This is a genomic window from Pseudonocardia alaniniphila, assembly GCF_022524485.1.
Taxonomy (GTDB): Bacteria; Actinomycetota; Actinomycetes; order Mycobacteriales; family Pseudonocardiaceae; genus Pseudonocardia; species Pseudonocardia alaniniphila.
The window spans coordinates 57543-115010 of the sequence record NZ_JAKXMK010000022.1; the positions used below are offsets into that span (position 1 = coordinate 57543).

Consider the following 57468-nt stretch of genomic DNA (forward strand, 5'->3'; position numbering starts at 1 on the left):
GTGGTCCTCCCATCGCACGGTGGGCGAGCAGCACCACCAGCGGCACGACCCACACCCAGTGGTGCGACCAGGCGAACGGCGCCAGCGCTGCCGAGGCGAGCCCGCACAGCGTCAGCGCGAGTACCTCCTCGCCTGCCCGGTGCGCCCGCACCGCCACCCACACCGTCAGGGCACCGAGCACCAGTGCGCCGACGAGCCAGGGCAGCATCGAGTGGCTGCCGAGCCGTGCGAGCAGGCCGTTCAAGGAATGGTTCGCAGCACTGGCGACGCCCGAGATCCGATCGGCGTCGGCGAACGTGCCGTCGAACCAGTAGGTGGCGGAGTTGGCGGGCGCGACCAGGAAGCCGATCCCGGCGGCCGCGGCGAACGCACCGGCAGCGTTGGCCGCGGCCCGCCTCCGGCCGGTGAACAGCAGGTAGGCGACGAAGACCAACGGCGTCAGCTTCACCGCCGCGGCGACGCCGACACCCACCCCGCGCCACCGGCTGTCCCGGCGCCCGAGCAGGTCGGCCACCACAACGGCGAGGAGAACGATGTTGATCTGACCGAGGTAGAGGGTGGTGCGCACAGGGTCCAGGCAGGTCGCGAGCGCGGTGAGCAGCAGCGTCGCCCGAAGCGCCGAACCGGCCGGCACGCCGACACTGCGAGCGCACCGGTGCACGACGAAGCCCAGCAGGCCCAGACCCGCGCCCGTCCAGACGACCTTGAGCACGCCGAGCGGCAGCAGCGCCAGCGGCGCGAACACCACGGCCGCGAACGGCGGATAGACGAACGGCAGGTCCAGGAGCACGCCGCCGGCATAGAGCGGCTCGCCGTGCAGCACGTGCTCCCCGCCCGCCCGGTACACCTGCAGGTCGATCATGAGCAGATGCGCTGCCGGCCACAGCGCGAGCACGACGGCCTGCCCGACGAGCGCCACTCCGACCCCGGCCACGCCCCACCGCAGCAGGCGCCGCCTGCGCACAGCCGGGTCGGGCGTCAGCGTCGTCCCCATCGGCCCCCCGGTGATCGTCCTTACCGAGGCTAGCGAGAGCGTGCCGAGGTACTGCGGCGGGCACACCGCCGGGTGAGTCATGCTCGCTGTACCGCATGTGGCACCGCGAGCCACCCGAGGAGACGGAGAGCGGATGAAGGTCGACGCGATGTTGCAGGGCACGGGGCTGGCGGAGCTCGCCGAGGAGGCGCGGAAGCGCGAGGACGGCGGCTACGACGGGCTGTGGAGCTTCGAAGGCCCGCACGATCCGTTCCTCCCGCTCGTGCCGGTCGCCGAGCACACGTCCCGGATCGCGGTGGGCACGGCGATCGCCGTGGCCTTCGCCCGCAACCCCATGAGCACCGCGTACGTCGCGCACGACCTCCAGGTGCACTCGCAGGGCCGGTTCCTCCTCGGGCTGGGCAGCCAGGTGCGGCCGCACATCGAGCGCCGCTTCGCGATGACGTGGAGCCATCCGGCGCCGCGGATGCGGGAGTTCGTGCAGGCCATGCGGGCCATCTGGGCAGCCTGGAACGACGGGGAGCGCCTGAACTTCCGCGGCGACTTCTACTCCCACACGCTCATGACCCCGTTCTTCTCCCCCGCGCCGAGCCCCTGGGGGCCGCCCAAGGTCTACATCGCGGCGGTCGGGGAGCACATGACGCGCGCCGCGGGCGAGGTCTGCGACGGCGTGCTGCCGCACGGCTTCACCACCGAGCGCTACATGCGTGAGGTCACCGTGCCGATCCTGCAGGAGGGCCTCACCGCGTCCGGACGCACGCTCGCCGACTTCTCGATCAGCTTCTCCGGCCTCGTCGTGAGCGGGCGCAACGAGGAGGAGATCGCGGCGGCCACGCGAGGGGTGAAGGAGCAGATCGCCTTCTACGGCAGCACCCCCTCGTACCGGAAGGTGCTCGACCTGCACGGGTGGGGCGAGCTGGGCGTCGAGCTCAACCGGCTCTCGCGGGGCACCGACGACGCCCGCTGGCGGCAGATGGGCGAGCTCATCGACGACGACGTGCTGAACGCCTTCGCCGTGGTCGCCGAGCCGGATCAGCTCGGGCCCGCGGTCCTGGAGCGGTTCGGCGACATCGTCGACCGGTTCACCTTCTACGCGCCGTACCAGCACGCCGACGACCTGTTCGCCCCGGCGATCGAGAAGCTGCGCGCGGCGGGCTGACCGATCGCTAGCGTGATTCCGGCGCAGGAACCGGCACGACGTCCAGGCCCGTGATCCCGACGAAGTCGATTGGGTTGCAGGTGTGGACGGGGAGGTCATTGGCGATCGCCACCGCCGCGATCAATGCGTCGTATGCGCGCGCCTGGGGCTTCCGACCGGCTGACCGGAGCGAGGAGGCGACCCGGCCGAAGGCGCGGGCGGCCCGGGCATCGAACGGGAGCGGCTCGAAGTCGGACTCGGCCTGCTGGAGGACGGATTGGCGGGCGGCCCGCTCATCGTCAGTTGTCGCCACCAGGGGGCCGACAGAGAGCTCCGCCAGGGTGATCGTCGAGATCAGTGGCTCTTCAGGCAGGCCCCGCTCGCTGCGCAGGAGCGGGAGCGCAATCACTGTGCTGGTGTCCAACAAGCCACGTCCGTCGCCCGCTGTCATAGTGACGGATCCAGTACCGCATCGATGTCCGCACGGAACGCAGCCCTGTCGACGACCGGCACGCCTCGCCAACGGGCGAGCAGAGAAGTCGCGCTGAGCCGAGGTCGCGGCAACGGGCGCAGCTCGCCTACCGGAACCCCGTCCCGGGTGACGACGACGGTCTCCCCCCGCTCCACGCGGTGCAGAACATCGCCCCCGTGGTTGCGCAACTCCCGGATAGTCACCTCGTCCACCACACGACTGTATCACCGGTGATACACGCAGGGCGGGCCGCCCACAACGACCAGATCACGATCGGGCCTGATTTGTGCTTCGACGCTGGAAAAGGGGAATGAAACCGGGACCATCCGATCTCTCACCTCCCGCGGAAGGGACGCGCCATGCTCGCGATCATCGCCGCAGTCCTGTTCGGTCTCGCCCTCATCTTCGAGCTCGCCGGCATCTCGCTCGACATCGTCACCGGCCAGGTGCTCGTGACGGCCGGCCTGCTCTGCGTCGCCCTGCACCTCGCCGGGGTGGGCGCGCGCTCGAACTGGCGCGCGCGCCGCTGAGCCGCGTCCCGAAGAACCGCGGGCTTGCCCCGCTGAACGGGAGCGCGGTGACCGTACGAGCGGCGCTCTTGTCCGGAGCCATCGGATGAGGGTGCCGCTCATCCCGTGCGCTGACCGAGCCCGATAACCCGGTTGCCCCGTGCCCACTCTGCGAACAAGCTGCCGCTGTGGGGGCACGGGGGGCGCCGCTCGGCGGTGGGTTCGCGCGGTTGTGGACGGCGAACGCGGTGTCGAACATCGGGGACGGGGTGGCCCTCGCGGCCGGCCCGCTGCTGCTCGCATCGCTGACCGATGATCCGGCGCTGGTGGCCGGCGCGATCTTCGTCCAGCAGCTCCCGTGGCTGCTGTTCGCGCTGCCTGCCGGTGTCGTCGTCGACCGGCTGGACCGCCGCAGGCTGGTAGTCCTGGTCAACATCGTGCGCGCCGTCGTCATCGGCGCGCTCACGGCGGCCGTCGGAACCGGCGTGGTCACCGTGGCGCTCGTGTACGCCGCGCTCTTCGTGATCGGCTCGATGGAGACGCTGGCCGACAGCGCGAGCACGGCCCTGCTGCCCGCCGTCGTGGCGCCCGAGCAGCTGCCACGCGCCAACGCCCGCTTGATGGCCGCGCAGCTCGTCGGCAACCAGCTACTCGCTCCACCGCTCGGCGCCGCGCTGCTCGTGGTGGCCGCCGCGCTGCCGTTCGGCCTCAACGCGGCCACCTTCCTGGTCGCGGCCCTGCTCATCGCCACTCTGCGGGGGCGCATAGCGGCGCGCGAGACGCCGGCGACCCCGGCCCGGCCGATGCTGCGCGACATCGCCACCGGCCTGCGGGCGCTCTTCGGTCATCCGGTGCTGCGGCTGCTCGCCCTCTGCCTGTGCCTGATGAACGTGACGCTGACCGGCGCCTTCTCGATCCTCGTGCTCTACGCCCGCGAGCGGCTGGGGCTCGACGAGATCGGCTTCGGGCTGCTGCTCGCGGCGAGCGCCGTGGGCGGGCTGGCCGGTTCGCTGGTCGCCGCCCGGCTCCTGGAGCGGTTCGGCGCCTCGCTCCTGCTGAGGGTGGGGCTCGTGATCGAGACCTCCACGCACCTGTCGCTCGCGCTGGCCCGTGCCCCCTGGGTGGCGGTCACGACGATGGCCGTGTTCGGCGCGCACGCGAGCCTCTGGAATGTGATCACCCTGTCCTGGCGCCAGCGTGTGGTGCCCGACGCGCTACGCGGGCGCGTCAACAGCGTGTACTTCCTCTTCGCCGTCGGAGGGTCCGCCCTCGGGGCGCTGGCCGGTGGCCTCGCCGCCCGCGGCTTGGGGGTCACCGCGCCCTTCTGGATCGCGTTCGCAGGCATGGCCGCGCTGACGGTCGCGGCGTGGCGGCTGTTCAGCGCGGCCCGGCTCGACGAGCGGCACCAAGGTCCGCTCGTGGTGACCTGAGGGGCCGTCAGACGCCGTCGCGCCAGCTGTGCTTCGGCTCGAACCCGAGCACCCTGCGGGCCTTGTCGATGGACAGCATCGTCTCGTGGTCGCCCAGCTCCCGGGTGACGGAGACGCCGGGGTAGACCTCGGCGGCGAGGTCGGCGCTGCGGCGCGACATCACCGTGTCGGCGTTGGCGATCACGAAGACGTCCACGCCGGTGGCCTGGTGCTCCAGCGCCAGCCGCACCGCCTGCGCCCCGTCACGGCCGTCGATGTAGCCCCACAGGTTCCACCGCCGGAGCGCGGGGTCGGCGTCGAATCCGGGGAACCTGGCGTAGTCGCCAGGGTCCATCACGTTGGAGAACCGCAGTCCGATCATCTTCAGGTCCGGCACCCACCGGGTGAAATGCCGGGCCATCTCCTCCTCGAGGCTCTTGACCAACGAGTAGGTGCTCTCCGGCCGCACCGGGTACTCCTCGTCCACCGGGATGTAGGGCGGCGGCGTGTCGAACGGCAGTCCGAGCACGGTCTCGCTGGACGCCCAGACGATGTTGCGGATTCCCGCCGTGCGCGCGGCGGCGAACACGTTGTAGGTGGCGGTGATGTTGTTGGCGAAGGTGGTGGCGTTGGTGGCGAGGCCCGGCGCCGGGATCGCCGCGAGGTGCACCACCGCGTCCACCCCGTCGTGCCGGCTGTCGACGCCGGTCAACGCCTCCAGAACCTGTCCGTGGTCGGTGAGGTCCACCCGCACCGCGGCCGCTGCGGGCGAACCGGGATCGGGCACGCGGTCGAGGGCGACCACGCGATAGCCGTGGTCCTGCAGGTCACGCACCACGTGCCGGCCCAGCTTGCCGCTGCTTCCGGTGACGGCGACGGTCGTCATGAGGCTTCCTCCGAGGTCGGGGGGCGAACGCCGGGAGGAGGAGCGATGAACAGTCCCGGCGGCTACTCGCAACTGTTACCACCTCTTCGAGGCCCATCGCGCAGGGCGCGTGGAGATCACCGGAACACCGCGCTAGAGTCGTCCCATGCGTACCGCCGTCATCCTCGACACGGCCGTACGTTTGCGCGTCGGCTGAGCCAGGCCGCCGGCGCGCCGTCTCTCTCCTTTTCCTTTCCGAGGCCTGGCTCGGGTCCCCGTACCCCAAACGGAACCCCTGGAGCTACACAATGACCGTTATCGGCCATTCCCCCCGCACGGCCTGGGCACCGCGCCTGCAGCGCCGTCTCGAGATCGTCACCACCGGCGGCATGGACGGCGTTCTGCGCATCGGCGCGGCGCTTCGCGCGTGCGGCTTCCCCGTCCGTGACTTCACGGTCGAGGTCCGCGACGGCGTCCCCTACAGCTCGGTCACCTGCACCGTCTCGGTCACCAGCGACGAGTCGGCCACCTTCGAGAAGCAGATGGGAGACGTCCCAGCGGTCGTGTCGGTGGCGCCCTGCTGACCCACCCGCCGCGCTAGAACCACTCGGGCCGCGCGTCGAGGGTGGTGCGGTCCAGGCCGGCAAGCAGCGCGAACTGCGGGCCGGTCCGCGGCAGCTCGTAACGGAAGAAGTACCGCGCTGCCGCCCGCTTGCCCTCGGCGAAGTCGTCCTCACGTGAACCGGTGGCCAGTAGCTGCTCCAGCCACATCCAGGCCACCACCACGTGACCGACGGCCTCGATGTAGATCGAGGAGTTGGCGAGGGTCACGGCCGGGTCACCGGCCTTCCACAGCGTGGTGGTGACCTCCCCGATCCTGGCCGCAGCGGTGGCGAGGGCGTCGGAGTGGGAGGCCGGCTCGCCCCCGGCTGCCTCGGCCTTGCCTGCCGTCTCGGTGATCGTCTCCAGCAGGAGGGTGAGTCCGGCGCCGCCGTTCATCACGACCTTGCGGCCCAGCAGGTCCAGACCCTGGATGCCGTGCGTGCCCTCGTGGATCGCGTTGAGCCGGTTGTCGCGGTAGAGCTGCTCGACGGCGTACTCCCGTGTGTAGCCGTACCCGCCGTGCACCTGGATCGCCAGGTCGTTGCCGTGCAGGCACCACTGCGACGGCCAGCTCTTCGCGATCGGCGTGAGCACGTCGAGCAGCAGGTGCGCCCTGGACTGCTCCTCCGGCGTCGCCGCCGTGCGCTCCTCGTCGAGGAGACGGGCGCAGTAGAGGACCAACGCCAGCGCACCCTCGGCGTACGACTTCTGGGCGAGCAGCATCCGGGCGACGTCCGGGTGCTCGATGATCGGGATCTGAGGTGCGGCGGGGTCCTTCGCACCGAGCGGCCTGCCCTGCGTGCGGGTGCGCGCGTAGTCCAGGGCGTGCAGGTAGCCGCTGTACCCGAGGGCGGTCGCTCCCCCGCCGACGCCGACGCGCGCCTCGTTCATCATGTGGAACATGTAGGTGAGGCCGTGGTGCGGCTCGCCCACCAGGTACCCCACCGCCCCGGGCTCCCCGCCGGGCGTGTGCCGGCCCTCGCCGAAGTTCAACAGGGTGTTCACGGTGCCGCGGTAGCCCATCTTGTGGTTGACCCCGGCCAGCGCGACGTCGTTGCGCTCACCGCGCGAGCCGTCCGTACCGACCAGGAACCGGGGGACGACGAACAGCGAGATGCCCTTCACCCCGTGCGGGCCGCCGGCGATCTTGGCCAGCACCAGGTGGACGATGTTCTCGCCCATCTCGTGGTCACCCGCGGAGATCCACATCTTGTTGCCGGACAGCCGGTAGGTGCCGTCGTCGCGAGGCTCGGCGCGCGTGGTGATGTCCGCGAGCGACGACCCCGCCTGCGGCTCGGAGAGGCACATCGTCGCGAACCAGCGGCCCTCGACCATCGGTGGGACGAACGTCCGCACCTGCTCCGGGCTCCCGTGTGCGATCAGCAGGTTCGCTCCGGCAACGGTGAGGAACGGGTAGGCCGTCGTGCCGATGTTCGCGGCCAGGAACCACAGCAAGCTGGCCTGCGCGACGGTCTGTGGCAGCTGCATGCCACCGACCGACTCGTCCATCCCGGCCCCGACGAAGCCGGCCTCGCCGTACACCCGCAGCGCCTCGCCCACCTCCGGGATCATGTGGACGCGCTCGCCGTCGAACCGGGGCTCGTCGAGGTCGGCCGCCCGGTTGTGCGGGGCGAAGTGCTTCGCCGCGACCTGCTCGGAGAGGTCCAGCACGGCGTCGAACGTCGTGCGGGAGTGCTCGGCGAAGCGCGGACGGGCGGTCAGCGACTCGACGTCGAGCCAGTCGTAGAGCAGGAAGTCCAGGTCCCGACGCGACAGCAGCAATGAGCGCACACCCGAGGCTAACTCCGATCAGGAAGTGCGCGCCCCGTGCGCCGCCTCCAACATGTCTGCGAGATCGGCGACCTTGACGCGCTCCGCGCCGCGCAGACCACCGCGGCGGACCTCCTCCGCATCCAGGCGCAACCAGCCCGTCCAGTCGACCGGGCGCATCCCGTAGGACGCCAGCGCCGCCCGGAACGCCTCCGGCTCGGGGTGCGCGGGAGTGGGGAGCCCGGGCAGGTCGGCCAGGAGCGCCTCGACCGTCTCGGACGCGTCGGCCTTGTTCGTGCCGATCACACCCGTCGGCCCGCGCTTGATCCACCCCGTGACGTACGCGCCGGGCACGGGCACGCCGTCGCGCATCACGCGGCCACCGTCGTTCGGCACAGTGCCGGTGCGGGCATCGAACGGGAGCCCTTCGATCGGCTCCCCGTCGTAGCCGATGGCGCGCACGACGAGCCCGGCGTCGAAGGTCTCCTCCTCGCCGGTGGCGACCACCCGGCCGTCGGCGTCGATCTTGTTGCGCTCCACCACGACGGCGCTCACCCGGCCGTCCGCACCGACCAGGCGCACCGGGCTGCGCAGGAACCGCAGATGGATCCGCCGCGGCTTGCCGGTGGTCTCGCGAGCGGCCCACTCCCGGAGCATGTCCAGGTTCTGCCGCTGGCGCCTGTCCTCGGGCTCCTCCACGCCTTCGGCGAGCAGACCGTCGTCGTGGACGACCACGTCGGCGTTGTGGAGCTCGCCGATCTGGCGCAGCTCGGCGGGCGTGAAGCGGACGTGCTGCGGACCCCGCCGGATCAGGACGTGGACGTCACGCACGGCGCTGCCACGCAGTGCGTGGAGCACCGGCTCGGGAACGTCGGTCTCGGCCATCTCGTCGGCCGTCTTGGCCAGCACGCGCGCCACGTCGAGGGCCACGTTCCCCGCGCCGACGACGGCGACGCCGGGACGGTCGAGCACCGGCTGCAGCTCCACCCGGTCGGGGTGGCCGCAGTACCAGCTCACGAACGCGCCCGAGCCGAGCGAGCCCGCAAGGTCCTCGCCCGGCACTCCGAGGTGCCGATCCACCGAGCTGCCCGTGGCGTGGACGACGGCGTGGAAATGCCGGCGCACCACGTCCAACGGAATACCGCCCTCGCCGACCCGCACCCCGCCCAGGAACTCGACGTGGGCCGGGTCGAAGGGCTTCTGCAGTACCCGGATGACCGACTTCATCTTCACGTGGTCGGGCGCGACGCCGTAACGCACCAGCCCGTACGGCGCCGGTAGTCGATCCAGCACCTCGACGCTCACCGGCTCGCCGGACGCGAGGAGAGCGGCCGCGGCGTACAGACCGGACGGGCCGGCTCCGATCACCGCGACCCGCGCCTGTCCCTGCTGCATGAGCTCATCTCCCATGATGGTCCTAGGTCGATCCTGCCACTCCAGGGCGATCCGGACTTGGTTCAGCGCGCCGCATCACCGACCTCGTACCGAGTCGGGCGCGCGTCCACTCGACGGTCCCACCGCCCTGGCGCCGGGCGCCTGGCCGGCGATCTCCCCGGTCGCCGGACGGGACTGCAGTGGCCCGGGAGACCCGACGCGACATTCGACTGTGACGTGCACGACAAACGCACCAACCGTCGTCCTTCATCCGTTCGGCGCAACAGGAGGGATACATATGCGGACTACCCTCCGGGCTCGTGGACCGCAGTAGGGCCGGCGAACTTCTCGGCAAGCCCATGCTCGTCGAGCTGTCTCACGCGATCGAGCAGTTCGCCCTCGCAGCCGCCCCCGGTGAGCCGCTGATCGTCATCGCGATGTTCCAGAAGCACTCCTACTTCCAGCGTGAGCTGCCCGTTTACCGGAACATCGCGTCGGCCGGTGCCGTCACGCTCGTCGGGATGGCCGAGGAGATTCCACCCCAGCTGCCCCGCGGGCTCCATCTCGCGCTGGCGCCGGCGACGGGGCCGCTGGCCCGCGAGTGGAGCGTCACCGTGCTCGGACCCCACGGCGGCGCCACCCTCGTCGCCACCGACCTGGAACTGGTCGACCCCGTTGCCCGGACGATCGAGGAAGGCAGGTGCTTCCGCGGCCGGTGGTCCTTCCGCCGCGAGGACGCCCTCCGCGAGGTGCTGCGGCTGCGCTCGCAGCTGCGGCTGCCCGCCGGGGTGATCGCCGAGATGGACGACGTGCTCCAAGCCGTGCAACGCGTACCCGAACCCGACCACCAGGGCTGGTGGGGCGTCCCGGCCCGGTTCCTCGCCGACCGGATGCAGGCCGCCGTCCGGTCCCGCACCGAGGCGCAGGTGGCGCTCGAATCCGTCGCTGAGGACAGCGGCGAGCGTGACCCCCGCACCGGCCTGTACACCGAGAAGTTCCTCAAGCGCTGGACGGCCGGTCTCGGCGCGGGCACGCTGCCGATCGGCCTGGCCCTGCTGCGGGTGTTCGGCATCGCCGAGGTGCGGGCGGACTACGGCCTTCGCGCGGAGCTCGCCGCCCTGCACGGGGTCAGCGGGTGCGTGCAGGACCTGCTGACGAACGTCGACCGGGTGGTGCGGATCGGCCGCGAGGACTTCCTCGTCGTACTCCCCTCCTGGTCCCCGGAGAGGGTCATGTGGTTCTGCGAGGAGGTCTGTGAGCGCGTTTCGCGGCTGGAGGACGCGTATCCGTTCATCGCCCTGCCGGGCGTGGCCGCCGCCACCGTCACCCGCAGCCGACCCCTACCGATCCCGCAGCTCATACACCAGGTCGAGCTCGGCGGCCGAGCCTCCGAGCCGGTGAGCCTGCTGGCCGACTGACCCTGCCGGCGCGCGAGCCGTCAGCGTCTCGGGAGCGCAGCTCCCTCAGTTCCCGGCGACCGCCGCACGCACCGTGAAGGTGCGCCGGTAGTCGACCGGCGCGACGCCGACGACCTTCCGGAAGTGGTGGCGCAACAGCGCCCCGCTCCCGAAACCGCTGCTCTCGGCCACCTCGTCGATACCGAGGTCGGTGTCCTCGAGAAGTCGCTGCGCCCGCTGAACGCGCTGGAGGGTGAGCCAGCGGTGGGGCGTGGTGCCGGTCTCGGCGACGAAGCGGCGCGCGAAGCTGCGGTCGGACATGCGGGCCCGGCGAGCCAGGTCGGTGACCGTGTGCTCGATCTCCAGGTGCTCGAGCACCCAGTCGAGCACGGGCGCGAGGCCGTCGGACGAGCACCGCGGCACCGGCTGCTCCACGAACTGCCGCTGCCCGCCGTCGCGTTGCGGTGGCACGACCATGCGGCGGGCGATCAGGTTGACGATCGCGCTGCCCAGCTCCCGGCGGACCAGGTGCAGGCAGGCATCGATACCCGCTGCCGTGCCGGCGCTGGTGATGATGTTGCCGTCGTCGACGAACAGCACGTCCGGGTCGATGAGGGCCTGCGGGTGGAGCTCGCGCAGCTCGTCGACGTTCATCCAGTGGGTGGTGCAGTGGCGGCCGTCGAGCAGCCCGGCCGCACCGAGCACGAACGCTCCCGAGCAGACGCTGAGCAGCGTGGCCCCGTCGGCGGCGGCGCCGCGCAGCGCGTCGAGGACGGGCTCGGGGAACGTCCGCAGGCGGGTGGCCGCGATCGCGACGAGGTCGGCGCCGCGCAGCCCGTCGAGCCCGTGGTGCGGGACGACGCCCATTCCCACGGTGCTCGACACCGGCTCCCCGGCCACCGGACCGCACACCCGCAGCTCGAAGGGCGGCACTCCCTCGGCCGTGCGGTCGATGCCGAAGACCTCGCAGATCGTGCCGAACTCGAACGGCGAGACCTCCGGGAGCACCAGCGCAGCGACGGTGGACAACATGCGGAGAGCATAGTGGCAGGATTTTTGCTGTGCTAGGCACCTCTGCCACTGTTGGCAGGAAGTAGATCAGCGGACAATTTCTGCCATGGCTACCGCACTCATCGTTCTCCTCCTCGTCGCCATCGCCGTCACGATCTCGATCGTCCGTCCGTCCACCCGGCACGACGCCCCCGCGCCTGCCGACCGCGACCGTGAGCGGGAGCTCGCAGAGCTGCGCGGGATGAACGGCTACCGCTCGGACATCCGCATTCCCTGACCCGCCCGACCCTCAGTCCGACGCGTAGAACTGCGTGAGGCGCTCGGCCTCCTCCTGCAGCTCACGCGCGGCGGCAGGGGGCAGCTCGTGGAACGGCTCGCAGCGGACGGCGCCGTCGACGTGGCGCCAGGTGCCCGCCACGCGACCGTCGACGAGGAACGTGGGCACCGACTGAGGCGACGTCGTGGCGAAGACCACCGGTCGGTGCTCCTCGGGAAGGATCTGCGCGCGCCGCGCGTGGACGAGGAGAACCGCGTCCCACTGCCCCAGGAACCGCACGGGCGCGGGAGTGCCGGCGGGCGGCAGCGGGGCACCGGGCAGGTCGAACAGCTCGCCACCCGACTCGTCACGGAACCGGCGCAGCTCCAGCCGTTGCAACACCTGCCGCGCGGTGGTGACCGTCCACCCGCAGAACAACGAGACGTCCTTGGCGGACGCCGGGCCGAACCCGCCCAGGTAGCGCCGCACGAGCAGCTCCTGGCCCTCCTCCTCCGACGGAGCGGGCTCGGGCACGGGAACCGTGTGCTCCGCCAGCCCGTAGACGTGAGCCCGCGGTGTGGCCCAGGTGCCTGCGGGCGGCACCCGGACCAGGTCGATCCAGAGCTGGGCTCCGGACCACACCTCGCGCGTAAAACCGTCGGCGGCGAGGAGCCGCTGGATCTCGGCCTGTTTGAGCGGCCCCTCCGCCAGATAGCGGCGCACGGCGTCGGCGACCTTCGGCATGTCGGTGGCGGCCGCGCGGTAGGCCCGGAGCCACCACTCCCGCCGTGGAGCGCGCACCGCCTCGGTGAGAGGCCGGTAGTCGCGCGCCGAGACCATGTGGATCGTGCAGCGCATGACCCACCCCTGCACGATGCGCCCGCTCATCAGGGCGTCGGTGAGCATCTCCCGGCGAAAGCCCGCGAGCCTCGACCACAGCCCCACGTAGCCCGACGGCGCGTACTGCGTCTGCAGCCCCGCGACCTGCTCGACAGCACGTTCCGGCGCGAGCGACGCACGCTCCAGGAGGAGCTGACGGGCGAGGACCGCGCGATTGATCTCCTCGATGGACAGCACCCGCTCGGCCATGCCGGGGAGTGTGCCGCGAACCACCGACATTCCGGCGATCTCCCACCAACGTGACAGCGCGAGGTGCTCCGCCTCGCCGCCGACGGCCTGCGCAACTACCTCTCGACGGCGATCACCAAGCTCGGGGTGCGCAACCGGATCGAGGCCGCCCGCGTGGCCCGCGACCGGGGCCGGCTCTGAGAGGCCGTCATCCCGCGGCCCGCGCCGTCGACCGACCGGCGGTGGGGCGGGCGAGCCCGAGGTGGTCGCGCAGGGTCGGCCCGGTGTATTCGGTGCGGTAGCTGCCGCGGTCCTGCAGTTCCGGCACCACCTTCTCGACGAACTCGTCGAGCCCGCCGGGCACCAGGTGCGGGATGAGGATGAAGCCGTCGGAGGCGTTCTCCTGCACGTAGACGTCCATCTGCTCGGCCACCTGCCGTGGCGTGCCGACGAACGACTGCCGCGCGGTGGTCTCGATGATCAGCTCCCGGATCGAGAGGCCGCCCTTCGCCTCGGAGAGCTCCCGCCACTGCCGGGCCACGGCCAGGCTGTCCTTCTCGTGCCGCACCCGGCCGCGCGTGATCGACACACCTTCCGGATCGGGATCGACGTCGGGCAGCGGGCCGTCCGGGTCGTAGGCCGACAGGTCGCGGCCCCACACCTGCTCGAGGAATGCGATCGCGGTCTGCGGGCTCACCTGTGCCCGCCGGATCTCCGCCGCCGCCTCCGCTGCGTCCTCGGGGGTGTCGCCGAGCGCGAACGTCGTGGCCGGCAGGATCGTCACGTCCCGTTCGGAACGTCCGTAGCGCGGGAGCCTGCCCTTCAGGTCGCGGTAGAACGCCTGGCCGGACTCGAGCGTGCCGTGCCGGGAGAAGATCGCGTCCGCGGTCCGGGCGCCGAACTCGCGCCCCGCGTCGGAGTCGCCGGACTGGATCAGCACCGGATGTCCTTGCGGAGTCGGCGGGAGCGAGAACCGTCCCGAGAACGAGAACTGCTCTCCCCGGTGCTCGACGACGGGCGCCGCGCCGTCGCGGACGAACGCGCCGCGCTCCCGGTCGGCCACCATGGCGTCCTCCGCCCACGAGAGCCACAGCTCACGGACCGCGTCGAGGATCTCCTGCGCCCGCTCATAGCGTTGCTCGGGCGCCAGGAACCCGCCGCGCCGGAAGTTCTCGCCGGTGAACGCGTCGGAGCTGGTGACGAGGTTCCAGGCGGCCCGGCCGCCGGACAGGTGGTCGAGCGATGCCAGCTGCTTCGCGAGCTCGTAGGGCTCGTTGAACGTGGTGTTGAGCGTGCCGCCCAGGCCCAGGTGCGTGGTGACGGCGGCGATCGCGTTCAGCACGGTGAGCGTGTCGGGTCGCCCGACCACGTCGAGGTCGTGGATGCGGCCGCGGTGCTCGCGCAGCCGCAGCCCCTCGGCGAGAAACAGGAAGTCGAACAGGCCCCGCTCGGCCGTCCGCGCGAAATGCACGAACGAGGCGAAGTCGGTCTGGCTCCCGGACTCCGGGTCGCTCCACACCGTGGTGTTGTTGACGCCGGGGAAATGCGCGGCCAGATGGATCTGCTTCTTGGCGTTCATGCGTTCACCTCCGCGTACCGATTGGCGGGCCGGGACAGGCCGAAGCGCTCGCGCAACGTCGCACCGGGCGGCACCGGCGGGCGCAGGCCGCGCTCGGCGAGCCGGGGCACCACATCGGCGGCGATGGCCTGCACGCCGCTGGGCAGCGCCAGGGGCACGGCGGTGACACCGTCGGCAGCACCGCCGGAGACGGCCTCCGCGATCACGTCGACCAGGGCGTCCGCCGTGTCGACGACCCGCAGCGACGAGGCGGCGAGCTCGCGGTGGGCGTCGAGCGCGTCGAGCGCGCGGCGGGCGCCCGCCGCGTCCGAGTCCAGCAGCACCTCCACGTCGAGCAGCACGGCGACGTCGTCCGGGTTCCGGCCGGCCGCCGCCACTGCCGCACGCACCCGCTCGCGGGCGGTGTGGGCCGCGGCGAGGTCGGCGGCCGCGACCCGCACGACGTCGGCCCGGGCGGCGGCGACCCCGAGTGCCTCGGGTTCGTCGCCGCGCAGCACCACCAGCGGGTGCGCCTGCGGGCTGCGCGGGGTGATCGACGGGCCCTTGACGGAGAAGAACTCGCCGGCGAAGTCGATGTAGTGCAGCTTGTCGCGGTCGACGTAGCGGCCGGTGGCGACGTCGCGGATGACCGCGTCGTCCTCCCAGGAGTCCCACAGCGCCGCCACGACCTCGATGACGTCGGCGGTCTCGCGCCACAGGTCGGCGGCCGGTGCGGCCGGCTTGCGACCGAACAGCTCCGCCTCCGCCGGAGTGCGCGACACGAGGGGCTCCCAGCCGGCGCGGCCGGAGGACACGAGGTCGAGGGTGGCGATCGCCTTGGAGATGTGGAACGGCTCGGTGTGCGTGACGGTCACCGCGGGGACCAGCCCGACCCCGGGGACGACCGGCGCCACCCTTGCGGCGATGGCCACCGCGTCCAGTCGAATGGGCACGAGGTCCGGGTCGCCGGACGGCGGCACGAGCGAGTCGGGCACGGCCACGAAGTCGGCGCCGGCGGCGAGCCTCGTCAGCTCGACGTGATAGGCGGCGGTGAGCAGCTCCTCGGGACGCGCGTCGGGCCGTCGCCACGCAGCCGGGTGCCGGCCCGCCCCGGACACTTCCACCGCCAGATACGTGCCCTGTGCCATGCGTCCCTCCGGTGGGTGACGTCGACCGGTCTCCCGTGCAAACCCGGGGCCGTCACCGGCACATTCCCACCGATCGGCGTGCGCGTCAGCGCGGACTCCGGTCACCTGCGGCGATGTCGGCCTCGATCGCCGACGCACAGGCCCGCAGCGCCGGAAGGATCTCGCGAACGACGTCGCGAGAGCCTGCCCTCGTGCTGACGTTCGCCGCCGCCACGACGCTGCCTGCCGCGCCCCGCACCGGCACGGAGATCGAGCGCAGCCCCAGCTCCAGCTCCTGGTCGACCACGCAGAACCCGGCCTCGCGCACCCCGTCGAGCTCGCGGGAGAGGTCCGCCGGATCGGTGAGTGTGCGGTCGGTCAGGGCTCGCGGTCGCAGCTCGGCGAGCCGCTGTGCCCGCTCCTCGCGCGGGAGGGCGGCCAGCAGCACCCGCCCCATGGACGTGGCGTAGGCCGGGAGGCGGGTGCCGATCGTGATGGCGACCGTCATGATCCGCGAGGTCGGCACCCTGGCGACGTAGACGACGTCGCCGCCGTCGAGCACCGAGACCGAGGCCGACTCCTGCACCTCACGGACCAGCGCCTCCAGGTGCGGCGCGGCGATCTCGGGCAAGGACAGGCTGGACAGGTAGGAGTAGCCCAGCTCCAGCACGCGGGGGGTCAGCGCGAAGATCCGTCCGTCGGTGCGGACGTAGCCGAGCTCGGTGAGGGTGTGCAGGAAGCGCCGGGTGGCGGCCCGCGGCAGCCCGGTGCGCCGGGCGACCTCGCTGAGGGTCTGCTCCGGGTGCTCGGCGTCGAACGCCCTGATCACGGCGAGGCCGCGGGCGAGCGAGCGGACGTGCTCGGTCACCGCGGCGCCGCCGTCACGGCCGCTCCGCGAGCAGCCGGTCCACCAGGTCGGCGGCGTGCCCGGGCGAGGGGTTCGTGCCGGTGGTGAGCGCGAGGTCGGCGGCCATCCGGTCCGGGTGGACGGCCAGGCCCTCCAGGGACGTGCGCAGCCGGGCCGCCGCGCCGCCGGTGGCGCGGAGCAGATCGCCGAGCGTCTCCCACTCGGCGTGCCAGGCTCCGGCAGCACGCTGGTGCTCGTGGTCGGCGGCGGCGAGCAGCACCGCGGCGAGCCCGGGAGCGCGTCGCGCCGCTCCCCGCGCCGTGATCGCGGCGATCGGGTTGCGCTTGTGCGGCATCGACGACGAGTCGCCCGGCGCGGCCTCCGACACCTCCCCGAGCTCCGTCCCGGCGAGCAGCACGATGTCGGTGGCCGGCTTCGCGCACGCCCCGGCGGCGACGGCCAGTGCGCCGGCGAGCTCGCCGATCCGCGTGCGCTCGGTGTGCCACGGTGCGGCGTCGGAGAGCCGCAGGCCCGCGGCGAGCGACGCGGCCACGGCCGGCCCGTGCGGATGCAGCGCCGCGAGGGTGCCCGCCGCCCCGCCGAACTGGACGGGCAGTGCGGCGAGGACGCGGGCCAGGCCCGTCCTGGCCCGGTCGAGCCCGGCGCACCAGCCGGCCGCGACCAGGCCGAACGTCGTGGGCAACGCCTGCTGGCCGAGGGTGCGGGCGATCATCGGGGTCGTCCGGTGCGCGTCGGCCAGCGCCGCGGCGGCGTCGGCCGCTCCACGCAGGTCGTCGAGCACGATCTCCCCGGCCCAGCCCACGAGGAGCACCGCGGCCGTGTCCATGATGTCCTGGCTGGTGGCGCCGGGGTGGACCGAGCGACCGGCCTCCCCCGCAGCCGACCTCAGCAGCCGGACCAGCGGGATCACCGGGTTCCCGCCCTCGACGGCCGCGCGCCCCAGGTCGGCGGGGTCGATCGTGAGGTCCGCCGCCACCGTCGCGATGCGCTCCGCGTCCTTCGCCGGGACGACCCCGTGCTCGGCGGCGGCGCGCGACAGCGCCACCTCGACGGCGACCAGCGCGGCCACCCACGACGCGTCGTCGAGCCGGGCGGCCACCCGGTCGGCCCCGAACACCGGGTCGAACAGAGCACTGGACATGGGCCGGAACTTACGTGCCCCCGTGCGGCCGCGAGGCACAGCCCCGCTCGTCTAGGCGACTCGCGGAGCCGGAGTGTGTTCGCTGTGCGAACAGTTGTACGTCTGACGCACAGCGCCGTAGGGTCGGCTGTCGTGATGGACAAGGTGGTCGCGTCCGCGGCCGAAGCGGTGGCCGACGTCCCTGACGGCGCGTCGCTCGCGGTGGGTGGGTTCGGGATGTCCGGGGTGCCGGCGGTGTTGATCGCGGCGTTGCTCGAGCAGGGCGCCACGGATCTGGAGACGATCAGCAACAACCTCGGCCTCGATGGTTTCGGGTTGGGCACGCTGCTGGCGGCCGGCCGGATCCGGCGCACGATCGGCTCCTATGTGGGCAACAACAAGGAGTTCGCCCGCCAGTACCTGGCCGGGGAGATCGAGCTGGAGCTGACTCCGCAGGGCACGCTCGCGGAGCGGCTGCGCGCGGGCGGTGCGGGTATCCCGGCGTTCTTCACCCCGGCTGGTGTGGGTACCCAGGTCGCCGACGGCGGGCTGCCGTGGCGTTACGCCGCCGATGGTGGTGTGGCGGTGCACTCGCCGCGCAAGGAGGTGCGGGAGTTCCGCGGGCGGTCCTACGTGCTCGAAGAGGCGATCTCCCCCGACTACGCCCTGGTGCACGCCTGGAAGGGCGATCGCCACGGCAACCTCGTCTACCGGCGCAGCTCGCGCAACTTCAACCCCGTGTGCGCCGCGGCCGGGCGGGTCACGATCGCGCAGGTCGAGCACCTGGTCGAGCCGGGTGAGATCGACCCGGACGCCGTGCACACCCCGGGCATCCAGGTGCAGCGCGTGGTGCACGTGCCCGACGCCGACAAGCCCATCGAGTTCCGGACGGTACGCGCTTCGAAGGTGGAGACGGCATGACGCTCACCCGTGATCAGCTCGCCGCGCGTGTGGCCGCCGAGCTGCCCGACGGTTCGTATGTCAACCTCGGGATCGGGATGCCGACGCTGGTGCCCGGGTTCATCCCCGTGGGGCGCACCGTCGTGCTGCACTCGGAGAACGGCATCCTGGGTGTGGGCCCGTACCCGGCCGAGGACGAGATCGACGCCGACCTGATCAACGCGGGCAAGGAGACCGTCACCGTCCTGCCCGGGGCGTCCTACTTCGACTCGGCCACGAGCTTCGGGATGATCCGGGGCGGGCACGTCGACGTGGCCGTGCTCGGGGCGATGCAGGTCAGCGCCCGCGGTGACCTGGCCAACTGGGCCGTGCCCGGCAAGATGATCAAGGGCATGGGCGGGGCGATGGACCTCGTCCACGGCGCCCGGCGGGTGATCGTGATGATGGAACACACCGCGCGTGACGGCTCACCGAAGATCGTGGCGGAGTGCACGCTGCCGCTCACCGGCGCCGCGTGCGTGGACCGGATCGTCACCGACCTCGCCGTGATCGACGTGACCGACGCCGGCCTCACACTCGTGGAGACCGCCCCCGGTGTCACCCCCGACGAGGTACGAGCGGCGACGGGCGCACCACTGAACTGAGGCCGTGGCCCTGCGGACGCCGGACGTCCGCAGGGCCACCACGTCGATCAAGCGGAGGGGCCGAGCTCCACCGGGAGGGTGGTCAGACCGCGGATGAGCGTGCTGCGCCGGTGGAGCAGCTCCTGCGGATCGATCGCCAGTGCCAGTTCCGGGCGCCGGGCGAGCAGCATCCCGATCGCCTCCTGACCTTCGATGCGCGCGAGCTGCGCGCCGAGGCAGTGGTGAAGGCCGTGCCCGAAGGCGACGTGGCCCGAGACGTCGCGGTCGACGCGCAGCTCCTCGGAGTCGGCGAAGCGCTCCTGGTCGCGGTTGGCCGCGGCCAGCGAGAGCTGGACGATCGAGCCGGCCGGGATCGTGACGCCCGAGTACTCGACGTCCTCGGCGGCGAAGCGGGCCGGGGTGCTGTGCACCGGCGCGTCCCAGCGCAGGAACTCCTCGACCGCCGACGGCAGCAGCTCCGGGCGCTCGCGCAGCAGCGCGAGCTGCTCGGGGTGGGTGAGCAGCGCGAGCAGGCCGTTGCCGATGAGGTTGACCGTGGTCTCGTGCCCGGCGATGAGCAGCATCATCGCCATGCCGACGAGTTCGGGCTGCGAGAGCCGGTCGCCGTCCTCCGCCACCTCGATCAGCCCGCTGATGAGGGCGTCGTCGGGCTTCTGGCGCTTCTGCTCGATCAGCTTGCTCAGGTACTCGAAGAGCTTGGCGGAAGCGGCCATCGACTCGTCGCGCGTCGACTCGTCGACCATCGTGTTGGACCAGGCCGCGAAGTCGTCGCGATCATCCGCGGGCACGCCGAGCAGCTCGCAGATCACGAAGACGGGCAACAGGAACGCGTACTCGGCCATGATGTCGACCCGGCCCGAGGCCGGCAGCGCGTCGAGGAGCTCACCGGCGATCTGCTCGACCCGCGGGCGCAGCTCCTCCATGCGCCGCAGGGTGAACGAGCGCGACACCAGCTTGCGCAGCCGGGTGTGCTCCGGTGGGTCCATCAGCAACATCATGGGGACGTTCGGGGTGGGGGCATCCGCCCGCGCCTCGGGCGGCAGCGTGAAGCGCCAGTCCTTGCTCAGCCGCGGGTCGGCGAGCGCGGCGCGCACGTCGGCGTAGCGGCTGAGCAGCCAGACCGTGCCGTCCTGGCGCTCCACCTTGCACACCGGCTCGTCGGAGCGCAGGGCCGCGTAGGCCGGGTAGGGATCGCGCCAGAAGGCGCCCTCGAACAGCTCGACGGTGGAGGTCACCGGTCTCCTTCGCGCGTTCCGACTGATGTAAGCAGGAGCTTACAGCCGCGTCGGGCTCAACGTGCCGGGAACGACCGCGATGTCGGCAGGCACCGGTTCCCCCGTCACCACCGCCGCGCCCAACGCCGCGAGCGCCGGTGAGCTCTCGATGCCCGACCCACCCTGACCTGCGAAGAAGTGGAAGCCCGGGTGGTCGGGGCGGGCCCCGACCACGGGTCGGCGGTCCGGCACGAACGACCGCAGCCCCGCCCAACTGGTGCGCACCGACCGCAGCCCGAGCCCGGTGACGGCCTCGACGCGCTCCAGCCCCGTCGCCACGTCCAGCTCGTCGGGCCGGGCGTCGTGCGGCTCCACCGGCGTCTCGTCGGCGGGGCTCACCAGCAGCCCGTCGCCCTCCGGTTTGAAGTAGAACCGCTCGTCGGCCTCCCGCACCATCGGCAGCGGGCCGGCGGGCACCCGCGACCGGGCGGCCTCCGGTATCGGGACCAGCGCGATCGTGCGCCGGAACGGGACGAGCCCGATAGGCGGCACGCCGGCGAGCCCGGCCACGACGTCGGCCCACGCGCCGGCGGCGTCCACGACGTCGGCCGTGTCGATCGCGGCGTCTCCCGCGTGCACCCGCCAGCCGTCGCCCCGCGGCTCCAGCGCCGTGACCGGCTCACCGGCCCGGACCGTGCCGCCGCGCCTGCGCAGCCCGCGGACGTAGGCCTGGTGCAGCGCCTCGGTGTCCACGTCCGCCGCGCCCTCCACCACCGCGGCCGCCCGCACGATGCCCGGCAGGAGGAGCGGACACCGGCGCTCCGCCTCAGAGGGGTCGAGCGCCACCGGGGCCCCCGGCTCCTGCGCCTGCTCGCGGAGCAGCGCGGCGAGCGCCGCCTCGCCCACGTCGTCCACGGCGATGTGCAGCACCACGCGCGGCGTGAGCAACGGCGGCGCGTCCAACTCCTCGGCGAGCCGGGCGAAGCGAGGTCCGCTCGCGACGATGAGCGCCCGGACCGCACGGGTGCCGTGGCCGGGGATGTAGGTGGCCGCCGAGCGGGCGGTCGAGTGCCGGGCCAGTGCGGTCTCGGCCTCGAACAACACCACCGAGCGGGTGGCGGAGAGCTCGTAGGCGATCGACGCGCCGGCGATTCCGCCACCGATCACGACGACGTCCGCGGAGTCGGTCATGGGTCTGACGCTAGTGCCGAGGAAACGAGGTCGTCTCCCCCGCCTCCGACGACAGCGCAGCCCAGACGGCGCCTTGCGGCGTTGTCGTCGGCGCCGATACAACAGCGGTATCGGCGCCTCCTCCGCCTTGCGATACCCCGGGTCCGGGCAACGGCACCAGGCGGAAAACCTGTAGCGCCCTGCGAACCGACCTCGTACGGTTCCTCCCATGCGCCTGTAGAGACGACCGCCTCGTGCGGCACCGCGGCCCGGATCTCTCGTCCGCGCCGTTCCGTCCCCGTCATCCGGCCGGCCCCGGGTTCCTCCCGGCTCCGCCGCCGTTGCGGCCGCCGGCCTCGTCATCACCCTGCAGGAGGCACTCATGCGTGATCCATTGCTGTCCACCGCCGCGGGCGACCCCGCCCTCGACGCCACCCTTCCCACCGACACCGTCCTGCGCGACACCGTTCTCGGACGGCCGGTTCCGCCCGCCGATGCGGACGAACCCGCGCCGTCCAACAGGGCGGCCCGTCGCGGACGCTCGGGCAAGAAGACCCGCAGCGGCGCCGTGCTACCCGGCGCCCCGAGTCGTGCCCGAGCTGCGCAGGGCCGCCGGATCAACCCTGTACGCCGCACGGGTTGATCCCCCCGGTACCGCCGGCCTCGCGTCCACGAGGCCGGCGGTACACCCGCGACATGGACGCATCTCGCTGATCGCGCGCGCGATCGTCCCTCGTCATGCGTCCATGTCGCGCTCATAACCCTGGGGCTGCCGGGGAAACGTGTGACCATGGCTGGGTGGCCATCGCGCGCAACAACACCGCCACCACCGTCTGGTGGGCAGCCCCCGTCCCGCCGGAGGCCGCGCCCGGCCTCGTCGCGCTTCTGGACGCGCACGAGCGAGCCCGCCTCGACCGCTTCCGGTTGGCCGCCGACCGCGCTCGCTACGTCGCCGCGCACGCGCTTGCGCGGATCGTGCTGGCCGAGGCCGTCGGCAGGCCGGCGGGCGATCTCCGGTTCGACCGCACCTGCCAGTGCGGGCAGCAGCACGGCAAGCCCGTCCTCGTCGACGGGCCGGGCTTCTCGCTGACCCACGCCGGAGACTTCGTGGGAGTCGCCGTGCATCCGGGCGGCTCGGTCGGTCTCGACGTCGAGCAGGTCCGGGAGCTCACCGACCTCGCCGCGATGGCCGAGCACGTCTGCTCCCCGGCGGAGTCGGTGGCCGACACGGCGTCGTTCTTCATCGCGTGGACGCGTAAGGAAGCGCTGCTCAAGGCCACCGGTGCCGGACTGTCCAGCCCGATGAAGGCGATCACGCTCGGGCCGTCCGGCGTGCGGGAGTGGACCGGCGACGGCGCCCCGTCCGGGCCGGTGTGGCTGCGGGACCTGCATCCCGGCGGCGACTACCGGGCGGCTGTGGCCGGGCTCGGCACGGCGCCGCCCCGCGTCGACGAGGTGGACGGCAACGCCCTCCTGCGCGCCGGAGTGAGCTGAGCGCGCACTCTCCAGTGGAAGCCGGCCCGAGGCGCCAGGGAACTGTCGGTGGGCTCGGGGATGATGGCGCCGTGGGCGTGCGCTGGGTGCTGCACCTCGACATGGACGCGTTCTTCGCCTCCGTCGAGCAGCTCACCCGCCCCACCCTGCGCGATCGCCCGGTGCTGGTCGGTGGCCTGGGGCCACGCGCGGTGGTGGCCGGCGCCAGCTACCAGGCTCGCGTGTTCGGGGCTCGCTCCGCCATGCCGATGGGCCAGGCCCGCAGGCTCTGCCCGCACGCCGTGGTGCTCCCCGCGCGGTTCGCGCTCTACCACTCCCTGAGCGAGCGGGTGATGGCCGTGCTCGCCGACGCCGCGCCCGTGCTCGAACCCGTCTCGCTCGACGAGGCGTTCCTCGAGCCCCCCACGCTCGCCGGTGCCTCGGCGGCCGAGGTCGAGCGGTTCGGCGCGCAGTTGCGGGCCTCCGTGCGAGCCGCCACCGGGCTCCCCGCCTCGGTCGGGGCCGGATCCGGCAAGCAGCTCGCCAAGATCGCGTCCGAGCTCGCCAAGCCCGACGGGCTGCGGGTCGTGGCGCCACAGGAGGAGCAGGAGGTCCTCGCGCCGCTCCCGGTGCGCGCGCTGTGGGGCGTCGGGCCGGTGGCCGAGGCGGGGCTGCGCAAGCTCGGCGTGCACACCATCGGCGAGCTCGCCGCCATGGACCTGCGCGAGCTCACCGCCCTGCTGGGCACCGCGATCGGCACCGAACTGCACCGCCTCGCCCGCGGCGTGGACGAGCGGCCGGTCGCGCCGCGAGGTGCGGCGAAGCAGGTGAGCGCCGAGACCACCTTCGACAGCGACCTCACGGCCATGACGGCCGTGCACGACGCCGTGGCCAGGATGACCCAGGCCGCCCACCGGCGGCTCCTCGACTCGGGGCGCGCGGCCCGTACCGTCACGGTCAAGGTCCGCAGCGCCGACTTCACCACGTCCAGCCGCTCAGCCACCAGCGGCAGCGGGAGCACCGACCTCCAGACGCTCACCGCCGTTGCCCAGCGGCTGGCACTCACGGCGGTGCCCGAGGGCGGTGTGCGGTTGATCGGGGTGTCGCTGGCCGGTCTCATCGACGACCCCCCGCCTGCGCTGTTCGAGCCGGGCCGGTTCGAGGCCGTGCCGGCGGACTCCGTCCCCGTCGGGCCCGAACCCGACGAGCCCGGTTCCGCCACGGCACGGCTCGACGACCGCCCCTGGCGCCCCGGCGACGACGTGCGCCACGCCGAGCACGGCCACGGCTGGGTGCAAGGGGCCGGGCACGGCCGCGTCACGATCCGGTTCGAGACCCGCAGCACGGGCCCCGGCCGGGCTCACACCTTCGCGGCCGACGACGGCGACCTGGTCCGTGCCGACCCGCTTGAGAGCCTGCAGTGATCCGGCCCGATCCCATCGCGGCCGTCGAGCGGCGGTCTAGGCAGGCGGTCGCCACGGGCGCGGCGGCAGCACCGGGAGCCCGCTCGGGGCGCACTGGCCGCCCCGCTCCCCGGCCAGCCGGAAGATCAGCCAGCCGATCAGCCCCGCCAGGATCGAGCCGGCGAGGATGCCGATCTTCGCGTCGTTCACCAGCACCGGGTCGGTCAGGGCCAGCTCGGTGATGAACAGGGCCACCGTGAACCCGATGCCCGCGAGCCCGGCGCCACCGATCAGCTGGCCCCACCGCAGTGTGTCGGGCACCCGCCCGATCCCGAGGCGCAGCGCTATCCAGGTGCCCAGGCTGACCCCGACCAGCTTGCCGACCGTCAGGCCCACCACGATGCCCCAGAAGAGCGGCGACGCGACGGCAGCGGCGATCGCGTCGCCCGAGAGCACCACACCGGCGTTGGCCAGCACGAAGATCGGGACGATCACGTAGCTGCTCCACGGCTGGATGCGCAGCTGCAGCCGCTCGTTCGGCGACACGGCCTCCAGCGCGGCGGCCTGAGCGGCGAGGGCTCGTTCCGGGCTGGGGTCAACGAGGAGGCTGCCGCCCAGCACCTGCACCCTGGCGATGTCGCGCGGCCGCGGGGCGTAGGCGTTGACGAGCAGGCCGAGCGCGACGCCGACGACGCTCGGGTGCACGCCGGACTCCAGCACCGCGACCCACATCACCACGGCGATCACGACGTAGATCGGGGTGCGCCAGAAGTCGACGAATCGCAGCCCCAGGAGCGCCAGGAACAGAACGACGGCCAGGAGCAGCGCCGTGTAATTGACCTGGTGGGTGTAGAAGATGGCGATCGCGAGAACGGCACCGATATCGTCGACGATCGCGAGCGCGAGCAGGAACACCCGGAGCTGATCCGGGCAGCGTGGCCCGATGAGCGCGAGCATGCCGATGACGATCGCCGTGTCGGTCGAGATCGGGATGCCCCACGCGCCTGCGGCCGGTCCGCTCGCGTTGAACAGCAGGAAGATCGCAGCCGGTAGGACCAGGCCGCCGATGGCAGCCACGGCGGGTGTGGCGAGCGCCCGCACACCCCGCAGCTCGCCCAGCACGGTCTCGCGTGAGATCTCCAGCCCGACGCTGAGGAAGAACAGCACCATGAGGCCGTCGTTGACCCAGTGGCGCAGGTCGAGCGTGAGGTCGAGGGAACCGACCGAGAACGAGAGCGGCGTGTGCCAGAACTCCTCGTAGCCGCCGACGTTGGCCCAGATCAGTGCCAGCACGGCGGCGGCGAGAAGCAGCACGGCCGATCCGGATTCGGTCCGCATGAAGGACCGCGCCGCGCGACTCAGCTCGCCGCGCTCGGTTAAGGTCGTCACTGCCACGGGGGGATCCTGCCATCCGGGTTTCGGGCGCCCGACGCACATCACTGGAGGTCACGATCACTCTCGACCCCCGGATAGGGAATTACGACCATTTACAGGGCGTACTCGGGGCCGAGCTGTCGCTCCTCGAGTACGGCGATTTCGAATGCCCGTACTGCCGTAAGGCGGCCCCGGTGATCGAGGAGGTGCGCGAGCGTCTGGGCACCCGTCTCGTCTTCGCGTTCCGCCACTTCCCCCTGGCAGAGCTGCATCCCTACGCGCTCTCGGCCGCTGTCGCGTCGGAGGCCGCGGCCCTCAAGGGTCAGTTCTGGCCGATGCACGACAAGCTCTTCTCGGGCGACGAGCCCGCGCTGCGGCAGGAGGACCTGCGCCGCTACGCGGAGGAGCTCGGGATCCCGCCGGAGAAGGTGGTGTGGCCCGCCACACAGTTCGTCGAGGATCGTGTGGAGGCCGACTTCAACTCGGGAGTCCGCAGCGGGGTACGAGGCACCCCCACGCTCTTCGTCAACGGGCGGCAGTACCACGGTGCCGTCTCCGTCGGAGACCTGATCGCGGCGCTGCTGGAGTAGGGCGAACGTTCGGTCAGGTCGTCTCGTCCTTGTCCGCCACGCCCGCCGCGTCGAACGTGGCGACGTCCAGCAGGGCCTGCACGGCCGCCTGCAGAACGGGCAGTGCCAGCAGGGCACCGGTGCCCTCACCCAGCCGCATCCCGAGGTCGAGCAGCGGCTCCAGGCCCAGGTGCGCCAGGGCGAGGGCGTGTCCGGGCTCCGCCGACCGGTGCCCGGCCACGCAGTAACCCACCGCGGTCGGTGTGAAGGCACCGGCCACGAGTGCGGCTGCCCCGGCGTTCACCCCGTCCAGGAGCACCGGCACCCGCAGTGCCGCGCCACCGAGCACGAACCCTGCCAGCGCCGCGTGCTCGAGCCCGCCGAACGCGGCGAGCACGCCGAGAGGGTCACGCGGGTCGGGCTCGTGCCGCTCCAGGGCCGCGGCCACCACGGCGGTCTTGTGGGCGAGCATCGCGTCGTCGATGCCGGTGCCGCGCCCCGTCGCCGCAGCCGGGGTGGTGCCGGTGAAAGCGCAGATCAGGGCCGCGGCCGCGGTGGTGTTGGCGATGCCCATGTCGCCCGTGACGAGACACCGGTTGCCTGCCGCGACGAGGTCCCGGGCGGTCTCGATGCCCACCTCCACCGCCGCCTGGGCCTGCGCGCGGGTGAGGGCCGGTCCGGCGGTCATGTCGGCCGTGGCGGGCGCGATGCGGCGCGGCAGGAGGCCCATAGCGGCGCCGGGGCCCTCGATCGACCCGGCCACCCCCACGTCGACGATGCACACCTCCGCCCCCAGCCGCCGGGCGAAGGCGTTGACCACGGCCCCACCGGCCAGGAAGTTCCCCACCATCTGTGCCGTGACCTCCTGCGGCCACGGCGACACGCCCTGGGCGTGCACGCCGTGGTCGGCGGCGAACACGGCCACCGCGGCGGGCTCGGGTATCGGCGGCGGGCAGGTCCCGGCGATCCCGGAGAGGGTCACGGCCACGTCCTCGACCTGCCCCAGCGAGCCGCGGGGCTTCGTCATGCGGTCGAGGCGCTCGGCCGCGGCGGTGCGCGCCTGCGCGTCCGGCGCGACGATCGCGGCGACGGTCTCGGCAAGCAGGTCCATCGGTTCCTCCTCGGGCATTCCCCGCTGTCCGTACCGGTCGTGATGCACGGCCCAGCCCAGCGGCCTGCGATGCGCCCAGCCCGCCGTGGCGAGCTCCGGCTCGGCCGCGAAGGCGGCAACGGGTCCGACGCACAGGTACGCCACGAGCTCCAGCCGCGGTGGCAGGCCGAGCAGCGCCGCCACCTCACGCTCGTCACCGAAACTGACCCAGCCGACCCCGAGGCCCTCGGCCCGCGCGGCGAGCCACAGGTTCTGGACGGCGAGGACCGTCGAGTACGGAGCCATCCGCGGCTGGGTCTGGCGGCCCAGCGTGTGGCGGCCACCGCGAGTGGGGTCGCAGGTCACGGCGATGTTGAGCGAGGCGTCCAGGATCGCCTCGATCTTCAGGTCCCGGAACGCGACGGCCCGCGCGCCCGGAAGAGAGCCGGCGTAGGCGGCGCGCGCGGCGGTGACGTGGGCGTGCACCCGCTCCCGCACGCCCCGGTCCCGGATGATGAGGAAGTCCCACGGCTGGGAGAACCCCACGCTCGGGGCGGCGTGGGCTGCGGCGAGCACGCGGCGCAGCACGGCGTCGTCGACGGGCGCGTCGGGCAGAAAGCCGGAGCGAACGTCCCGCCGGGAGTGCACGACCTCGTAGAACGCGTCGGGGTCCACGGGTGCGTCAGCGCAGACCGTGGCCGCGCCCGGAGCGTTTCGGCGGGACGACCAGCGTGGACAGGTAGGGACCGTGCTCATCCGGGTCGAGCTCGCGGGCCGGGCGGATGTCCTCCCCCGCAAGACCGAGCCCGGCGCCGTAGACGGCGTCGTCGAGCCGGCCCGTCTCACGCAGGACGGCGAGGGTGGCGGGCAGCATCCGGCCGAACTTGTAGGCCGCCACGGCGTCCCCGCGCTCCAGTGCCTCCCGGAACCGCTCAGGGCCGGCGGTCATGGGGAACAGGGCGAGCGACTCGCGGCCCTCCACCAGCGACGTCCCGCTGCGCGCGGCCAGGTCCTGCATCGCGGTGATGCCGGGTACCAGCTCGACCGACAGCTCCCCCACCACCGCACGCACGGACGCGGCGAGGTAGGTGAACGTCGAGTACACGCAGGGGTCACCGATCGTCGCGAACACCGCCGTGCCGCCCGGACGCCCGTCGAACCAGTGCGCCACCTGCGCGGCAGCCGCGTCCCAGGCCTCTTCCCGGCGCTGCGTGTGCTCACGGTCGTGCAGCGCGAACACCACGCGTTCGATCCGCCACGCCTCGGCGTAGAAGAGCGCGGTCTGCTCGGCGCGGCCGGTCTCCCCGGAGTCGGCGACGGGCACGAACACGACGTCGGCCGAACCCAGCAGGTTGGCCGCCTTGACCGTGACGAGCTCCGGGTCGCCGGGACCGACCCCCACCCCCACCAGCGTGCCTGCCATCACGCGCCCTCCCCTTCGAGGTCGCCTTCGAGGTCGAGGTAGGTCTGACGCAGCCGGTCGAGCACGGCGTCGTCGGGCTTGGCCCACAGCCCGCGGTCGGCGGCCTCCAGCAGCCGCTCGGTGATCCCGCGCAACGCCCACGGGTTCGACCGCTGCATGAACTCCCGGTTGGTGGCGTCGAAGACGTAGCTCTCGGCGAGCTGGGCGTACATCCAGTCGTCCACCACGCCCGCCGTGGCGTCGTACCCGAAGAGGTAGTCGACGGTGGCGGCGAGCTCGAACGCGCCCTTGTACCCGTGGCGCTGCATCGCCGCGATCCACTTCGGGTTCACCACGCGCGCCCGGAAGACCCGCTTGGTCTCCTCGGCCAGGGTCCGCGTCCGCACGGCGTCGGTCACGGCGGAGTCGCCCACGTACGCGGCGGGCGAGCGCCCGGTCAGCGCACGCACCATCGCGACCATCCCGCCGTGGTACTGGAAGTAGTCGTCGGAGTCGACGATGTCGTGCTCGCGGGTGTCCTGGTTCTTCGCCGCCACCGCGATACGGCGGAACGACTGCTCCATGTCCGCCCGCGCCTCGCGCCCGTCCAGTCCGCGGCCGTAGGCGTACCCGCCCCACACGGCGTAGACCTCGGCGAGGTCGGCGTCGCTGCGCCAGTTGCGGGCGTCGATCAGCGGAAGCAGCCCCGCCCCGTAAGCGCCGGGCTTCGAGCCGAAGATCCGGGACGTGGCGCGGCGGCGGTCGCCGTGCACCGCCACGTCCTCCTCGACGTGGGCGCGCAGGTGGTTCTGCTCGGCGGGCTCGTCCAGCTCGGCGACCATCCGGATCGCGTCGTCGAGCAGCGCGATGACGTGCGGGAACGCGTCGCGGAAGAAGCCGGAGATGCGCACGGTGACGTCGATGCGCGGGCGGCTCAGCTCCTGCGCGGGCACGACCTCGACGCCGGTGACGCGCCGCGAGGCGTCGTCCCAGACGGGGCGGCAGCCGATCAGCGCGAGGATCTCGGCGATGTCGTCGCCCTGGGTACGCATCGCCGACGTGCCCCAGACCGTCAGACCGACGCTGCGGGGGTACGTGCCGGTGTCGGCGAGGTGGCGGGCGACCAGCGAGTCGGCCAGCGCGCTCCCGATCTCCCACGCCGAGCGTGACGGGATCGCCTTGGGGTCCACCGAGTAGAAGTTGCGCCCGGTCGGGAGCACGTTCACCAGACCGCGCGTCGGCGAGCCGGACGGGCCCGCCGGGACGTAGCCGCCGTCGAGGGCGTGCAGCACGCCGGTGACCTCGTCGGTGGTGCGCTCCAGGCGCGACACGACCTCCGTGCACCCGAACTCCAGCACGGCCACGACGTCGGGGATCTCCTCGCCGAGCAGCTCCGCGCAGACCGCGGCAGGTTCACTCCAGCCGCGGGCCTGCACCCCGGTGACGAGCGCGCGGGCAACCCCCTCCAGCACGTCGACGAGATCGGCCCCGGTGACAGCGGGCCCCCCGACAACGCCGACGAGCCGAGCCAGCGCAGGCCCCACCGGACCAACGGCACTCTCGCCCGTCAGGTCGACACCGATGGCCCGCTCGTCCGGCCCGGGTGCGAGCACGGGCGGCACCGCCGCTATCGACCCAACGGCACTCTCGCCCGCTGGATCCGCGAGAACGGCCGGCTCGGCCGGCTTCGCTATCGGTTCTCCGGGTGCGGCGAGGAGGGACTGCTCGTCCAGGCCCGCCCATGCCGCCAGCGCCGCTCGGAGGCCGGGGAGTGCGCGCTTCCCACCCCAGACCTGCGTCGCGCGCAGGATCGAGAGCACGAGGTTGATCTGCGCCTCGTCGCGCGGTGCGGCACCCAGGATGTGCAGCCCGTCGCGGATCTGGACGTCCTTGACCTCGCACAGGTAGCCGTCGATGTGCAGGATGAAGTCGTCGAACTCGTGCTCCCCCGGCGCCGTGTCGACGTGCAGGTCGTGGTGCAGCTGCGCGGTGGTGACGACCTCCCAGATGCGGGCGCGCAGAGCCGGGAGCTTCGCAGGGTCCATCGCCGCGACGGTGGCGTACTCGTCGAGAAGCTGCTCGAGCTTGGCCATCTCGCCGTAGGTGTCGGCGCGCGCCATCGGCGGCACCAGGTGGTCGACGACCACGGCGTGCCCGCGGCGCTTGGCCTGCGTGCCCTCGCCGGGGTCGTTGACGATGAACGGGTAGATCAGCGGCAGCTCGCCGAGCACGGCGTCCGGGGCACAGTCGGGGGCAAGCCCCAGCCCCTTGCCGGGCAGCCACTCCAGCGTGCCGTGCTTGCCGAGGTGGATCACGGCGTCTGCGCCGAACTCGTGGTCGAGCCACCGGTACGCGGCCAGGTAGTGGTGCGAGGGCGGCAGGTCCGGGTCGTGGTAGATCGCCACCGGGTTCTCGCCGAACCCGCGCGGCGGCTGGATCATCAGCACCACGTTCCCGAACCGCAGAGATGCCAGCACGACAGCCGCGTCGTCTCCGCTTCCGTCGACGTAGAGCGAGCCCGGCGGCTCGCCCCAGTGCTCGCGCATCCCGTCGGTGAGCTCGGCGGGCAGCGCATCGAACCAGCGGCGGTAGTCGGCGAGGCGCACCCGCGACGGGGCGGCGGCCAGCTGCTCCTCCGTGAGCCACTCGACGTCGTGCCCACCGGCGGCGATCAAGGTGTGGATGAGCGCGTCGGAGTCCTCGGGGAAGTCGCCGACGGTGTACCCGGCATCGCGCAGGGCGCGCAGCAGCACCACGGCGGACGCCGGCGTGTCCAGCCCGACCGCGTTGCCGACCCGGGCGTGCTTCGTCGGGTAGCTGGACAGCACCACGGCGAGCTTCCGCTCGGCCACGGGCGTGGCGCGCAGCCGGGCGTGCCGCACCGCGATCCCGGCGAGCCGGGCAGCGCGCTCCGGGTCGGCGACGTACACCGGCACGTCGTCACCGGGGGCCGTCTCCTTGAACGAGAACGGCACGGTGATCAACCGGCCGTCGAACTCCGGGATCGCCACCTGCATCGCGGCGTCCATCGGCGACAGCGCCGCGTCCGACTCCGCCCAGGTCGCCCGGGACGTGGTCAGGCAGAGCCCTTGCAGCACCGGCACGTCGAGCGTCGCGAGCGCACCGGCGTCCCACGAGTCCTCCTCGCCGCCCGCCACGGCGTCGCTCGCCCGGGTGCCGCCCGCCGCGAGCACCGTGGCGACCAGGGCGTCGGCGTGGCCGAGCAGCTCCATCAGCGCCGGGTCGGCGCCGCGCAGCGATCCACAGAACACCGGCAGCGCGTTGGCCCCGCGGGCCTCGATCGCGTCGCAGAGCGTGTCGACGAACGCGGTGTTCCCCGACAGCTCGTGGGCGCGGTAGAACACCACACCGACGGTCGGACGGCCAGGGCGCTGCTCGCGCTCGCCGCGCACCCCGAACTCGGGAGCCGGTACGGGCGGGGCGAACCCCTCACCGGTCAGGAGCACCGTGTCGGACAGGAACCGGTGCAGCTCACGGAGGTTGTCCAGGCCGCCGGCGGCGAGGTAGGCGAGCGCCTCGGACGCCACGCCCGCCGGCACCGTCGATGCCGCCATCAGCTCGGCGTCCGGTGCGGCCTCGCCGCCGAGCAGCACCACCGGCCGCCCCGACGCCACCAGCGCGTCCACGCCTTCGGGCCAGGCCCGCCGCCCGCCGAGCAACCGCAACACCACCACCGACACCCCGTCGAGCAGGGCGGGCAACCCCGCGGGCTCGACGCGTGCTGGGTTGGCCGTGCGGTAGAGCGCTCCGGAGCTGCGGGCGGCCAGCAGTTCCGTGTCGGCGGTGGACAACAGCAGGACGGGGCCGGCGTCTCCACCGGCGCTGCGCAGTGACGGCCCTGTCTGGGCGCCCATCGCTCCTCCTCGAGGGTCCGCGCCCTCTGCTCGGGGACGTACGACGGCGGCGAGTGTCCTGGCTCCCGGATCAGCGCGAACCGTCCGACCTTCCCGCCTCTCGGCAGTGGTCATTCGGCTGGACGTCCGCTCCCCGGTGACAGTGGCGGGACCGCGCCGGATTCACACCGGCTTCCTCCACTGCCGTCCGTGACACCAGATCACAGCGCCGTACCCGCGGTCAACGAGAGGTCAGGCACCACCGGCGCGCCCGACGGCGCGTCAGTCGGAATCGAGCTCGGTCACGTGGTCGCCGGCCGCGGTGGCGAGCAGGCGGGCGCGTTCCAGGTCGGCCACGCCCTCCTCGCCGTGGACGTTGGCCACGACCAGATCGGCGGCCGTGCCTGCGGCCGCCGCGGCGATCCGGACCGCAGCCACGGCGTCCCCGCGAAGCTGCGGGTTGCCGTGCCTGGCGAGGCCCGCGGCAAGCTCGGCGACCTCCGCGGCGAGCTCTGCGATCTCCGCGGGCACCCCGATCGCGCCCCGCCGTGCCTCGGCCACGGCAACGGGCCGTCCGGGGTCGTCGTGCGGGAGCCGGACAGCCGCGAGGAAAGTCCCATACGCCAGGGCGTCGGCATCAGCGAGCGCCGCCGCGCGGTGGCGCAGATCGTCGCCCCTCTCGGCCGCGGCCCCGTCGCCGAACCTCGACGCCATCCCGGTGAGCGCCGCCGCCATCGCCGTGGCCAGCGCCGCAGCACCCCCACCGCCCGGCGCAGGCGTGCGCGCGGCCATCACGTCGAGCAGGTCGCGAACGGTCAGGTCGAGCAGTGAACCCCTGGCTTCCGCCACGTTCGGCTCCTCCGATCGAGACGTAGGTCAGTCGGTGACGGCGTCGGAGACCAGGCCGGCGACCGGGCCGATCACGACCACCGCCGGCGGCCGGATCCCCTGCTCCTGCACGGCATCGGCCACCGTCGCCAGCGTGGCGCGGACCGCGCGTTGGATCCGCATCGTGCCGTCCTGCACCACCGCCACGGGTGTGTCGGCCGGGCGGCCTCCCTCGATCAGCGTCTCCGCGAACAGATCGATCCGCTCCACCGCCATCAGCAGCACGAGCGTGCCGCGCAACCTCGCCAGCGCCTCCCAGTCGACGAGGCTGCGGGGGTCGCCGGGCCGCACGTGCCCGGAGACCACCACGATCTCGTGGGCCACGCCGCGGTGGCTCACCGGCACGTCGGCGACGGCCGGTGCGGCGAACGCGCTGGTCACGCCAGGGACGACGGTGACCGGCACGCCCGCCTCGGCGCACGCGAGCACCTCCTCGAACCCCCGGCCGAAGACGTACGGATCGCCGCCCTTGAGCCGCACCACGAACTTCCCGGCCCGCACGTGCTCCACCAGCAGCTCGTTGATCCGGGCCTGGTTCATCGCACGCCCGTAGGGGATCTTCGCCGCGTCGATCACCTCGACGTGCGGGGCGAGCGAGTCGAGCAGCTCGCGGGGGCCGAGCCGGTCGGTGATCACGACGTCGGCCCGCGCGAGCAACCGCCTGCCGCGCACGGTGATCAGCTCGGGGTCGCCGGGGCCACCGCCCACGAGCGCCACGCCGGGCCGGACCGGCTCCACGGAGTCGTCCACGAGCCCGGTCTGCAGCGCCTCCACCAGCGCGGTGCGCACGGCGGCCGAGCGCCGCGGGCGGCGCCCGGCCAGCACCCCGACGGTGAGCCCGTCGTGCCGGCCGACGGCCGGGGTGACGGCGCTGCCCGACGGGGCGTCGTCGGCACGCACGCAGAAGATCCGGCTCCGCTGCGCCTCGTCTGCGACCGCCGCGTTCACGGCGGGATCATCCGCGCAGGCCACCACGTACCAGGCCTCGCCGAGATCGCCGTCGCGGTACCGGCGAGCGGTCCAGCGCAGCTCCTGCGCCGTGGCCATCCCCTCGACCGCCGGCGTGACCTCGGGCGCCACGACCTCGACGTCGGCACCGGCCGCGAGGAGCCCGACGAGCCGTCGCTGCGCCACCGTGCCGCCACCGACCACCACGACCCGGCGCCCGGCCAGGTCGAGACCGACGAGGTAATGCTCGCTCATCGCAATCCCTCGCTGCGCTCGGTCAGCGCTGCGCGAAAGCGCTGTACCGATGATTCGCTCGCACACTCGCTCATACTCACTCCCCAACGACCGCGTCGACGCGCGCATGCCCGTGGCCGTGCCCATGCCCGTGCCCATGCCCGTGCGCCGGGTCGTCCGGATGATGGTGGGGAGTCTGCGCCGCACCGAGCTTGTCCTCGAACCCGGGGAGCAGAACCCGGTAGGCGCAGGTGTCGCAGTTCATCCTGATGTCGCCGTGCAGCGCCTCCCGGTAGCGCTCGACGACCAGCCCAGCGAGCTCGTCACAGTCGCCGAGGTAGTCGGCGACGCGGACCTCGACGTCCGGATGCTCCACCCCGAACGCAAGGGACTGTTCGACGACCCGGCGCGGCAGCACGCCGTCGAACAGGAAGTAGGGCGCCACGACGACGCGGCGCGCCCCGAGCGCCCGGCACCGCGCGAGCCCGGTGGCGACGTCCGGCCGGGCGAGCGAGACGAACGCGGGCTCGACGAAGTCGTACGGCCTGCCCTCCTGCAGCAACCGCGCGACCTTGCAGACCTCGGCGTTGGCGTCCGGGTCCGTGGATCCGCGCCCAACCACCAGCACGGCCGTGCCGGTGCCGTCCTCACCGTTCAGCGCAGCCGTGATCCGCTCGTCCAGCAACTCCTGAAGCACCGGGTGCGGGCCGAGCGGGCGGCCGAACACGTAGCTGGTGGCCGGGTCGCGCAGCACCTCCCGCTGCAGGGCCGCGGGGATGTCGCCCTTGGCGTGCCCGGCGCCCACCAGCACCATCGGCACCGCCGCCATCGTGGAATGGCCACGAGCAGCCAGCGCCGTCCATGCCTCGTGGACGGTCGGCTGCGACAGCTCGATGAACCCGCCGTCCACGTCGACGCCCTCGGCTGCGAGCAGGCGCCGCACCCGTCCGGTGAACGCCACGAACTCGGCGACGCCCGTGGCGTCCACCGTTCCGTGGCCGACCAGCAGCACCGGCGGGACGTTCATGCGGTCTCCTCGCTGTAGAGCAACGCGTTGACGGCGGCGGCCGTCGCGGCGGCCCCGCCCCGTTCGGAGCGGTTGGACACCGCGGGCAACCCGGCGGCGCGCAGGGCGGCCTTTGCCGCCACCGAGCCGACGAACCCGACGGGCAGCCCCACCACGAGCGGTGTGGTGACCAGGCCCGACGCGGCGCACCGCAGCAGTTCGACCAGCGCCGTGGGGGCGTTGCCGATGGCCCAGACGGCACCCGCCGGATGCTCACGGACCGCGGCGCGGATGCCCGCCGCCGAACGCGTGAGCCCGTCGGCAGCCGCGAGCTCACGCACGCCGGGCAGGTCGAGGGCGACCGTCGCGGGCCGGGAGGTGACACCCACCGCGACCATGCGCACGTCCGTCACCAGCGGCGCCCCGGCGAGCAGTGCGGCTCGACCGGCCAGCAGCGCCTGCTCGTCGCAGACCAGGTCACCGGCCCAGCTCGGGTCGGCGCTGGTGTGGACCACGCGCTCGACGACCGCACGGGTCAGCGGCGGCAGATCGGTGGTGTCGAGGCGCGAACGCAGGATCGCGTACGACTCCACCTCGATGGGGTGCACGCTGCTGCGCACGCTCGTTCTCCTCCCCGGGTGTCCGCGCCCGGACGGGTCGATGGCCATCGGCGGCGGGGGTCTGGCTTCCCCGATGAACCGGGGTCACAGTGGCGGGACCGCCCCGGGTTCGCACCGGGTTCCTCGCTGCCGATCGATCGCGAGCATAACCCGCGCTCTCCGCGAACACGGAGAACCGCAGGCCACGTGCACGATCATCGGGTGATCCAGCGGTATCCGCGCGGGGTGACCATCCGTCCGGCGACCATCCGCGTCGCCGACGATCCCACGACCACGGTGGTGAGCATGTCCACCTCGGCAGGGTCGAAGTCCGCCAGCGCAACGGTCCACACCCGCTGCCCCGGCCGGCCCGCCTGCCGCACTGCGCCCACGGGAGTGGTGGGCGGCCGGTGCGCCCGGAACGCATCGAGGGCCACGCCGAGCTGCCAGTGCCGGTCGCGGCTGCGCGGGTTGTAGAAGCAGGTGACGAGATCCGCCGCCGCAGCAGCGGCCACCCGCTGCTCGATGACCTCCCACGGCGTGTGCAGGTCCGAGAGCGAGATCAGCACGTGGTCGTGGCCGAGCGGGGCGCCGAGCAGCGACGCGGCGGCGAGCGCGGCGGTCACCCCGGGCACCCCGACCACGTCGATGTCATCGCCCGCACCCTGTAGCGCGGGGCTCGCCATCGCGTACACCCCGGCGTCGCCGGAGCCGATCAGGGCCACGGCGTGCCCCTTCACGGCGAGGGCGACGGCGTCGGCGGCGCGCTGCTCCTCGTCACCGAGACCGCTGGCGCGCACCTCGGTGCCCGGCCGCAGCAGGTGGCGCACCTGGTCGACGTACTGGTCGAGCCCCACCACGATCGACGCGCGGCGCAACTCCGCCTCCGCCCGCGGCACCCGCAGGTCTGCGGCACCGGGCCCGAGCCCGACGATCGCGAGCCGTCCGCGGGGGCGGATCCGGGCGGCCGCGACCGTCACGTTGTCGCCCTTGATCTTCTCGACGACCAGCTCGACGGGCGCCCCGGCAGCCAGATCGGCCGCGGCATGCAGCGCCGCCGCCTCCGCGACACTGGCCGTGCCCACCTCCCTCCGCACGACCTCGCTGGGGTTGGGCACGTCGACCGCGGCCAGCGCGGCGGCCGGGTAGGTACGCAGCGGGGCCGGTGCGATTGCGGCAAGGATGCCGGGCTCGGCTGCCTTGAGGTCGACGCTCGCGTAGGCACGGACCGCGCGGGGGTCGAGGCCGTACTCGGTCTCCAACCGGCGCAGCGTCGCCGCCACCGCCTCCGCCGCAACGCCGCGGGCGCTCCCGATCCCCACGACGAGCGTAGGAGGCACGAGCCGGGTGACCGCCGCAGCGCTCCGGGTGGTCGGCATCCCCTCTTCGGCGAGTGCGACCCGGTCGGTGATCACGATCGTGTGGCGGACCTCGCCGGTCGTGGGTGGGACGGCGGGCAGCGGGAAGCCCAGCGGGTTCTCCAGGCGCGCGGCCCCGTCGAGGAGCGCCGTGCCGGCAGCGGCGAGGTCGCCGTCGACGCCCGCGCCGAGTAGCTGCACCAGCTCGTCGAGGCCCGTGCCGCCCACCGCGTCGGACGCCGTGGTGATCACCGGCTGGGCACCCAGCAGCGCCGCGACCCGGGTGGCGAGCGCGTTCGCCCCACCCTCGTGGCCACCGGTGAGCGCCACGGCGAAGCGGCGTGCCTCGTCCACGCAGACCACGCCGGGGTCGGTGCGCTTATCGGCCAGCAACGGCGCGACCAGCCGCACGGTCGCCCCGGTGGCGAGGAAGAACACCGCCCCGTCCAGCCCGGGCCACAGCGTCGGCAACTCACCGAGCTCGTGCGCGGTGGCGCCGAGCGGGCCCGCCACCTCGGCGGCGGCCCGGCGGCCTGCCTCGGTGACGGCGAACAGCGCGATCGTCATCGATCCTGAACCTCTCCCCAGACGAGCGTGATCGGATTGGTGGCCGCGAGCCGCACCGACCCGTCGGGCAGCTCCGCCAGGCGGCTCGCCGCCACCTGCACGCCGCCGAGGGCGTATCCGGCGGCTGTGAGGGCGGCGCGGGTCGGAGCGACCCGGTCCAGCGCGGCGAGTGCGACCACGATCCGCCGCGGTCCGGCGGCCGCCGCGGCGGCGACGACCGCCGGCCCTCCGCCGCCCACGAACACGGCGTCCGGGTACGGGAGCCCGGCGAACACGTCGGGCGCCTCGCCCGGTACCACCCTGACCTCGACGCCGTGGGCGCTCGCGTTGGCCCGCACCCGGTCGACGTCGTCGTCGCGCCGCTCCACCGCGAGTACCGCCGCGCCGAGCCGGGCGCACTCGACCGCGACCGAACCCGACCCGGCACCGACGTCCCAGACCAGCGTGCCCGGGCGAGGTGCGAGCCGGGGTAGCGCGACGGCTCGCACCTCGGCCTTCGTCACCATCCCCGCGCGGTGCTCGAACGCCTCGTCGGGCAACGCCCACCCGCCGGGCGGCGGCGCCGGCTCGCCCCCGGCGTACCAGCCCCGGCACGCCGCCTTCTCATCGGGCCGCACGCACAACAGCACGCTCAGGGGGTGCCACGAACGGGCGGCAGCCTCTGCGGCCGGCACCGTCGTCACCCGCTCGTCCGGACCGCCGAGATCCTCGGCCACGACGAGGGTGCGCGGCCACCCGTCGAGCGCGGCACCGATCTCGGCGGGCCCGGCACCCGGCCCGGTGAGCACGGCCGTGGCCCCCCGCGCACGGCAGACGTTCACCGCGGGACCCAGGGCACGCCCGTGCGCGCTGACCACCGCCACGTCGTCCCACGATCGGCCGGCCCGGGCGACCAGCAGCTGCACGCTCGACAGCGCAGGCAGCACGACGGGCTCGTGACCGCGCTCGCGCAGCAGGCGAACGATCCCGAAAAAGCCGGGATCCCCGCTGGCCAGCACCACGGCCCGGCGCCCGGCGAGCTTCTCGAGCGCGGGTTCGACGGGCCCGAGCACGAGCTGCTCCGCTCCGGCGGGCACCGGCAGCCGCTGCACATGCCGCGCCGCCCCGACCACGACCTCCGCCGCAGCCAGCGCCGACTCGGCACCCGGAGGCAACGGCCCCCCATCGACCCCGATGACAGTGAGCGTCACGCCGCCCCCCGCCCGCGAGCCACGCGCCCCAACGCTCTCCGGAACGAACGGCACTCTCGCCCACCCGGTCCGCCCGGACGGATCGCTCGCCCAGCATGAGGTGCTGCACCCGCGGGCCCCGCCCACCACGCGCGGGCCCGCCGCATCCCGATCGAACGGGACTCTCGACCAATAGGTTCGTGCGGCGGGGCCGCTGGTCTTCTCACGGGGCCGGGCGTCCCGCGGCGCGGGCGGCCCGCAGCTCCCGGCGGGCGGCCGCGTCGGGCTTGCGGAACGTGTGGAAGTGCCCGGGGTGGTAGAGGTGGCTGCGGGTGCCCGCCGACCCGAGCGCGGGGCCGACCAGGAACAACGTCTGCCTCCACAGCTTGCGCTCCTTGCACACGGCCTCGACCTCGTCCAGCCGGCAACGCAGCGTCAGCTCGTCGGGCCAGCTGGTGCGGTAGGCGACCACGACGGGGGTGTCGTCCGGGTAGCCGCCTGCGCGCAGCTCGTCGACCATCTGGGCCGTGCGCGCCGCGGACAGGAAGATCGCCATCGTGGTGCCGTGGCGGGCGAACTCGCGCAGCTTCTCCCGCTCCGGCATCGGCGTCTTGCCGCCTTCGAGCCGCGTGAGCACCACCGACTGGGCCACCTCGGGGATCGTCAACTCCCGGCCCGCGACGGCGGCGGCGGCCCCGAACGCGGAGACGCCGGGCACGATCTCGACGTCGAGACCGAAGTCCTGCGCCGCGTCGTACTGCTCCTGCACGGCTCCCCAGAGCGATGGGTCCCCGGAATGCACGCGGGCGACCTTGAGCCGCTGGTCGGCCGCCCGGCGGTAGATCGCGAGCACGTCCTCGTGCGCGATCGCGGAGGAGTCGACGAGCTCGGCGTCGGCGCGGGCGTGCTCGGTGACGCATTCCTGCATGACGAGGCTCGCAGCCCAGATCACCACATCGGCCTCGGCGATCCGCCGCGCGCCACGCAACGTGATCAGATCCGCGGCCCCCGGCCCGGCCCCGACGAACGACACTCTCCCGCGATCCACGCCGGACAGTCTGTGCCGCGGTGCTCGGCCAAGTCCAACCAGCGGCCGCGGCCATGATCGTCGCGACATTCGGCTGCCGGCCCGTCGACGGGCCGAAACCCCGATCTCACGGTGATCAGTCGGGCAGCAGGGCGCGCAGTGCGGCGTCCACCGCGGCCGTCCGGTAGGAGTCGAGCGGCTCCTCGGCCATCAGGACCACGCAGTCCTGCAGCCCGCCGAAGGCGATCACGGCGCGGGCCCGGTCAGCGGGGCGGTCGCTGCCCACCAGCGCCCGGTCCAGCTCGACCCGCTTGCGGACGAGGGCGTCGAGCACATCCAGCCGGGCGAGCGCGCCGAAGTCACGCAGCAAGCCCTGGAACAGCATCTTGTGCCGGTGGCACAGCTCGAGATAGCCGTCGAGCGTGGCCCGCATCCCCTCCGGGCCAGAGGCCACGGCATCGACGCTGAACGCCTCGAGGTCCACGACCAACGGGCTGAAGAGCTCGGAGATCAGCTTGTCCTTCGACGGGAAGTGGTAGTAGAGCGCCGCCTTGGTGATGTCGAGCCGCTCGGCGATCTCGCGCAGGCTCGTCTGCTCGAACCCCCGTTGCGCGAACAGCTCGAGCGCGACCGCCCGGATCTCTGCACGGGTGTCGGCACTGCGTCGCGGCACGGGAGGTCTCCTCGGCGGATCCGGATACGGCTCCGGAAGCTTAGCCGCTTGCCTGCCGGACGGTTATCTACTTGCCGCACGGTTAGCCAGTGGCTTACCGTGCGGCAAGTAGATTCCTCATCTCGGGAGGCCGACATGACCCGCACCATCCTGATCTCCGGCGCCAGCATCGCCGGGCCCGCTCTGGCCTACTGGCTGCATCGCCACGGTTTCCGGCCGGTGGTCGTCGAGCGCGCGGCGACGGTGCGCGGCAACGGCTACCCCATCGACATCCGCGGCACCGCGGTCGACGTGGTCGACCGGATGGGTGTGCTGCCGCAGCTACGGGCGGCGCACGTCGACACGCAGCGCATCACCTTCGTCGATGCCTCCGGTCGTCGCACCGCCGGCATGAACATCGACGACATGATGAGCACCACCGCAGGCCACGACATCGAGGTGCCGCGCGGCGAGCTCACGTCCGTGCTCTACGAACACACGCGCAACGACGTCGAGTACGTGTTCGACGACTCCATCAGCACGATCGAGCAGCGCGACGACGGCGTGCACGTGACGTTCCGGCGCGGCCGGCCGCGCACGGTCGATCTGGTGGTCGGCGCCGACGGCCTGCACTCGAACGTCCGCCGCCTCGTCTTCGGGCCGGAACGGGAGTTCCGCCACGACCTCGGCTTCTACTTCGCCGGCTTCTCCATCGACGACGCTCTCGGTCTCAGCCACGAGGTGATGGCGCACAACACGCCGGGACGGCTCGCGGGCTGGTACGCGGTGGGCGGCCAGGACCGGCCGACCGCGATGCTGGCGTTCGCCGCGCCGGAACTGCACTACGACCACACCGATCTCGACCAGCAACGCGACCTCGTGGCGCGAGCCTTCGCCGACGGCGGGTGGGAGATCCCGCGGCTGGTCGCGGCGATGCGCACGGCGGACGACTTCTTCTTCGACTCCGTCAGCCAGATCCGGATGCCCCGCTGGACCGCCGGACGGGCCGCCGTGGTCGGTGACGCCGGCTACGCCCCTGCGCTGCTGTCCGGCCAGGGCACGAGCCTCGCGCTCGTCGGCGCGTACGTGCTGGCCGGAGAGCTGGCCGCAGCCGGGGGCGACCACGGCGTGGCGTTCCCGGCGTACGAGCGGGAGATGCGTGACTTCGTCGAACGCGGCCAGAAGATCGCCCGGACCGGTGGGGCCGCCCTGATCCCCCGGACCCGGGCCCGCATCTGGCTGCGCGACCGGATCGTCTCGGTGCTGCCCCGGCTGGGCCCGGCGAAGGCGCTGGTCACCGGCGGGGCGGAACGGGCGACCCGCAGCATCGAACTGCGCGACTACGCCCGCGATGATCGCCGCGAGAACCGGGGATCCGCCCCTCCGAGGGCCGAGAACCGGATCTCGCAGTGATCATCAGGCCGCTGCGCTCCTCCCGACGTCGATCGCGTGGGACAGCGTCGCAGCCGCCGTGGTCAGCGCGGTATCCAGCACCTGCTCGCGCCGGCGCGGATTCATCAGGTTGCCCCCCATCGCCAGCAGGTCGTCCGCGCCCGGCATCAGCACCGTGACGCGGGTGCCGGTGGCCCGCAGCGCCTCGACGTCGGCGTCGAGCCAGCGGGTGATCAGACGCCGGACGCCCCGCTCCACACCGACGATCGGGTCGAGGGAGCGGTCGTAGGAGTGGCTGGCCAGCGGCGCGAGCACGTACACCTCGTCGAGCCGCGGCGCGTCGGGCCGGGCCAGCAGGCCCAGCGACGTCGACGAGGCCACCCCGCCGTCGACGTACCGGCGCCCGCCGATCGCCTGGGGCGCGAACCAGCCGGGGATCGAACAGGACGCCAGCACCGCCTCGGCCACCGACGACGCCGGCGCACCGGGCCGTCCGAAGACGACGCGCTCGCCGCTGTCGTAGTCGACGGCGACCACCCACAACGGCGCTCCGGGCACCCAGCCGTCGGAGGTGGTGCCGATCCGGGACTGCAGGACGTCGACCATCCGGACGAGCGATCCCATCCGTCCCCGGCCGCGCGGCAGCAGACCCGAGGCCGCGATCACCGGATCGATCCGCCACGGCGGCATCGCGGCGGCGAGGAGCAACCGGGGGGAACCGAGGAAGGGCAGCGGCAGCGGCGGGAGCCCGTCGCCGGACTCACGGTCGATCGTCTCCATCTCCGGCAGCTCCTCGGGCCGCCGGTCCGCGACGCCGATCGGGTCGATGCCCCGCTGGTGCGCCAGTAGCTCCGGCACGTCGATGCCGGACCGCAGCGCTGCCGCAAGCACGCTGCCCGCGCTCGTGCCGAGGACGAGATCGACGTCGCCGAGGGGGCGATCCAGAGCCGCCGCCACTGCGGAGAGCGCTCCGACCATCCAGGCCGATCCGAGGATGCCGCCGGCGCCTAGCACCAGACCGACCGTCGGAGCTCGTCGTGAAGCGTGCGTTGCACGAAGGCGGTCCGGCATGGTGACCTCCTCGCCGAGGACCCGTTACTGCACGGTAGCAACGAGAACGACGAAAAGGGAGCACCGGCGAATCACGTCTTACAAGGCCGCTGCACCGACGAAACGGGCAACAGCATCCGGATCTCCCGCGGGATGGGTATGAAGGAAGGACGCGTGCACCCCGCCGACCACCCATCCCTCCGGCGTACCGCCGCGCCAGCCCCATGCCGGCGCCGACCCCGCGGCGGGCGTCACCGTGCAGTGGTGGAACTCGTGACCGGCCACCCGGGCGCCCGCAGGGAAGAGCGGCGATCCGGTGAGCGCGACGGCGTCGCGGTACCCGAGCGTGAGCCGCCCGGTCATCGCGGCCCGGGCCGGCAGCACCCCGCACATGGGCGCGTCGTCGAGCGATTCGCAGAGGTAGAGCAGGCCGCCGCACTCGGCGTGCAGCGGCGCCCCGGACTCCGCGAGCGCCGCGACCGCGGCCCGCAACCCCTCGTTCGCCCCCAACGCGGCGACGTGCTCCTCCGGGAACCCACCGGGCAGCACGAGCGCCGCCGTGCCGTCGGGCAGGGTCTCGTCCCGCAGCGGATCGACCACGACGACCTCCGCGCCCGCTGCCGTCAGCAGCTCCACGTGCTCCGCGTAGCCGAACGTGAACGCAGGCCCGCCGAACACGGCCGTGCGCGGAGCCGAACGCTCCGGCACCTGAACCATCGCGCCGACCGCGTCGGCGGCCGACCAGACCGGCCCCGGCGGCAGGGGTTCGGCAAGCCGCACCACGGCGTCGAGGTCGACGTGGGCGGCCACGAGCTCGGCCATCGCGGCGACGGCCGTCACCGCCGCGGCCCCGTGCTCGGCGGCGGTGACGAGCCCGAGGTGCCGCGACGGGACGGCGAGCGCGTCGCGGCGCGGCAACGCCCCGAGCACCGGGAGCCCGGCCTCCTCGGCGGCAGCGCGCAGCACCGTCTCGTGCCGCTCGCTGCCCACCTGGTTGAGGACGACACCCGCGAGCCGCACCTCCGGGTCGAACGACCGGAAGCCGTGCAGGAGCGCCGCCAGGCTGCGCGACTGCCCACGACAGTCGACGACGAGTACGACCGGCGCCCCGAGCAGGCCCGCCACCTGCGCCGTCGAGCCCTGGCCGTCGGCGAGCCGCCCGTCGAAGAGGCCCATCACCCCTTCCACGACGGCGATCTCGGCACCGGCGGCACCGTGCCGGGCGAGTGGCGCGATCCTCTCGGTGCCGACGAGCACGGGGTCGAGGTTGCGGCCGGCGCGGCCGGCGGCGAGCGTGTGGTAGCCGGGGTCGATGTAGTCGGGCCCCACCTTGAACGGCGCCACGGCCGTGCCCCGCCCGCGCAGAGCGGCGATGAGGCCCGTGGCGACAGTGGTCTTCCCGCTGCCGGACGACGGGGCCGCGACGACGAGCGCCCGAGCCGTCACCGACGCTTCCACCCGCCACATGGACACATGTCGCGGTTCCGGCCGGTGGTCGAACGGCGTGATGTGTCCATGTGGCGTCGACTCCGGCGGTTACTGGTGGCCGAGGACCGGGTGCGGGACGTACGGGGCCTCCAGTGCCGCGATCTCCTCGTCGGTCAGCTCGATGTCGACCGCCGCCACCGCGTCCTCGATGTGCCCCGGCTTGGTGGCCCCGACGATCGGCGCGGTGATCGCCTCCTTGTGCAGCATCCAGGCCAGCGCGACCTGCGCGAGGGGCAGGTCGCGGGCCTTCGCGACGTCGGCGACGGCGTGCACGACGGCCTCGTCCGACTCGTTGTACATCCGGTCGCCGATCGGGTCACCACCGGACGAGCGAGCGGTGGTGCCGTGCTGGTCCGGCACGCGAGCCAGCCGGCCACGGGCCAGCGGGCTCCACGGGATGACGCCCACGCCCTGGTCGAGGCACTGCGGGTGCATCTCCCGCTCCTCCTCGCGGTAGATCAGGTTGTAGTGGTCCTGCATCGCGACGAACCGCGTCCAGCCGCCGAGGTCGGCGGTGAACTGGGCCTTCGCGAACTGCCACGCGTGCATGCTGGACGCGCCGATGTAGCGGGCCTTGCCCGCCTTCACGACGTCGTGCAGCGCCTCCATCGTCTCCTCGACCGGCGTCTGCGGATCCCAGCGGTGGATCTGGTAGAGGTCGACGTAGTCGGTGCCGAGCCGGCGCAGCGAGGCGTCGATGCTCGCCATGATGTGCTTGCGGGACAGGCCCGAGTCGTTGGGGCGGTCGCTCATCGGCGACCTGACCTTGGTGGCGAGCACGTAGTCCTCGCGGCGGGGGAACAGCTCCGCGAGCAGCGCGCCCGTCACCTCCTCGCTGACGCCGAGTGAGTAGACGTCAGCGGTGTCGTAGAAGGTGACGCCGGCCTCGGCGGCGGCGCGCACGAGCGGCCGTGAGCCGTCGATGTCGAGCACCCAGTTCCGCCAGGACGACGAGCCGTAGCTCATCATCCCCAGACAGATTCTCGATACCTGCAGTCCGGTTGAACCCAGTCGTGTGTACTCCACTCCGGGCACACTAATCCTGCGAAGATCTCCGAACTACCACTCGATTCCGCGCTGGCCCTTCTGCCCCGAGTCCATCGGATGCTTGATCTTCGTGGTCTGCATGACGAGATCTGCCGCGGCCACCAGCTCGGGCGCGGCATCCCTCCCGGTGATGATCACGTGCTGACGGCCCTGCCGGGCACCGAGCACCTCCACCACCTCGGCGACGTCCACCCAGCCCCACTTCATCGGGTACGTGAACTCGTCGAGCACGTACACGTCGTGCGCCTGTGCTTCGATCCGGCGGCGGATCTCCGCCCAGCCCTCGGCGGCGGCAGCGGCGTGGTCCTCCTCGGTGCCCTGCTTGCGGGTCCAGGACCAGCCCTCACCCATCTTGTGCCACTCGACGGGCCCGCCTTCGCCGGTCTCGGCGTGGACGCGGCCGAGCGCGCGGAACGCCGCCTCCTCGCCGACCTTCCACTTCGCCGACTTGACGAACTGGAACACCCCGATCGACCAGCCCTGGCTCCAGCCGCGCAGCGCGAGCCCGAACGCCGCGGTCGACTTGCCCTTCATCTCCCCCGTGTGCACGACGACGAGCGAGCGGTTACGACGTTGGCGCGTGGTAAGCCCGTCGTTCGGCACGGTCGTGACCTGTCCCTGCGGCATGTGTGTTCCCCTCTCACGCAGCCCGGGCGGCCCGGACCACCCCGGCCACCTGGTCGGCAGAAAGCTCGGCGAGCCCGAGCGCCGGGCCACCCGCCGCGGCGGCCACCCGGGCGGCGAGGCCGAGTCGCACCGGACCGCTCTCGCAGTCCACCACGACCGTCGCGACGCCATCGGCCGCGAGCAGGGCCGCGGCCCGGCACGCGTCATGGACGGCGTCGCCACCCTCGCGCGCGGCGACGGTGGCGCGGCCGTCGGTGAGCAGCACGAGCAGCGGACGCCGGCGCGGGTCACGCAGTCGCTCCACGCGCAGCACCGCCCGCGCCCGGAGCAGCCCGTCGGCGAGCGGGGTGCGCCCGCCCGTGCGCATCGCCGCGAGCCGGACCTGGGCCGCCGGGACGCTGGACGTGGGCGGCAGCACGAGCTCGGCCGCCGTGCCCCGGAATGTGACGAGTCCGACCTTGTCGCGGCGCTGGTAGGCGTCGCGCAGCAACGAGAGGACCGCGCCGCTGACGGCGGACATCCGCGCCCGTGCGGCCATCGAGCCCGAGGCGTCCACGGCGAACAGCACGAGGTTGCCCTCGCGGCCCTCGCGCTCGGCCCGGCGCAGGTCACCGGTGCGCAGCAGCAAGCCGGAACCGGCGCGGCCACGGGCTAGCTGATGCGGCGCGGCCGCGGCGATCGTGGCAGGCAGGTGCAGGTCAGCGGCACGGCGCGGCGTCTCGCCGGACGCGCGCACCGTCCGTCCGGTGTCGGTGCGCGCCCGGGAGCGTCGGCCCGGGGCACCCTCCCCCACTCCCGGCACCTGCAGCAGGCGGGCCCGGAACGGGGTGGACGCGGGTGGGGCGGCTGCACTGCGACCGTCACCGGCCGGCGTGGAGCCACTCGGCCGGTGGTCCGTGTCGGGGCGCGACGCGTCGGAAGCGGCCGTTCCGTTCTCCGACTGCGGCGCACCACCTCCGCCGGACGGGCCGCCGTCGCCGGGGCCGGGGTCGTCGGGGCCGCTGTCGTCGGGGCCGCCGTCGTCCGGGGGCTCCTCCTGCTGTGCCGCCTCGCGCAGCGCGTCGTCGAGGGCGTCGTCGTCGATTCCCGGCTCGTCGAACGGGTCGCGACGGCGCCGGTGCGGCAGCGCGAGCCGCGCCGCCACGCGCACGTCCTCCTCGGCCACCTCGTCCGCGCCCCGCCACGCGGCGTGCGCCACGGCGGCGCGGGCGATCACGAGGTCGGCACGCATCCCGTCGACGTCGAACGCCGCGCACACGGCCGCGATGCGACGCAGCTCGGCGTCCGGCAACGCGACGGACCCGACCCTGGCCTGGGCGGCGGCGATCCGGGCCGCGGTCTCGGACTCGGACTCCTGCCACGCGGCGACGAACCCCGCGGGGTCGGCCTCGAACCCCATACGGCGGCGGACCACCTCGACGCGCGTGGCCACGTCCCGCGCCGCGCGCACCTCCACGGCGAGGCCGAACCGGTCGAGCAGCTGCGGGCGCAGCTCCCCCTCCTCCGGGTTCATCGTGCCCACCAGCAGGAACCGGGCCGCGTGCGAGACCGACACCCCGTCCCGCTCGACGTGGGCGCGGCCCATCGCGGCGGCGTCGAGCAGCAGGTCGACGAGGTGGTCGTGCAGGAGATTGACCTCGTCGACGTAGAGCACGCCGCGGTGGGCGTCGGCGAGCAGCCCCGGCTGGTAGGCGCGCACACCATCGCGCAGTGCCCGCTCCAGATCGAGGGAGCCGACCAGCCGGTCCTCCGTGGCGCCCACGGGCAGTTCGACGAGACGCGCTGCGCGGGTCTCGCTCGCTCCGGCCCCGAGCTCGTGCGGTCCGTCGGGGCAGTCCGGGTCGCGGGCGGTAGCCGTGGGGTCGCAGCTGAAGCGGCAGCCGGAGACGACGGCAAGGCGCGGCAGCAGCGCAGCCAGCGCGCGGACGGCCGTCGACTTCGCGGTGCCCTTCTCGCCACGCACGAGCACCCCACCGATACCCGGGTGCACGGCATTGAGCAGCAGCGCGAGTCGCAGGTCGTCGTGGCCGACCACGGCGGAGAAGGGGAACGTGCTCATCAGGGCGAGCCTGCCAGAACGGACGTCACCACCGGGAGCCCGACAGGCACACCGTGACTGATCACATGTTCAAGTGCACGGATGTCGATGTGTTTCTCGACGAGATCGCCGAGCAGGTCGAGCTGGGCGTCGCGCTGCGCGGCGAAGCTGGTGGCCGGTGCCGGAACGAAGCCGGCGCGGCCCGCCTGCTGTGCCACCCGTGCCAGCAGCGACCGTCGGAAACCGTCGTTCTCCAGGAGGCCGTGCCAGTGGGTGCCGATCACGGCTCCCGCGTCGGATCCCTCCTGGCCGGCCCCTGCTGCCTCCAGCAGCGGCGGATCGCCGGAGTGGACCACGCGCCCGTGGTGGATCTCGTAGCCACGCACCGGCTCGCCCCACGCCGTGCCCGCCGGGTTGCCGAGGTGCTTCTCGACGTCGAAGACGACCTCGAGGTCGAGCAGCCCCAGTCCCGCGACGACGCCACCGTCTGCGCTGCTCTCAGGGCTGCTCTCGGGGCTGCTCTCGACGGCGTGCGGATCGGCGATCCGGCGGCCGAGCATCTGGTAGCCCCCACAGATCCCGAACACCGGGCGTCCGGCACGGGCGTGCGTCGCCACCGCGTCGGCGAGGCCGGTGCGGCGCAGCCACTCCAGGTCGGCCACGGTCGCCTTCGAGCCGGGCAGCACCACCAGGTCGGCGTCGAGCAGCCGGGCAGGCTCCGTGACGTACCGGACGGCGACGCCGGGCTCGCAGGCCAGCGCCTCCGCGTCGGTGGCGTTGGAGATCCGCGGGAACCGGACGACGGCCACGCGCAGCCACTGCGACCCGAACGGCGGCGCCGGGCGGCCGAGCACGCTGTCGGCCACGGCGGACAGCGAGTCCTCGGCGTCGATCCAGAGGTCATCGGCCCACGGGACGACGCCCAGGGTCGGACGCCCGGTGAGCGCGGTGAGCTGGTCGAGGCCGGGGGCGAGCAGGGCGGGGTCGCCCCGGAATTTGTTGATCACGAAGCTGGCGATGCGAGCCTGGTCGGCCGCGTCCAGCACGGCGAGGGTGCCGAACAGGTGCGCGAGCACGCCGCCGCGGTCGATGTCTCCGACCACGACCACGGGCAGGTCGGCGGCCTGCGCCAGCCCCATGTTCGCGATGTCGCTCCCCCGGAGGTTGATCTCCGCGGGCGACCCGGCGCCCTCACAGACCACCACGTCGAAGCGCTCGCGCAGCCCTGCGAGCTCCGCGGAGACGACGTCGAGCAGCGCGGCCTTGCGGGCGTAGTAGGAGCGTGCGCTGACCGTGCCGTCCACCCGGCCGCGCACGACGACCTGGGAGCTGCGGTCGCTCCCCGGCTTGAGCAGCACCGGGTTGAACGCGACGCTCGGTTCCAAGCCGCAGGCGCGGGCCTGCATCGCCTGGGCGCGGCCGATCTCGCCCCCGTCGGCGGTGACCACCGAGTTGTTGGACATGTTCTGCGCCTTGAACGGCGCGACGGAGACCCCACGCCGGGCAAGCCACCGACAGACACCAGCGACAAGAACGCTCTTGCCGGCATCGGAGGTGGTACCAGCCACAAGCAGTGCCCCCCGCATGCCGCCACCCTACGTCGCAGCTCGGAGCCCTACTGCTCGCCGGGACCCACCCGAATCGGCACGTCGGAGCCGTACTGCGGCCACCCGACTACGGTGGACCTGTGCGGTTCCTTCTGCGGCCTGGGTGGCTCGCCTTCATCGCGGTCGTCATCGGGTTCGCGGTCGCCTGCTACACGCTGCTCGCCCCGTGGCAGTTCGGCCGCGAGGCCCAACGCGACGCCGAGCAGCAGGCCATCGACGCCTCGTACCACACGCCGCCCGTCCCGCTCGCCGAGCTCACGTCCGCAGGCACCGGCGTCACTCCCGCACTGGAGTGGCGGCAGGCCACGGTGTCGGGCACCTACGTCTCCGACGCCGAGGCGCTCGTGCGGCTGCGCGTGGTGGACGGCAAGCCCGCGTTCGAGGTGCTCACGCCGTTCCGCACCGACGACGGGCGGCTCATCACCGTGGACCGCGGGTACGTCTCCACACCCAGCGGCTCCCAGGTGCCGGGCTTCGCCGCCGCCCCGCCCGGGCCCGTCACGCTCACCGGCCGGCTCCGCGTGAACGAGACCGACCCCCAGAACCGGCCCGTGTCCGTCCTCGACGGGCACCGCCAGCTCTACGCCGCCGACTCCCGCGCGCTCGCCGCCGCGACGAACCTCGACCTCGAGCCCGGCTACCTGCAGCTCTCGGCCGACCAGCCCGGAGTGCTCGGCCCGCTGCCCGTCACGGTCAGCACGAGCGGGGCCCCCTTCACGAACTTCTCCTACGCCCTGCAGTGGCTCACGTTCGGCGCGATCGCCATCTTCGCGATGGCCTACTTCGTGCGCCTGGAGCTGCTGCAGCGCCGGGGCAAGGACCGCCGGGCCGAGCGCACCGCGCTGCGCCAGGCGCTCGCCGGTGACGACGACGAGCCCGAGCCCCGGGAGAGGCCCGCGCGGGACGAGACCCCACTCACCGACCACTCCGGGCGCCAGTAGGTAGATCAGAGCCGTCCGGATCGGAGGTCGGTGACCGCGACCCTCGCGGCCAGCCCGATCGCGGCATCGGCGCGCGGGAGCATCGCGTCGGCGCGGGCGGCGTGGGTGAACACGGCCACCGCGACGGGACGTTCCCCGTCGAACTGCACCACGCCGACCTCGTTGCGGATGGCGCCGAGGGTGCCGGTCTTGCCCGCCACCCGAACCCCCGCATAGGGAAACCCCGAGCGCAGCCGATGCGGCCAGATCTGTGCGCCGAGCACCTCGCGGGCGAAGCGGCACTGCTCCGCCGAGGCAGCACGGTCGGACCAGATCGCGTCCAGCAGCATGGTCATCTCGCGCGCCGTGGTGGCGCTGCCGTACACGGGGCTGTAGGCCCTCACCTCGGGTGCGACGTCGTGGCTGGCCAGGGCCTCGAACGCGGCCGCGGTGTCGGCGGACGCCGTGTCGGCCACCAGCGTGCGGTGCACCTCCGCGGTGCCGCTGCGCACCCGGGTGCGGGTGAGGCCGAGGTCGGCCATCGCCTGGTACAGCTGGTCGAGCCCGACGCGTTCCAGCAGGACGTCAGCGGCGGCGTTGTCCGACACAGCGACCATCGACAACGCCACGTCACGCCAGGACATGGTCACGTCGTCGCGCAGGATCGACAGTCCGGTCGGGCCCACCGTGCGTTCCGTCGGGACGATCGTGACCCTCTCGCGCGGGTCGATCGTGCCGGCGTCGACCTCCCTGCAGAAGGCGATGAGCAGCGGAAGCTTGTAGACCGACGCCATCACCACCGGCTCGTCCGGTCCGAGTCCGACCTCACGGGTGCCCGGACCGCCGAGCGCGACCGCGTGCAGCCAGCCGCGCACTCCGGCGTCGGCGAAGATCCGGAGGATCTCGTGGTCGCGCTCGTTCACCCCGCCGTTCCCCCGAGCGCGGCGAGCACCGCGTCGTGCGTGACGGGGACGGTGTCGGCGCCACGCCACACGACGCGCAGGCGCAGCGGCAACGGATCACCGGCGACCGGCCTGCGCACGACGCCGGGCGCGGCGAGATCGGGATCGGCAGTGACGGCGAAAGCCCGGCCCATGGCCACGAGGACCAACGCGGCCCGGTCGTCCACGGCAGGAATCACCGGGGCCACGAGCCCACGTTGTTCCAGCGTGTCGAGGAACAGATCGTGCGCCGCCGTTCCGTGGGGCCGTGGTGGCGCGGCCACACCCAGGCCACGCAACGACCGGAGCACCACCGGCTCACCGGTGCGCGCCGCGGGATGATCGGCGGGGATCAGCAGCGCGGTGTCGAGGCGGACGACCGGCCCGCTGCGCAGCGCACCCAGCAACGCCGGGTGGACGACGACGGCGAGATCGAGCTGGCCCGCCGTGACAGCGTCCACCAGTTCGCTCGTCGATGCGGTGGTCATCTCCACCGGGCCACCGGCGCGCTCCTGGCACGCGGTGGCCACGGCAGCCATGACCCGTGGGCGCAGCTGCGGCACCGTACCGACGCGCAACGACGTGGCAGCGGCTCCGTACGTGCCGGCGACCCGTCGCAGATCGTCCGCGCCCTGCAGGAGAGCGCGGGCGCGCGGCAGCAGGTCGCGCCCGGCCGCGTTGAGTCTGACCCCGCGGGAGCTGCGCTCCAGCAACACAACACCGAGGCTGCGCTCGAGCCGTTGCAGGCCTTGCGAGATCGGGGGCTGGGCCATGCCCAGCCGGCCTGCCGCGCGTCCGAAGTGTTCCTCCTCCGCGATCGTGACGAAGAACTCCAGGTGCCGGAGGAGATCCACGGGGCGGACACTAACAGGGGCGATATCAGACGCATATCAGACAGGCTGTTCGTTGCTATTTGCGATATCGGCCGTGCCCGGATTGTCTGAGCAGGTGACCAGATACAGGAGCCGTCGGCGGAGCCTTGCCGTAGCGGCGATAACGCTAGCGCTGATGGTGACGGTCGCGTCGTGTTCGCTGTTCGGGACCTCCGGTCCCCGCACGGCAGCCGAGAACTTCATCAGCGCGCTCGCCCGGGGCGACACGGCGGCGACCGCCGCCACCACCGACGACCCACCGGCCGCCACCACGCTGGTCAACGCGGTGTTCGACGGGCTGGAGCATCCGCGGCTCACCACCGGCCTGGAAGAGGTGAACGACGAGCAGTTCTCCTACCGCGCCACCTGGGACTTCGGCAACGGGCACGTCTGGTCCTACCTCGCGCACGGCACCGTCCGGCAAGCAGACGACGGCTGGAAGGTCCACTGGGCGCCGTCGGTCCTGCACGACGCGCTGCAGCCCGGGGACGGGCTGGAACTCCAGACGTTGCCTGCGACACCCGGGCGCGACCTCGACCGAGGAGGGGCCCCGCTCATCCGGCCCGCAACGGTGACGCTCGTGCGACTGGACCCCGCCCGCACCACGGACCTGGAGCGCACCGTGAACACCGTCGCTCCCGTCCTGGCCCGGATCGATCCGAGCGTGACGCGGGCATCGCTGCGCAGCGCCACAACGGGCGCCACCGGCCCGGTCACGCTGATCACCCTGCGCGAGGACGACGCCGCCCGCGTCGAATCGGCATTGCGTGACGTTCCCGGGATCGTGCTCTCCCAGCAACAGCGCCGCCTCACCGAGCGCGGACTGTCCTCACCGGCCCTGACCGAGCTGGCGAGGGACCAGGACACGGCCGGGGCGGGCTGGCAGGTCGTCGTGGTCGACACCGCGGGCACCGTCCGCACCCGCATCGCCGGACAGGACCCCGCGCCACCCCAGGACGTGACGCTCACCCTCGACCTCCGCGCCCAGACCGCCGCGCAGGACGCACTCGGCAGGCTCGACGAGCCGGCCGCGCTCATCGCCCTCCGCCCGTCCACCGGGGAGATCCTCGCCGTCGCGCAGAACCCGGCCGCCGACGCGCAGGGCCCGATCGCGCTCTCCGGCGTCTTCCCGCCCGGATCGACGTTCAAGGTCGTGACCGCGACGGCCGCACTGGATGCGGGCTCCGTCACCCCCGACACCGTGCTCGCCTGTCCCGGCACGGAGAACATCCAGGGCCGCCAGATCCCCAACGACGACGGGTTCGACCTCGGCTCGGTGCCGATGCACACGGCGTTCGCGCACTCGTGCAACACCACCTTCGCTCGCCTCGGTGTCGGCCTCGACCCCACCGCGCTGCGCCGGACCGCGGCTCGCCTCGGCCTGGGGACGGACTGGGACATCCCCGGGATCACCACCGTCACCGGCAGCGTCCCGGATGCCACGACGCCCGCGGAGCAGGTCGAGAACTCCATCGGTCAGGGGCGCGTCGTCGCCAGCCCGTTCGGCATGGCCCTGGTCGCCGCCACCGTGGCCCACGGCCGCACTCCGAGCCCGACCCTGATCCAGGGCAGGCCCGGGACCCTCACCCGCGACGGCGGCGAGCAGGCGCCGCTACCCGACCAGCTGCGGACCGAGCTCGCCACGATGATGCGGGAGGTCGTCACCGACGGCTCGGCGTCGCAACTCGCCGACCTGCCCGGCGTGACCGGCAAGACCGGCACCGCCCAGTTCGGCGACGGCACCCGTTCCCACGGCTGGTTCATCGGCACCCGGGGCGACCTGGCCTTCGCCGTGCTCGTTGTGGGCGGCGAGACCTCGCGGCCGGCCGTCGACGCCGCAGGGCGCTTCCTCGAGGCCACGCCCAATCCCTAGCCAGAGCGCATGAGGAGTACGACCATGCACAACTCCACGGTCGGCAGGCGCGCGGTACTGGGAGCCACGCTGCTGCTGCCGCTCGTAGCCTGCGGCCGAGCACCCTCCCCACCGGCCGCGGCACCCCCGGCGCCCGCACCCGGACCCGCCGCATCCGCCCGGCTCGCCGAACTCGAGACCCGCTTCGACGCACGGCTCGGGCTCTACGCCGTGCACACCGGCACCGGAGCAGAGCTCGCCCACCGCGCCGACGAGCGGTTCCCCCTCTGCTCGACGTTCAAGGTGCTCGCCGTCGCCGCGATGCTCGCCAAGACCCCGCCCGAGCACCTGCAGACCCGGGTCCGCTACAGCACGAGCGATGTCGTGGAGTACTCCCCGATCACCGAGGACCACGTCGCCGACGGACTGACCATCGCCGAACTGTGCGACGCCGCGATCCGCTACAGCGACAACACCGCAGGCAACCTGCTGCTCGACGACATCGGCGGCCCCGGCGCCGTCACCGACTACGCACGCCTCCTCGGTGACGGCGTGACCCGCCTGGACCGCCGCGAGACCGAGCTCAACAGCGCGATCCCCGGAGACGACCGAGACACCACCAGCCCCCGCGCCATCGCCGGCAACCTGCGCGACCTCGTCCTTGGCGAACGGCTCGACCCCGCCGACCGCGCCCTCCTGACCGACTGGCTCGTCCGCAACACCACCGGCGCCGCCCGCATCCGCGCCGGCCTACCGCCCGGCTGGCAGGTGGCCGACAAGACCGGCTCCGGCAGCTACGGAACCGCCAATGACATCGCCGTCGCCTGGCCTCCGGGCGGCGCCCCGATCGTCCTCGCGGTCCTGTCCACCCGCGACGGCCGTGAGGAACAGCCCGACAACGCCCTCATCTCCCAGGCCGCAGCCATCGCGGCAGCCGAACTCCGCTGACATCCCGCGCCGGACTGTGCGGCGGTCCGCATACATGACCATCGATCGGGGACGGGTAGCCGCGTGTGGCCCGGTGGCCGGACCCACGTACCGATCACGACCAGGCCGCCCGGCCCAGCCCGTCCGGTCGAGGCGCGGCCGCGCGTGGCACGGGCGCCCGGCGAACTCGGCCTGGCGGCCCAGCTCATGATCACCGACTGGGGACGCGCAGCCACGTGTGGCGCGGTTGCCCATCCCGAACTGCTGATCAAGCGTCGCCAACCAGAGCGACGACCCGGCCGGCCCGCCCATGATCACCGGTTGTGGACGCGCAGGCGTGCGCCGCACAGCTGCCGGCCCCCAAATGCCGATCAAGATCCGCCGGCCAGTCCGCCCCAACCAGCCGGCGGCGATCACCGATCGGGGAAGGACGGCCGTGTGGGGTGCGACCGCCGGGCGTCAACCGCTGATCAAGCGCGGAGATCGGGCTGACCCAGCCGACCCATTGGCCATGATCACCAAATGGGGACCCGGAGCCGCCCCTGGCGCGGTTACCAGTCCCCACCCGCTGATCAAGAACCGCCAACCAGAGCGACGACCCGGCCGGCCGGCCCATGATCACCCATTGCGGACGGACAGCCGCCTGTGGCGCGGTTGCCCGTCCCGAACTGCCGATCAAGAACCGCCAACCAGGACGACGACCCGGCCGACCCGCCCATGATCACCCATTGGGGACGCGCAGCCGCCTATCGCGCAGCGGTCGGTCCCCAAATGCCGATCAAGATCCGCCAGCGGCCCGACCCGCCGGCGGTCGGCGATGATCACCGCGTGGCACCCTCCCGATCTGCAGCTCAAGCCCTGACAGCCGGCATCCCCGCAAGCCGGGAGGTATCACCGGTGGGGATGCGTCGGCGCGGCCGTCGATCCACGAGCCTGGCAGCCGAGGCCGATCCGGCCGGCGATGATCACCGAACGGGGACGCGTAACCGCCTGTAGCACGGTTGCCGGTCCCCATCTGGTGATCAAGACCTGGCAGCGAGAGCGTCGGCACGGTCGGCCCGTCCATGATCACCGGCTGGGGACGCGCAGCCGTTCGTGGCGCGGTTGTGCGTCCCCAGCCGTTGATCATGGCGTCGCAACCGGGTTCAGCCCGGCCCTCGGCGGCGTCAAAGGATCGGCGGCCGGTCAGCGCGTCCGTGCCGCCGCCACGCCGGCGGCCAGTACGGCCGCAAGCCCGGCTGACGCCCACCCGACCAGCCGGGACAGGCCCGCGGCCCGGCGCAGGTCCGCAGGTGCGGGTGGGTGGCCGGAGCCCAGGCGGGGGCGTTCCTCCACCCCGTGCCGGTAGACGGTGCGTCCCCCGAGCCCGACGCCGAGCGCCCCCGCCGCAGCCGCCTCGACGGGGCCCGCGTTCGGGCTGGGGTGGGCACCGGCGTCCTGGCGCCATGCCGCCAGCGCCTGCCGGGGTGAGCCGCCGACAGCGGGGGCGAGTGCCGCGAACAGCAGCGCCGCCACTCGGGCGGGCAGGAGGTTGACCAGATCGTCGAGCCGGGCGGATGCCCAGCCGAACCGGAGGTAGCGGGCCGAGCGGTAGCCGACCATCGCGTCGAGGGTGTTGACGGCGCGG

General features: G+C 73.1%; 51 protein-coding genes and 2 riboswitches (2 of these 53 running past the window's edge). Of the genes, 16 read left to right on the forward strand and 35 right to left on the reverse strand.

The window, feature by feature from the left end:
* Positions 1-994, reverse strand: partial view of a glycosyltransferase 87 family protein gene (locus MMF94_RS24310; protein WP_241039475.1) — the 5' portion only. The gene continues 224 nt to the left of window position 1, outside the view; only the first 994 of its 1218 coding nucleotides appear in the window; its start codon is at positions 992-994; the stop codon falls past the left edge of the window.
* Positions 995-1127: 133 nt separating this feature from the next.
* On the opposite strand from MMF94_RS24310, the gene MMF94_RS24315 reads away from it, so the two are divergent.
* Positions 1128-2153, forward strand: a complete 1026-nt coding sequence (locus MMF94_RS24315) for an LLM class F420-dependent oxidoreductase (RefSeq protein WP_241039476.1) — start codon at positions 1128-1130, stop codon at positions 2151-2153.
* 7 nt (positions 2154-2160) lie between these two features.
* Here MMF94_RS24315 and MMF94_RS24320 read toward each other — a convergent pair whose 3' ends face one another.
* Together MMF94_RS24320 and MMF94_RS24325 are read right to left on the reverse strand one after the other, a co-directional pair.
* Positions 2161-2583: a type II toxin-antitoxin system VapC family toxin gene (locus MMF94_RS24320; protein WP_241039477.1), complete on the reverse strand. Its 423-nt coding sequence runs from the start codon at positions 2581-2583 to the stop codon at positions 2161-2163.
* Positions 2580-2816, reverse strand: a complete 237-nt coding sequence (locus MMF94_RS24325) for a type II toxin-antitoxin system Phd/YefM family antitoxin (protein ID WP_241039478.1) — start codon at positions 2814-2816, stop codon at positions 2580-2582. The genes MMF94_RS24320 and MMF94_RS24325 overlap by 4 nt, the downstream gene beginning before the upstream one ends.
* 147 nt (positions 2817-2963) lie before the next feature.
* On the opposite strand from MMF94_RS24325, the gene MMF94_RS24330 reads away from it, so the two are divergent.
* Together MMF94_RS24330 and MMF94_RS24335 are read left to right on the forward strand one after the other, a co-directional pair.
* Entirely contained in the window at positions 2964-3134 is a 171-nt protein-coding gene (locus tag MMF94_RS24330; protein WP_241039479.1) for a hypothetical protein, read from the forward strand.
* Between the two features lie 167 nt (positions 3135-3301).
* The gene (locus MMF94_RS24335) at positions 3302-4543 is read left to right on the forward strand and encodes an MFS transporter (protein ID WP_241039480.1); all 1242 of its coding nucleotides are present in this window, start codon (positions 3302-3304) and stop codon (positions 4541-4543) included.
* A 7-nt stretch (positions 4544-4550) separates the two neighbouring features.
* Here MMF94_RS24335 and MMF94_RS24340 read toward each other — a convergent pair whose 3' ends face one another.
* Entirely contained in the window at positions 4551-5408 is an 858-nt protein-coding gene (locus tag MMF94_RS24340; protein ID WP_241039481.1) for an NAD-dependent epimerase/dehydratase family protein, read from the reverse strand.
* A 287-nt stretch (positions 5409-5695) separates the two neighbouring features.
* Between MMF94_RS24340 and MMF94_RS24345 the strand changes: the two genes are divergently transcribed.
* On the forward strand, positions 5696-5971 hold the full coding sequence (locus MMF94_RS24345; RefSeq protein WP_241039482.1) for a hypothetical protein: 276 nt from the start codon (positions 5696-5698) through the stop codon (positions 5969-5971).
* A gap of 13 nt (positions 5972-5984) precedes the next feature.
* Here MMF94_RS24345 and MMF94_RS24350 read toward each other — a convergent pair whose 3' ends face one another.
* Together MMF94_RS24350 and MMF94_RS24355 are read right to left on the reverse strand one after the other, a co-directional pair.
* Positions 5985-7781 carry an acyl-CoA dehydrogenase gene (locus MMF94_RS24350; RefSeq protein WP_241039483.1) on the reverse strand — a complete coding sequence of 599 codons (1797 nt, stop codon included), beginning with the start codon at positions 7779-7781 and terminating at the stop codon, positions 5985-5987.
* A gap of 18 nt (positions 7782-7799) precedes the next feature.
* Complete coding sequence (locus MMF94_RS24355; RefSeq protein WP_241039484.1) at positions 7800-9170, reverse strand: FAD-dependent oxidoreductase; 1371 nt, start codon at positions 9168-9170, stop codon at positions 7800-7802.
* Between the two features lie 284 nt (positions 9171-9454).
* Between MMF94_RS24355 and MMF94_RS24360 the strand changes: the two genes are divergently transcribed.
* Positions 9455-10552: a sensor domain-containing diguanylate cyclase gene (locus tag MMF94_RS24360; RefSeq protein WP_241039485.1), complete on the forward strand. Its 1098-nt coding sequence runs from the start codon at positions 9455-9457 to the stop codon at positions 10550-10552.
* Positions 10553-10597: 45 nt separating this feature from the next.
* Here MMF94_RS24360 and MMF94_RS24365 read toward each other — a convergent pair whose 3' ends face one another.
* Positions 10598-11563, reverse strand: coding sequence for a GlxA family transcriptional regulator (locus MMF94_RS24365; protein ID WP_241039486.1), 966 nt, complete (start codon positions 11561-11563; stop codon positions 10598-10600).
* Positions 11564-11648: 85 nt separating this feature from the next.
* On the opposite strand from MMF94_RS24365, the gene MMF94_RS24370 reads away from it, so the two are divergent.
* On the forward strand, positions 11649-11819 hold the full coding sequence (locus MMF94_RS24370; protein ID WP_241039487.1) for a hypothetical protein: 171 nt from the start codon (positions 11649-11651) through the stop codon (positions 11817-11819).
* Positions 11820-11831: 12 nt separating this feature from the next.
* Here MMF94_RS24370 and MMF94_RS24375 read toward each other — a convergent pair whose 3' ends face one another.
* The 5 genes from MMF94_RS24375 to pcaB form a co-directional block, all read right to left on the reverse strand.
* Entirely contained in the window at positions 11832-12887 is a 1056-nt protein-coding gene (locus MMF94_RS24375; protein ID WP_241039488.1) for a winged helix DNA-binding domain-containing protein, read from the reverse strand.
* A 187-nt stretch (positions 12888-13074) separates the two neighbouring features.
* Complete coding sequence (locus tag MMF94_RS24380) at positions 13075-14445, reverse strand: NtaA/DmoA family FMN-dependent monooxygenase (RefSeq protein WP_241039489.1); 1371 nt, start codon at positions 14443-14445, stop codon at positions 13075-13077.
* Positions 14442-15572 (reverse strand): LLM class flavin-dependent oxidoreductase, encoded by a 1131-nt coding sequence (locus MMF94_RS24385; protein WP_241039490.1) that lies wholly within the window; start codon positions 15570-15572, stop codon positions 14442-14444. Before MMF94_RS24385 ends, MMF94_RS24380 begins: the two co-directional genes overlap by 4 nt.
* 85 nt (positions 15573-15657) lie before the next feature.
* Complete coding sequence (locus MMF94_RS24390; RefSeq protein ID WP_241039491.1) at positions 15658-16419, reverse strand: IclR family transcriptional regulator domain-containing protein; 762 nt, start codon at positions 16417-16419, stop codon at positions 15658-15660.
* A 13-nt stretch (positions 16420-16432) separates the two neighbouring features.
* Entirely contained in the window at positions 16433-17560 is a 1128-nt protein-coding gene (gene pcaB / locus MMF94_RS24395) for a 3-carboxy-cis,cis-muconate cycloisomerase (RefSeq protein ID WP_241039492.1), read from the reverse strand.
* 135 nt (positions 17561-17695) lie between these two features.
* On the opposite strand from pcaB, the gene MMF94_RS24400 reads away from it, so the two are divergent.
* On the forward strand, positions 17696-18460 hold the full coding sequence (locus tag MMF94_RS24400) for a CoA transferase subunit A (protein WP_241039598.1): 765 nt from the start codon (positions 17696-17698) through the stop codon (positions 18458-18460).
* Positions 18457-19083, forward strand: a complete 627-nt coding sequence (locus MMF94_RS24405) for a CoA transferase subunit B (RefSeq protein ID WP_241039493.1) — start codon at positions 18457-18459, stop codon at positions 19081-19083. The genes MMF94_RS24400 and MMF94_RS24405 overlap by 4 nt, the downstream gene beginning before the upstream one ends.
* 47 nt (positions 19084-19130) lie before the next feature.
* Here the strand turns inward: MMF94_RS24405 and MMF94_RS24410 are convergent, their stop codons facing one another.
* Entirely contained in the window at positions 19131-20318 is a 1188-nt protein-coding gene (locus MMF94_RS24410) for a cytochrome P450 family protein (protein ID WP_241039494.1), read from the reverse strand.
* Between the two features lie 39 nt (positions 20319-20357).
* Positions 20358-21488: an NAD(P)/FAD-dependent oxidoreductase gene (locus tag MMF94_RS24415; RefSeq protein ID WP_241039495.1), complete on the reverse strand. Its 1131-nt coding sequence runs from the start codon at positions 21486-21488 to the stop codon at positions 20358-20360.
* A gap of 361 nt (positions 21489-21849) precedes the next feature.
* On the opposite strand from MMF94_RS24415, the gene MMF94_RS24420 reads away from it, so the two are divergent.
* The 3 genes from MMF94_RS24420 (at position 21850) to MMF94_RS24430 (ending at position 24364) form a co-directional block, all read left to right on the forward strand.
* Positions 21850-22110, forward strand: a complete 261-nt coding sequence (locus tag MMF94_RS24420; RefSeq protein WP_241039496.1) for a hypothetical protein — start codon at positions 21850-21852, stop codon at positions 22108-22110.
* Between the two features lie 155 nt (positions 22111-22265).
* Positions 22266-22961: a 4'-phosphopantetheinyl transferase family protein gene (locus tag MMF94_RS24425; protein WP_241039497.1), complete on the forward strand. Its 696-nt coding sequence runs from the start codon at positions 22266-22268 to the stop codon at positions 22959-22961.
* A gap of 71 nt (positions 22962-23032) precedes the next feature.
* The gene (locus MMF94_RS24430) at positions 23033-24364 is read left to right on the forward strand and encodes a DNA polymerase IV (RefSeq protein WP_277398814.1); all 1332 of its coding nucleotides are present in this window, start codon (positions 23033-23035) and stop codon (positions 24362-24364) included.
* A 36-nt stretch (positions 24365-24400) separates the two neighbouring features.
* On the opposite strand, the gene nhaA is transcribed toward MMF94_RS24430, so the two are convergent.
* A complete protein-coding gene (gene nhaA / locus MMF94_RS24435; RefSeq protein ID WP_241039498.1) occupies positions 24401-25738 on the reverse strand; it encodes a Na+/H+ antiporter NhaA in 1338 nt (445 codons plus the stop codon).
* 74 nt (positions 25739-25812) lie between these two features.
* Here nhaA and MMF94_RS24440 point away from each other — a divergent pair, with 74 nt between their 5' ends.
* Positions 25813-26307 carry a DsbA family protein gene (locus MMF94_RS24440; protein ID WP_277398816.1) on the forward strand — a complete coding sequence of 165 codons (495 nt, stop codon included), beginning with the start codon at positions 25813-25815 and terminating at the stop codon, positions 26305-26307.
* Between the two features lie 13 nt (positions 26308-26320).
* Here the strand turns inward: MMF94_RS24440 and cobT are convergent, their stop codons facing one another.
* From cobT to MMF94_RS24500, 11 genes are all read right to left on the reverse strand, one after another.
* Complete coding sequence (gene cobT, locus MMF94_RS43595; protein ID WP_338104350.1) at positions 26321-28051, reverse strand: nicotinate-nucleotide--dimethylbenzimidazole phosphoribosyltransferase; 1731 nt, start codon at positions 28049-28051, stop codon at positions 26321-26323.
* A 7-nt stretch (positions 28052-28058) separates the two neighbouring features.
* The gene (gene cobI / locus MMF94_RS24455) at positions 28059-28799 is read right to left on the reverse strand and encodes a precorrin-2 C(20)-methyltransferase (protein WP_241039499.1); all 741 of its coding nucleotides are present in this window, start codon (positions 28797-28799) and stop codon (positions 28059-28061) included.
* Positions 28799-32653, reverse strand: coding sequence for a cobaltochelatase subunit CobN (gene cobN, locus MMF94_RS24460; protein WP_241039500.1), 3855 nt, complete (start codon positions 32651-32653; stop codon positions 28799-28801). Before cobN ends, cobI begins: the two co-directional genes overlap by 1 nt.
* 31 nt (positions 32654-32684) lie before the next feature.
* A riboswitch (cobalamin riboswitch) is annotated at positions 32685-32857 on the reverse strand.
* 57 nt (positions 32858-32914) lie between these two features.
* Positions 32915-33481, reverse strand: a complete 567-nt coding sequence (locus MMF94_RS24465) for a cyclodeaminase/cyclohydrolase family protein (RefSeq protein ID WP_241039501.1) — start codon at positions 33479-33481, stop codon at positions 32915-32917.
* A gap of 27 nt (positions 33482-33508) precedes the next feature.
* Entirely contained in the window at positions 33509-34723 is a 1215-nt protein-coding gene (gene cobA, locus MMF94_RS24470; RefSeq protein WP_241039502.1) for a uroporphyrinogen-III C-methyltransferase, read from the reverse strand.
* 76 nt (positions 34724-34799) lie between these two features.
* Positions 34800-35729, reverse strand: coding sequence for a sirohydrochlorin chelatase (locus tag MMF94_RS24475; protein ID WP_241039503.1), 930 nt, complete (start codon positions 35727-35729; stop codon positions 34800-34802).
* A complete protein-coding gene (locus tag MMF94_RS24480; protein WP_241039504.1) occupies positions 35726-36328 on the reverse strand; it encodes a precorrin-8X methylmutase in 603 nt (200 codons plus the stop codon). Before MMF94_RS24480 ends, MMF94_RS24475 begins: the two co-directional genes overlap by 4 nt.
* A gap of 35 nt (positions 36329-36363) precedes the next feature.
* A riboswitch (cobalamin riboswitch) is annotated at positions 36364-36523 on the reverse strand.
* Positions 36523-38232 (reverse strand): precorrin-3B C(17)-methyltransferase, encoded by a 1710-nt coding sequence (cobJ, locus tag MMF94_RS24485; RefSeq protein ID WP_241039505.1) that lies wholly within the window; start codon positions 38230-38232, stop codon positions 36523-36525. It overlaps the preceding riboswitch by 1 nt.
* Complete coding sequence (cbiE, locus tag MMF94_RS24490; RefSeq protein WP_241039506.1) at positions 38229-39422, reverse strand: precorrin-6y C5,15-methyltransferase (decarboxylating) subunit CbiE; 1194 nt, start codon at positions 39420-39422, stop codon at positions 38229-38231. The genes cobJ and cbiE overlap by 4 nt, the downstream gene beginning before the upstream one ends.
* A 202-nt stretch (positions 39423-39624) precedes the next feature.
* A complete protein-coding gene (gene cobM, locus MMF94_RS24495; RefSeq protein ID WP_241039507.1) occupies positions 39625-40449 on the reverse strand; it encodes a precorrin-4 C(11)-methyltransferase in 825 nt (274 codons plus the stop codon).
* 115 nt (positions 40450-40564) lie between these two features.
* Positions 40565-41101 (reverse strand): TetR/AcrR family transcriptional regulator, encoded by a 537-nt coding sequence (locus MMF94_RS24500; RefSeq protein WP_241039508.1) that lies wholly within the window; start codon positions 41099-41101, stop codon positions 40565-40567.
* A 135-nt stretch (positions 41102-41236) separates the two neighbouring features.
* Between MMF94_RS24500 and MMF94_RS24505 the strand changes: the two genes are divergently transcribed.
* A complete protein-coding gene (locus MMF94_RS24505; RefSeq protein ID WP_241039509.1) occupies positions 41237-42493 on the forward strand; it encodes an FAD-dependent monooxygenase in 1257 nt (418 codons plus the stop codon).
* A gap of 3 nt (positions 42494-42496) precedes the next feature.
* Here the strand turns inward: MMF94_RS24505 and MMF94_RS24510 are convergent, their stop codons facing one another.
* The 6 genes from MMF94_RS24510 to MMF94_RS24535 all read right to left on the reverse strand — a co-directional run bounded on the left by MMF94_RS24510 (position 42497) and on the right by MMF94_RS24535 (position 50308).
* Positions 42497-43486, reverse strand: a complete 990-nt coding sequence (locus MMF94_RS24510) for a patatin-like phospholipase family protein (protein WP_241039510.1) — start codon at positions 43484-43486, stop codon at positions 42497-42499.
* A gap of 135 nt (positions 43487-43621) precedes the next feature.
* Positions 43622-44968 (reverse strand): cobyrinic acid a,c-diamide synthase CobB, encoded by a 1347-nt coding sequence (locus tag MMF94_RS24515; RefSeq protein WP_241039511.1) that lies wholly within the window; start codon positions 44966-44968, stop codon positions 43622-43624.
* Positions 44969-45058: 90 nt separating this feature from the next.
* Complete coding sequence (locus tag MMF94_RS24520) at positions 45059-46036, reverse strand: aldo/keto reductase (protein ID WP_241039512.1); 978 nt, start codon at positions 46034-46036, stop codon at positions 45059-45061.
* A 33-nt stretch (positions 46037-46069) separates the two neighbouring features.
* Entirely contained in the window at positions 46070-46684 is a 615-nt protein-coding gene (cobO, locus tag MMF94_RS24525) for a cob(I)yrinic acid a,c-diamide adenosyltransferase (RefSeq protein ID WP_241039513.1), read from the reverse strand.
* 13 nt (positions 46685-46697) lie between these two features.
* A complete protein-coding gene (locus MMF94_RS24530; protein ID WP_241039514.1) occupies positions 46698-48743 on the reverse strand; it encodes a putative cobaltochelatase in 2046 nt (681 codons plus the stop codon).
* Positions 48743-50308 (reverse strand): cobyric acid synthase, encoded by a 1566-nt coding sequence (locus tag MMF94_RS24535; protein WP_241039515.1) that lies wholly within the window; start codon positions 50306-50308, stop codon positions 48743-48745. The genes MMF94_RS24530 and MMF94_RS24535 overlap by 1 nt, the downstream gene beginning before the upstream one ends.
* 101 nt (positions 50309-50409) lie before the next feature.
* Here MMF94_RS24535 and MMF94_RS24540 point away from each other — a divergent pair, with 101 nt between their 5' ends.
* Complete coding sequence (locus tag MMF94_RS24540; protein WP_241039516.1) at positions 50410-51270, forward strand: SURF1 family cytochrome oxidase biogenesis protein; 861 nt, start codon at positions 50410-50412, stop codon at positions 51268-51270.
* A 5-nt stretch (positions 51271-51275) separates the two neighbouring features.
* Here MMF94_RS24540 and MMF94_RS24545 read toward each other — a convergent pair whose 3' ends face one another.
* A complete protein-coding gene (locus tag MMF94_RS24545; protein WP_241039517.1) occupies positions 51276-52172 on the reverse strand; it encodes a serine hydrolase in 897 nt (298 codons plus the stop codon).
* Positions 52169-53044 carry a LysR family transcriptional regulator gene (locus MMF94_RS24550; protein ID WP_241039518.1) on the reverse strand — a complete coding sequence of 292 codons (876 nt, stop codon included), beginning with the start codon at positions 53042-53044 and terminating at the stop codon, positions 52169-52171. The genes MMF94_RS24545 and MMF94_RS24550 overlap by 4 nt, the downstream gene beginning before the upstream one ends.
* A 154-nt stretch (positions 53045-53198) precedes the next feature.
* Here MMF94_RS24550 and MMF94_RS24555 point away from each other — a divergent pair, with 154 nt between their 5' ends.
* Both MMF94_RS24555 and bla read left to right on the forward strand, forming a co-directional pair.
* Positions 53199-54935, forward strand: a complete 1737-nt coding sequence (locus tag MMF94_RS24555) for a penicillin-binding transpeptidase domain-containing protein (protein ID WP_241039519.1) — start codon at positions 53199-53201, stop codon at positions 54933-54935.
* A 24-nt stretch (positions 54936-54959) separates the two neighbouring features.
* The gene (bla, locus tag MMF94_RS24560; protein WP_379660364.1) at positions 54960-55862 is read left to right on the forward strand and encodes a class A beta-lactamase; all 903 of its coding nucleotides are present in this window, start codon (positions 54960-54962) and stop codon (positions 55860-55862) included.
* A 1164-nt stretch (positions 55863-57026) separates the two neighbouring features.
* On the opposite strand, the gene MMF94_RS24565 is transcribed toward bla, so the two are convergent.
* Positions 57027-57468, reverse strand: the 3' end of a protein-coding gene (locus MMF94_RS24565; protein WP_241039521.1) for a cobalamin biosynthesis protein. 515 nt of this gene lie beyond the right edge of the window; only the last 442 of its 957 coding nucleotides appear in the window; its start codon lies beyond the right edge, outside the window; it ends in the stop codon at positions 57027-57029.

What these genes read in the sequence shown, in the direction of transcription:
- MMF94_RS24400 (WP_241039598.1), top strand. Translation starts at nt 17,696, where the DNA reads ATGGACAAGGTGGTCGCGTCCGCGGCCGAAGCGGTGGCCGACGTCCCT.
- MMF94_RS24355 (WP_241039484.1), bottom strand. Translation starts at nt 9,170, where the DNA reads ATGGGAGATGAGCTCATGCAGCAGGGACAGGCGCGGGTCGCGGTGATC.
- MMF94_RS24375 (WP_241039488.1), bottom strand. Translation starts at nt 12,887, where the DNA reads ATGGCCGAGCGGGTGCTGTCCATCGAGGAGATCAATCGCGCGGTCCTC.
- MMF94_RS24505 (WP_241039509.1), top strand. Translation starts at nt 41,237, where the DNA reads ATGACCCGCACCATCCTGATCTCCGGCGCCAGCATCGCCGGGCCCGCT.
- MMF94_RS24365 (WP_241039486.1), bottom strand. Translation starts at nt 11,563, where the DNA reads ATGTTGTCCACCGTCGCTGCGCTGGTGCTCCCGGAGGTCTCGCCGTTC.
- MMF94_RS24330 (WP_241039479.1), top strand. Translation starts at nt 2,964, where the DNA reads ATGCTCGCGATCATCGCCGCAGTCCTGTTCGGTCTCGCCCTCATCTTC.
- cobI (WP_241039499.1), bottom strand. Translation starts at nt 28,799, where the DNA reads ATGGCAGGCACGCTGGTGGGGGTGGGGGTCGGTCCCGGCGACCCGGAG.
- MMF94_RS24340 (WP_241039481.1), bottom strand. Translation starts at nt 5,408, where the DNA reads ATGACGACCGTCGCCGTCACCGGAAGCAGCGGCAAGCTGGGCCGGCAC.
- MMF94_RS24370 (WP_241039487.1), top strand. Translation starts at nt 11,649, where the DNA reads ATGGCTACCGCACTCATCGTTCTCCTCCTCGTCGCCATCGCCGTCACG.
- MMF94_RS24415 (WP_241039495.1), bottom strand. Translation starts at nt 21,488, where the DNA reads ATGACCGACTCCGCGGACGTCGTCGTGATCGGTGGCGGAATCGCCGGC.
- MMF94_RS24475 (WP_241039503.1), bottom strand. Translation starts at nt 35,729, where the DNA reads ATGAACGTCCCGCCGGTGCTGCTGGTCGGCCACGGAACGGTGGACGCC.
- MMF94_RS24555 (WP_241039519.1), top strand. Translation starts at nt 53,199, where the DNA reads ATGGTGACGGTCGCGTCGTGTTCGCTGTTCGGGACCTCCGGTCCCCGC.
- MMF94_RS24345 (WP_241039482.1), top strand. Translation starts at nt 5,696, where the DNA reads ATGACCGTTATCGGCCATTCCCCCCGCACGGCCTGGGCACCGCGCCTG.
- MMF94_RS24315 (WP_241039476.1), top strand. Translation starts at nt 1,128, where the DNA reads ATGAAGGTCGACGCGATGTTGCAGGGCACGGGGCTGGCGGAGCTCGCC.
- bla (WP_379660364.1), top strand. Translation starts at nt 54,960, where the DNA reads ATGCACAACTCCACGGTCGGCAGGCGCGCGGTACTGGGAGCCACGCTG.
- MMF94_RS24320 (WP_241039477.1), bottom strand. Translation starts at nt 2,583, where the DNA reads ATGACAGCGGGCGACGGACGTGGCTTGTTGGACACCAGCACAGTGATT.
- MMF94_RS24420 (WP_241039496.1), top strand. Translation starts at nt 21,850, where the DNA reads ATGCGTGATCCATTGCTGTCCACCGCCGCGGGCGACCCCGCCCTCGAC.
- cobA (WP_241039502.1), bottom strand. Translation starts at nt 34,723, where the DNA reads ATGAGCGAGCATTACCTCGTCGGTCTCGACCTGGCCGGGCGCCGGGTC.
- MMF94_RS24535 (WP_241039515.1), bottom strand. Translation starts at nt 50,308, where the DNA reads ATGCGGGGGGCACTGCTTGTGGCTGGTACCACCTCCGATGCCGGCAAG.
- pcaB (WP_241039492.1), bottom strand. Translation starts at nt 17,560, where the DNA reads ATGTCCAGTGCTCTGTTCGACCCGGTGTTCGGGGCCGACCGGGTGGCC.
- MMF94_RS24405 (WP_241039493.1), top strand. Translation starts at nt 18,457, where the DNA reads ATGACGCTCACCCGTGATCAGCTCGCCGCGCGTGTGGCCGCCGAGCTG.
- cobO (WP_241039513.1), bottom strand. Translation starts at nt 46,684, where the DNA reads ATGCCGCAGGGACAGGTCACGACCGTGCCGAACGACGGGCTTACCACG.
- MMF94_RS24530 (WP_241039514.1), bottom strand. Translation starts at nt 48,743, where the DNA reads ATGAGCACGTTCCCCTTCTCCGCCGTGGTCGGCCACGACGACCTGCGA.
- cobN (WP_241039500.1), bottom strand. Translation starts at nt 32,653, where the DNA reads ATGGGCGCCCAGACAGGGCCGTCACTGCGCAGCGCCGGTGGAGACGCC.
- cobJ (WP_241039505.1), bottom strand. Translation starts at nt 38,232, where the DNA reads ATGACGATCGCGCTGTTCGCCGTCACCGAGGCAGGCCGCCGGGCCGCC.
- MMF94_RS24380 (WP_241039489.1), bottom strand. Translation starts at nt 14,445, where the DNA reads ATGAACGCCAAGAAGCAGATCCATCTGGCCGCGCATTTCCCCGGCGTC.
- MMF94_RS24385 (WP_241039490.1), bottom strand. Translation starts at nt 15,572, where the DNA reads ATGGCACAGGGCACGTATCTGGCGGTGGAAGTGTCCGGGGCGGGCCGG.